Genomic DNA, 57,671 nt, shown 5'->3' with positions numbered 1-57,671 from the left:
ACTACCATTTGTTGAAAATTCTGAAAATGCTTATCGCTTAACCACAAGTAACTGGGATGTTATTGCAGCAACAGGAACTTACTCTAAGAGTCTGGCTCAAGGTAACCAAGATATTGATTTATTATTTAAAGGACAATCAGATGATAAAGGTTCATGGAATATGACCTTTTCTAATGTGTTGGTTAACTCAGAAGACAAAGATACTTACAATGCTGTAGTGGTTTCACATGTACCTGGAACTGATGATGGCAAGTCTCAATTTGATTTTAAGCTAAAGGATGCAAATTCAGTTCAAGTAGTAAATACCGCCACGGGAGATATTATTGAGTCAGGTATAGAAAAATATTATTCTACTGAAAATATTAATTTGAATAGTATTAAGTGGGATGATCCTAGCTTGAAGTCACATTTTGTAACAGCTGATAAAGTAACTGATTGGGCAAAGATTAAGACAGTACTAACAACGATTTCTGTTGTTCCTGCTAATAGTACTTATGGCGTTACTCTAAATGGTTATGATCCAACTTTTGAAAAAGATCTGAATAAGACTGCTTATGGATCTTCTGTTGCCTGGACGGATTTACTTAAGCCAATTGTTATTAACGCAGGAGATAAAAATTCAGCTTCTGTAACTATTTCTGGGCAATCAACAATTAACTTTAAACTTCATTTTAATGATGGTAGTCAAGCAGATATTTTAGTGCCAGATATAAATCATACTTATAAAGATGGCGTTGATACTGTCAATAAGTCTGACTTTATTAAGGCAACTAAAAATAGTGACTATGATAATGCTGTTAACAATAAGGATTATTCCCTAATTCCTAAAGCTGTACTTGACGCCATTCCTAATGGTTATGTATTAGATGTTGAATCTGGCGCTAAGATTGAAAACTCTGATACTAAATATCCTAATGGAATGAAAAATGGAACTGCTGAATTTGGTAAGACATCAATGTATTACTTTGATGGCGATACCGTCGTTTATAACTTGATTAAAGCTAATAGTTTTACTAAAAAAATAATTGTTAAAAGAAATGTTAAATTTGAAAATATTGATAAACCTGGTGTAGCTTTAAAACCAGATTACAATAAAAAACTAGATCCTATAGAAGTCTCTGGATTATATAATCCTTTAACTGGCAGAATAATTAGTATTGCCGATTTTTCAAGTAAGACATCGAGCTTAGATTTAAAAGAATATAGTTTCCCAGATGAAATTAATGGGCTAATTTATCAGTCTGCCAACGCTACTGTTAGTTATAATCAAAATCAAGAACACGTTATACCTAAAGTTTCTGGAAGTTTAATAGGCTCATATGTACGTGTTAGAGGAATAGGTACAGGTAAATTTGATACTAAAGGAAAAGCATATAATATTAATGATCCATATAATATTAAAGAATTAAGTGCTGCAAAAGTAGATGATAATACAATTGAATTCGATCAAAATATTTTGATTCAGTATGGAAGTAACCATGCTAACTTAGTATTGATTGGACAAGCGCTTGGAAAAACAAATCAGCTATTAGATTCTTCTATTGGAAATGATAAAGACAAAATCACTTTCAAATATACCGATAAACAACTACAGCGTGATGGCTATACTTATAAGATTTATTACGCTGAAGATGGTAGTAGTTTGGCTTCTTTAGCAGCCAGTGCAATTGGTTCGGTAATAAATGGTGAGGATGCAGTTCATGCTATTAATCAATCTTGGCTAATAAATTATGCGACACAAAATAGCTTTCCTGCTTATGATAGTTTAGCAGATGCCTTGAAGGCTAATAACCAATATGATTCAAGTGCTGATGGTAATGTCGTATCAGATTATACTCAGAATTTCTTTGTAGTTTATACGCCCGTGCAACAAGAAAAACAAAACTTTTATATAATTAGTGACAATGATCCATATAGAAGAGATCCGATAACTAAGCAATTTGCATTGCCTGAAACTACTCAAGATGCAGATAAATCTGGAACAGATTACTTTAAGATACAGGGAAATAAGGGGAGTGAAGTGATCCCGTATAATGAATCTGGTGGAGCAAGGTATAACTCCTTATATAATCAGGGGTCTGCAACTAATTATAGTCAAGGACAGTATGATTATGATGCAAATGGTAATCTGATCAAACATAATCCAGGTATACCTTCAGATGATTCTAATCCGTATTTAAGTGGACTAATGGTTTATCAACGGACCGGTTACTATATTGATGAAGCAATATATGAATATAAAGATTCTCAAGGTAAAAAACATCAAATTAAGTTTAATGTAGAATTAACCAAAAATTTTGATCTAAGCCAAGCTGGTAATGTGTCATATTCTAGTGATAATGGCTTATTACCTATCTTGAACTATTTAACAAGTGGTCCATCAAATAGTGGTAAAAAGTGCTACTTGATGCCAGAAAGTTATACTTCAGATACAACTCCTTATAAAATTAAAATTTCTGGTAGTGAAGATTGGAAAGTAAAAGACGATGAATCAGGAGTCAGCTATGTAGATATACCCGCGGATGAAATATGGACCTTTGATAATACTGACTACGATTCTAGTAAAATGCAAGATCCTAGTCCTCAAATTCTACACTTACATTATGCTCCGACTCCGTTGTCAGAAGATGGTAGTGTAGCTAAGGTACAAATTCACTACGTAGATGTTACGGGAGTAGATCATTTAAATCCGGAAAATCAAGGAATTACTTATAAGCTAAATCCATCAACAAGTAAGTATGGAGCTTATATGGGGAATGAACTGGAATTAGATAACCAGGGCAATCCTCCATCAATATTTAATATTGCTAATGTTGATCAAAGCTATGATAATACCAATAAAGATAATGAAATTGTTTCAAAATTGGCTAAAGAAGGATATGTTGTTGTTCAACGTGATAAACAAACCCGTGGTAAGCAACAATTTAATATCTTTGATAGCGATCAAGGAAATGGATCATATGATAGTAATGATGCCGGAATGAGATATAGCGGCTATCTATGGGCAACTTTAAACTACTATGTTTTCCTCAAAAAGCAGGCGCAATATCCAGCAAATTATCAGGTTCTCTTAGAAAATGATAATGGCACGGTTGAAAAAGAATTAGTTGGCTTAACTGAATTAGGAATAGGTGGCCAGGATGAGGATATTGCCACTAGTTTTGCAGATCCAACTGGACATAGTTTAGAAACACTTGAACAAAAGTATCAAAGTATTATTGATACTTTGAAGAAAAATCCTAAGTATAAAAACTATGATTTTGTTCTAGAACCAACAGATAATAAAAAATTAAAAGTAACAGATAAAATTAACGGTAACTTTAGTGATACTGAATCTAAGTTATTTACTATTTATGCTACCTATAAGAAAGGTAAAGTAACTGTTCACTACATTGACGTAAATGGTTCTGCTAAGACTAAAGATTTCAATCCAAGCGATGGTACAGAGATTTCTGATACTGCCCAGAATTTAACCGATAAAAATTATGGTGATAGTTACAGTAACAAGCTTTGGGATTATGCACAGAATAATTATATTTTGGCAGCAGATGTTCCTAATGCAGCAACAAGTGGTATAATTTCTGCACCAAATAAGGATGTTTATGTATATTTAAAACATGCTACAACCACTACTGTTCAACACGCTACTCTACATGAAAATATTAAGTATCAATATAAAGATGGTTCTAAAGTTGCAAATGATTATGACCGTACAATTAAATATTCACGTACAAAAACTCATGATTTAGTGACAAATAATGATAGTGAGTGGAGTGCATGGAAACCAGTCATTAATCAAAAAGATACTAATTTTGAAACTGTGACTTCACCATTAATTAATGGGTATACTGCTGACAAGAAAGAAATTACTGCTCCAGTTCCAGTTGATAGTGATTTTGAAAATGAAAAAACTCATAATTATAACTATGTTGTGACCTACAGTCCTGACAATCAAAAGATCATAGTCAACTATATTGACGATACGACAGGTAAGACTTTATCTACTAAAGATCTTAATGGTAAATCCGATGAAAAATCAGATTATACGACTAAAGATTCAATTGCAGAGTATGAAAAGCAACATTATGATTTAGTTTCTGATGAAACAAATGGAAGTGAATTGGTCTTCGATCATGATGACAAAGTAGACCAAGTCTACAATGTACACTTCACCCATCATATGACTTCGATTAATGATACGAAGAAAATTAATGAAACGATTCATTATGTTTATAAAGATGGTACAAAAGCTCATGATGATATTAATGGTCAGCCAGTAATTTTCACTCGTGATGGGCAACGTGATGAAGTAACTAATAAGGAACACTGGAATGATTGGAAATCTGAAAAAGATAGTTTTGATGAAGTTAATTCTCCAAAAATTGCAGGTTACACACCAGATTTTGCCACTATAGAAAAGATTACGGTAAAACCAGAAGATTCAGATGTCGTTAAAACAGTAACTTACAAAGCAAATCCGCAAAAAATCATAGTCAACTATATTGACGATACGACAGGTAAGACTTTATCTACTAAAGAGCTTAATGGTAAATCCGATGAAAAATCAGACTATACGACTAAAGATTCAATTGCAGAGTATGAAAAGCAACATTATGATTTAGTTTCTGACGATACAAATGGAAATGAATTGCTCTTTGATCATGATGACGACGTGGACCAGGTTTACAACGTTCATTTGACTCATCATATGACTTCGATTAATGATACGAAGACGATTAACGAAACTATTCATTATATTTATGAAGATGGCAAAACTGTAAGTCCTGATGTAGTTGGTACACCCGTAGTCTTCACCCATGATGGAGAACGTGATGAAGTAACTAATAAGGAACACTGGAACGATTGGAAATCTGAAAAAGATAGCTTTGATGCAGTAAAATCACCAGAAGTAGCTGGATATACACCTGATATTGATACTGTTCCTGAAATAAAGGTAGAACCAACTGACTCTGATATTGATAGAACAGTAACGTACAAAGCTGATGAACAAAAAGCTAAATTGAGATTTTACGATGATACTGATCATAAATTTATCGAGTTAGCACCTGATATTAATACAACTGGCCAGAGCAATGGAAATATTAGTTTCAATGTTCCTTATGACTTTTCAAATTACAGTTTCATCGAAGTTGATAGTAGTAATGATCCAGCGGATAAATCTAACAAATTAAATGGAGATACTTTAGATAAAGTAAACTATGGTAATTTTGATAAGGATAAAAATACTGATCAAATTTTTATAGCTCACTTTACTCACAAGACCGCACCAGTTAAGGATACGAAGACAGTAACTGAAACAGTTCATTATGTTTATGAAGATGGTACAAAAGCTCATGACGATGTACAAAAAGAAGTAACATTCACTAAGACAGGAACTAAGGATTTAGTAACAGGTGAAGAAAAGAGCAATTGGAGTAAATCAAAAGAATTTGAAGAAGTAGTTTCTCCAGAAATTGCAGGCTATACACCAGATCAAGAAAAGATCGATTCTGTCACAGTTTCACATGATTCAAAAGATATTGTTAGGATAGTGACTTATAAGGCAAATCCGCAAAAGATCACAGTAAACTATGTCGATGATACAACAGGTAAGACTTTAGCTACCAAGGAGCTTAATGGTAAATCTGATGAAAAGTCAGGCTATACAACTGGTGATTCAATTGCTAATTATGAAAAGCAACATTATGATTTAGTTTCTGATGAAACAAATGGAAGTGAATTGATCTTTGATCACGATGATAAGGTAGACCAAGTTTACAATGTACATTTGATCCATCATCTGTCTTCGATTAGTGATACAAAGACGATTAATGAAACGATTCATTACGTTTATGAAGATGGCAAGACTGCAAGACCTGATGTAATTGGTACTCCAGTAGTTTTCACTCGTGATGGAGAACGTGATGAAGTAACTAATGAAGATATGTGGAACGATTGGACGACTAAAAAGGATAGTTTTGATAAGGTTCAATCTCCAGAAATAGTGGGATATATACCTAATGTTGATGCTGTTCCTGAAATAAAGGTAAAACCAACTGACTCTGATATTGATAGAACAGTAACGTACAAAGCTGATGAACAAAAAGCTAAATTGAGATTCTACGATGATACTGATCATAAATTTATTGAATTAGCGCCAGATATTAATACTCTAGGTAAGAGCAATGAAAATATCAGTTTCAATGTTCCATATAATTTATCAAACTATAGTTTTATTGAGGTTGATAGCAGCAATGATCCAGCAAATAAATCTGATAAGTTGAATGGTGATAGTTTAGATAATGTAAATTATGGCAGATTTGATACGGATAAGAATGCAGATCAAGTATTTATTGCTCACTTTACTCACAAGACTGTACCAGTTAAGGATACAAAGGCAGTAACTGAAATAGTTCACTATTTATATGAAGATGGCGCAAAAGCTCATGATGATGTTCAAAAGCAAGTAATATTCACTAAGACTGGGAGCAAAGACTTAGTAACTGGTAAAGAAAAGAGCAGTTGGAGCGGTCCACAGGTATTTAATGAAGTGTTCTCTCCAGAAATTACAGGTTACACACCAGATCAAGGAAAGATTAATTCTATGGCTGTTTCAAAAGATTCGAAGGATATTGAACGTACAGTAATTTATAAAGCTAAACCTGTAGAACCGACAACACCGGACAAGCCAACACAACCAAGTAAGCCAACAAAGCCGGAAGAACAAACAATACCTAACAAGCCAAATCAATCGAATGAAACAGAATCATCTAAGACTGTTACGCAAATTAATAAGTTAAACAACTCCAAGAATGTTGAAGCTTCAAACACTTCTACAAGCTTAACTCATACAACTTATGCAGTTGGAACTTCAAGAAATGTCACATCAGCTAAGCAAATTAATCGTGCTAGAACAACACTACCGCAAACTGGTAGTCAAAAGACAGATTTATCATTAGCAGGATTAGCATTAGCTTCTGTCGGAGCAATAATTGGACTAATTGGTGGTAAAGAAAGGAAGAGAAGAAAAAGATAAAAATTAAATAAATACGAAAAAAGATGCATTTTTACTGTTTGAAGCAGTAATATGCATCTTTTTTGTCCTATTTTTCAAAAATAATTATTCTACAACGTTTCTTTCAAATGGATCATCAGAAATACCCTTTTCTAAAATATCTCTTGACCATTGTTTAGCAGAAAATAGAGAATGGTCGCGGTAATTCCCACAAGATTCAATAGTAGTGCCAGGAACATCCTCCCATTGAATATTATCGCGAATTTCTTCAAGTGCTTCCTTAAGAGCCTTAGCAACATCTGTAGTTGATGGGGTACCCCAAACTAAGAGATGAAAGCCCGTTCGGCAACCAAATGGTGAACAATCAATGTAGCCGTCAATGCGATCACGCAATAATCCAGCTAACAAGTGCTCGATAGTATGTAAACCTCCAGTAGGGATGGCATTTTCATTTGGCTGAACTAAGCGAAGATCAAAATTACTAATCTTGTCACCTTTTTTACCTTCTTCAACAGTAATTAGGCGAACATAAGGTGCCTTAACTTTAGTGTGATCTAATTCAAAACTTTCAACTTTACCCATAATAAATTTCCTCCTTATAAAAATATCTTTTATTTCCAAATTTTGTTAGCAGTATCAACGACTAATTTTATCTTTTTCCATTGATCAGCTTCGCTGAGAATATTACCTTCTTCTGTTGAGGCAAAGCCGCATTGTGTACTAAGCGCGAGGTTAGACAATGGAACTAATTTAGCTGCTTCATTAACTCTTTGAATAATTGCAGCAGGATTTTCTAACTGTCCATCTTTTGATGTAATTAATCCTAAAACAATTGTGACATCATCCCGGTTGTTCCAGATTGTTTTAATTGGAGCAAAATCTCCAGCACGGTCATTGTCGTATTCTAAGAAAAAGCGATCATAATTTAATTGCGCCAAATACTTAGCAATTGGTTCATATCCGCCTGAAAAAAGAAACGTAGATTTAAAATTACCACGACAGATATGTGTAGCAACAGTCAGATCATCTGGTAGATTTTCTAGTGACTTATTAATTACATACACCGAATCTTCCGCTAATTGAATATATTTTTCATGTTCCTTAGGATAATTTTTGGATTCGTTCAATTTACTGATTAAAAAAGCCCAAGTTGTATCATCAATTTGAAGATAGCGACAACCTAAGTCGTAAAAATGCTTGATTGTTTCATGGTACGCTTTAGCCAGATCATCAAGATAAGCTCGTTTATTATTATAAAAATTAGGCCAATTATCTGATCGGTTATCTCTAAAAAGCAGTGTAGGGGATGGGATAGTTTGTTTAGGAGTCACATTAGTATGCTCTTTAACAAACTCAAACGCTTTAAAGAATGGATGCTCGGGATTATAAGCTACTTTGCCAGCTAATTCTGCATTATCTGTTCTAGTTTTAGCGCCATGGAACTTGTAGCTTTCGTGATAATCGTATTTTTTAACGCCAGTTAAGCCCCATAAAAAATCAAGATGCCACCAACTGCGACGAAATTCGCCATCAGTTACAGCTTTTAAGCCTAAGTTTTCTTCTGTATGAATTAACTTTTCAATTTCTTGGTTTTCTACTTGAGTTAGTTCAGCTTGCGAAATATCTCCGTGATTAAATTTATCTCTAGCCTGTTTTAATTCTTCCGGTCTTAAAAAACTACCAACAATGTCAAAATGTGCTAATTCTGTCATAGTAATCTACCTCTTAATTTTAACTAAATTTTTCACTTAAATGTTTTTTGAGGATCCACTAACAAGAGGGATCATATTTAAGTAGCGCATTCGATTAAATACCCGTTCGTTAAAAATAATATTCTTATTTTTCATAATGATCCCTCCTTTGACAAAAAATAAATCGGCAAAAGAAAAAGCGTCCTTAGTATAGCTATTACACTACACTAGGGACGCTTAATACGTGTTACCACCCTATATTCAAACCAATTTCACAATCAGTTCCTTAATAAGTACTCCAAAATATGGAAGACTCAGACGTGATAACGTACGTCAATCGTAAATTGCTTACTTTAAATAGCTCGCATTTTAATTTAGCTCCAAGACCATCTTCTTCACTCTAGCAACATCGGCTTACACCTGTTCCGACTCTCTGTGAGATGCATTAAGTGCTTACTCATCTTTTCTAAGCTTTAATTAATTTTGTTGTCATAATACTACAATGACTAAATAATAATGTCAAGAATATTTATAAAAATTATTCAATTTCAGTATCTACATCATCTTTTTGATTATTAAAGATATTCCAATCTAATTCACCAGTACGCTTAGCAGTAATTACACCAGCGACCATCGAATCATTAACATTAAGAGCAGTTCTTGCCATGTCAACGATTGGGTCAATAGCAATTAAAACTCCAAGTACTGTAACTGGCAGGTTAAGTGCTCCAAGTACCATTAAAGTAGTAAATGTTGCACCGCCACCAACACCGGCAACGCCGAAACTTGAAATAACATCAATTACAACTAAGGTTAAGACAAATTGCCATGAGAAAATATTAACTCCAACAAGGGGAGCAGTAATTGCTGCAACCATCGATGGGTAAATACCAGCACATCCATTTTGACCAATAGTTAAACCAAAGCTAGCGGCGAAATCGGCAATTGTGTCGCTAACGCCCATTGATTCACGTTGGGTACGAACATTAAATGGCAAACTACCACCACTAGTTCTGGAAGTGAAGGCAAAAACTAAAACTGGCCACGCCTTCTTAAAGTAAGTAATAGGATTAATTCCATTAATTAAAAGTAAAACAGCGTGAACAATAAACATAACTATTATTGCAACATAAGCGGCAACGATGAAGACCAATAATTTGCTCATTGTTGCGAAACTGTTAGTTGCAGTAGTTCTAGCAATTAGAGCAAAGATTCCGTATGGAGTGAGTTCGAGTACAATTTTAACTATCCGCATGATAACTGCACGTAATGCTTGAATACCACGTGCAAAGGTAGCAGCGACTTCAGCTTTTTCTTTCTTAATTTGTAAGAATGCAATTCCGACAAAGATAGAGAAAACTACAACTGCAATTGTACTAGTTGAACGCATTCCTGCAAAGTCGGCAAAAATATTTTGCGGGAAAAACGAAGTAATTTGTTGCGGTAAAGTTAGGCCTTTCAATTGTTCTTGATGGTCCTTAATTGCACTAAGAGCAGTTGAAGAAGCAGTCATTCCCTTAGCAAAGCCAGCTCCGCCTAAATTAAAAATTGCAACACTGCTAAAGCCCAGGAATGAAGCAACTGCAGTAGTTCCTAGCAAGATAGCTAAGACACTTGTAGCAATTTTTCGGATTTTAGTAGTCATTTTTAATTGCGTAAAGGCACCAACTAATGAAACAAAGATTAGTGGGATAACCAACATTTGTAATAAGGAGACATACCCATCTCCAACAATTGAAATCCAATCAATACTATTTTTTACAATCTCGTTTTTGGCACCAAACATTAATTGAATAGAAACTCCAAAGACGATTCCAACGACTAATGAGAGAAATACTAGCTTGGTAAATCCCCAATTCTTTTTATGTAAGTAAGCCATGCCAGCTAGAATAGCGACGGCTACTAAAACAATGAGAGTAGTTTGCAATTTATTCAACCCCGATTCTAAGCAAACAAAAAAGAGCCATTGGCCTAGTGCCAACAGCTCTTGAGAAAAATCATAGTTATAACTTTGAAAAGCTAGTTTCTAACTAGAGAAATTCCTGAAGTGAACTAATGACTGTACGCCAAATAATTGCCAAATTTTTTGACAATTACAACAACAAGAATTTGCTTGACGTACATTAAACATAATCATTAGCTCCTTTCTTACTTTTCACAAGTTATAATATCTTATAACTTACTTTTAGTCAACAATTAATCTTAAAAAAATAATATTCCATAAATATATATTATGCTAAAACAGTATATAAAATATTGTATATAAACATTGAAAGCTCTTTCTTTAGTAGGTATAATCAACTTGAGAGTAAATAAGTTTTATGAGGTGAAGTAAAATGGCAGAACCTAAATGGTTAAAAGATTTAAAAGAAGAAGATTATCTTAAAGAAGATTTTGATGCGACTGGTAAATCACGCTACACTGTTGAAGGTATAGACAAAAATGATCCAGAGTGGTTAGATAAGGCAGCTAAGAAAGTTAATGCAGCTGAAGGTGATGACTATGTAAAGCTGGATGCTGGTCTTCTTACGGTTAATCAAATTAATTGGATGCTCCGTCGTACGTTTGGCGAATTGACTTATGTTGATGATAATAACCAATTTTTATGGTATAACAAGCCAACTGATCCAAATAAAAAGATGCTTGCTGGTCGTACTCCAGACCAAGTTGGTGATACTATGGGAGCAGTTCACCCTCATATTCGTAATGTTATTCCTGAAGCTAAGAAAGTTATCTATGCTTTAAGAAATAAGGTAGATGGACACGATGAAGTTAAGATGCCAGTGCCAAATGGTAATCGTCATAAGTTGATTTTGCATGATTATAAGCGAATTGAAGACGAAGATGGTAACTATATGGGAACTTATGAATGGGTACAAGATATTTATCCATTTGTAAAATATTTCTGTGAAACTACTGGTCAAAAGCTGGTAGATGATCCTGACGCAACCACTGGCGCAACTTATAAGAAAGATGAAGTTGATACTGCAACTAGTGCGTCTAAGTACGAAGAACACGTAGAAGAAAAGAAAGAAGCAAAACCTGATACTAACTCTGGTGCTTCGGAATATTAGTTGAATAATTTTTAGATTTTAAAAAGCCTACTTTTTTGAAGTAGGCTTTTTCTTTTGCTTGTATGTAGATAAGGAGTAACTGCTAAAGGGATGTCTATTAACTAATTAGTATGATGAAATATCACATCAATGGTAAATACCAATTGATAAAATTTGTATTGTTAAACAGTATTGATACGTAATGTTTTTAATTAAACTGATGGATGAAATATATTTCAGTATTTGACAAGAATTTTTGAACAAGTGAAATAGAATTCTTAAGTGCTGAAATCGCTTTCTTTAATAGACTGGGAGCGGTATAAATAATGTGTAAGCTAGCTGAGAGGAAAAACAAGGAAAAGTTTTTCGAGATATATCTTATAAAAGAGAATCACAAAAGGGAGTAGAAACTGTATGACTAAAGATAACCGTAAGTTTTCAGTTGTTATTGCTGGTGGTGGTAGTACATTTACACCAGGCTTTGTACTGAACTTATTACAGAATCAAGATAGATTTCCATTAAGAAAGTTAAAATTCTACGATAATGACGCAGAACGTCAAAAGAAAATTGGGGATGCAGTAGCAATTATTATGAAAGAAAGAGCTCCAGAAATTGAGTTCGAATATACTACTGATCCTAAGGAAGCATTTACTGATGTTGATTTCGTTATGGGTTCAATTCGTGTTGGTAAATACCACATGCGTAGTTTAGATGAGAAAATACCATTGAGATATGGAGTTAATGGACAAGAAACTACAGGACCCGGAGGAATGGCATACGGTCTTCGTTCTATTCCAGCAATTATTCAAATTATTGACTGGATGGAAGAATATTCACCTAATGCTTGGATGATTAATTATTCTAATACTATTGCCATTGTTGCTGAAGCATGTCGTCGACTTCGCCCACATTCAAAAGTTATTAATATTTGTGATATGCCAATTGATATCATGACAAGAATGGCACAAATTTGTGGCTTGAAAGATTATCATGACTTAGATTTCAACTATTACGGCTTAAACCACTTTGGTTGGTGGAAAGGTGTTTGGGACAAGAAGACTGGAAAAGATTTAATGCCAGAACTTAAGAAATACGTTTCAAAGAATGGTTACTGGGTAGGCGGTGATTTTGATAAGGATACTGAGCCTAGCTGGGAAGCAACTTTTAAGAAAGCAGCTGATTGCTATGCTTTGGAACCAAATACTTTACCAAACACTTACATGCAATATTATTACTATCCACAATATGAAGTTAAGCATGCAGATCCGCATCATACTCGTACTGATGAAATTCGTGAATATCGTCAAAAGATTGTATTTGGTGAGTGTGAACGAATCGTTAAAGAAGGTACTGCCGAAAATAATATGTGGGATCGTAACGCAACTCACTCAGAATATATTGTTGATATCTGTCATGCAATTGCTTATAACACCGGAGAAAAGTTCTTAGCAAATATTCCAAATAATGGTGCTATTTCAAATATGGATCCTGATTCAATCGTTGAAGTTCCTTGCTTGTTTACCTCACATGGCGTTGAACCAATGGCAACTGGTAAAGCTGGAATCTTCCAAAGAGGCTTGATGATGGAACAACAAACTTGTGAAAAACTAGTTGTTGATGCATACGAACAACACTCATATGAAAAGATGTGGGAAGCATTTGCACTTAATAAGACCGTTCCAGATGCACTTGTTGCTAAGAAGATACTTGACGATATGATTCCAGAAAACAAGCCTTACTGGCCAGAACTGAAATAGGAATTTAATAGATAAACGATTTATTAAAGGGGGACTTGTTAATGCTGTGGTTTAATAGGTCCTTCTTTTTGTGAGGTGAATGAATTATGATGCAGAAACTACAAAGATTTGGGGCGGCAATGTTCGTACCTGTCTTGCTTTTCTCGTTTGCCGGTATTGTGGTAGCTTTAGGAAGCTTATTTAACAATGCGACAATTTTTGGATCATTAGCTAATCCTACGACTGGTTGGTATAAAGTTTGGGATACAATTTCCGCTGGTGGTTGGACTGTATTTAATCAAGAATGTCTATTATTTGTTGTTGGATTGCCAATTGGACTAGCAAATAAATCACGCGGACGTGCTGCAATGGAAGCTCTTATTACTTACTTGACTTTCAACTATTTTGTTGGAGCTATGCTAAGTCATTGGGGTGCTTTCTTTGGAGTACCAAACTTTAATAAGATTCAAATTACTGCTAATGCGACTAACGGTGGTTTAACTGAAATTGCCGGTATTAAGACACTAGATACTAATATTGTCTTCTCCCTAATTATTGCTGGTATTGTTGTTTATCTCCATAATCATTACTTTGATAAGAAATTACCAGAATGGCTAGGTACTTTTCAGGGGTCAACTTATGTTTACTTCTTAGGGTTCTTTGTAATGATCCCAGTTGCATTTTTAACTTGTTTAATTTGGCCTAAAGTTCAATTAGGTATTAACAGTATGCAACACTTTATTGTAAGCAGTGGTTTTGTAGGAATTTGGATTTATTCATTTTTGAACCGTGTATTAATTCCTACCGGACTCCACCACTTAGTATATATTCCATTCCAGTTTGGACCAGCCGTGGTTGCTGGTGGACTTCAACCATATTGGTTAAAGCACTTAACAGAATATGCTGCAAGTACAAAACCTTTATCACAAATTGCTTCTGTAGAAGGATTTCAACTTTACGGTAATGAAAAAGTCTTCTTAGTACCATTTATTTGTTGGGCTTTCTATGCAACCGCTAAGAAGAATAAGAAGAAACAAACCTCAGCATTGCTTATCCCAGCTGCACTAACTTCTGTTTTTGCTGGTATTACTGAACCTATTGACTTTACTTACTTGTTTGCTGCCCCAGTACTCTGGATTGTATATTCAGTTATGGCTGCTACTATGAATACGGTTATGTGGTGTTTTGGTTTAAGAGGACTTATGTCAGATGGTGCAATTGGTATTGCGTCAATGAACTGGCTTCCACTTTGGGCAAATCACTGGCACATCTATGTAATGCAATTTATTGTCGGAATTGTATTCGGTCTTCTTACTTACTTTATTTTTAAGATAATGATTGAAAAATTTAACTACGTAACTCCAGGCCGTGAAGCTGATGATGAAGATGTTAAATTAATCAATAAGAAAGAATATAAAGAAAAGATGGCTCAACAAAAGGCGGCTCAACAAGCTACTGGTGTCGATGCTTCTGATCCATATATTGCTAGAGCACAAGCTTATCTAGAATTATTAGGTGGACCAAACAATATTGAAGAATTATCGTCATGTGCTACTAGATTACGTGTAACTGTAAAGGATCCAGATAAGTTGGGATCAGATGCTCAATTCAGAGCTAATAAAGCTGTTAATGTTGTTCACCATGGTAAAGCTATTCAAGTGATTGTTGGTCTTGATGTTGCGCAAGTCTTAGAAAGAATGCAAACATTAATTGAAAAAGCTGGTCAAAGTACAAAGGTAAGTCAAGAACAAGATCCAGAAGTTGAACAAGCTATTGGATTTATTGATCTACTTGGTGGTAGTGATAATATCAAGAAATTAATATCGTGCTCAACTAGAATTAGGGTTGAAGTCTATGATCTATCTAAAGTTGCAGATGATGCTCACTTTAAAGATTTAGGAGCTCATGAAGTTACTCGTAGAGACAATGAGATTGATATTGTTATTGGCTTAAATGCAGATAGTATTGTTGATAAAATGAAAGAAAATATGTAGTACTCCAAACGCTTTTTAGACTAGTCTTATGTTATTCTAGTAGTGTAATTATGATAGCATTTACATTACTGGGGAGATTAATGTAACAATGACTGACTTGAAAAGACGCGTTTGGGAAAAAAACGGAGAGTTAAGTGAATCTGAGAAAGAGATTGTTAGATTCTTATTTTCAAATTCAACATTATGTAGCCATTTGAGCTTAGCAAAACTAGCAAAAAAATTGTATGTTTCAGAATCTTCTATTTTTAGACTGTGCAAAAAAATAGGTTTATCAGGCTACAGTGAATTGCGGTTTGAATTATCAGATTTAACTCATGAAAAGAAAATGAATACGATTGATATTGCAACTGAAGTAGAAAATGCAAGTCAAGAGGTGCTGAATTACTATAACACGTTAGACTTAGAAAAGGTTTTTTCTGATATTGAGCGCGCAAATACGATTTATTTATATTCAACAGGTTGGTCTCAAGAGTTAATAGCAAAATATTTGGCTCATGAGTTATTCATAATCGGGAAAAGAGCTGTAATTCTTCCATCGGCAATTGAAGAACTAAGAATAGTAAGTAGACGGGCCGTAGAGGAAGATATGCTGTTTATCATTTCTTATAGTGGTGATAATATTCAAATCCGCGATGAAATAAGTAAGATAAAACTTTTGAATAACAAAATAACGACAGTATCATTTACAACCTTGCGCCCAGCAGAGTTGATCTCATTAGTAGATTATAGTTTTTTCTTCCGTACCTTGAAGTTTAAAAAATTTTCTGGAGGGGAAGAAGAGGCTACCAATGACGCCTTTAGTCCTGCGTATACTTTCATTGACCTTTTGATTGCTAAGTACTATCAGTGGGAGGAACAAAAAGGAGAGTTAGATAATGTGGACTATGACGAAGAATAAAGTAACTGATTTTTGTGATCAGATTATGGAACGACTACGGTTAAATATACGTTCTATTTTGAAGTGGTACTCAATTATTCTACTTGTTGCTCCGCTACTTTTTTGGGGACTGCTTGAATTTAGAGTTGTAATGACGAAAGTAAGTTTGGCAGATATGTTTCATAGTCAGCCCACGATAGCTGTTTCCGTCATTGTTGCCATTACTGATTTTCTTTTAGGATATTATTGCTGGATAAAGAAAGATAAGTTAGTCAATAGTACCAAAGAACTAAAAATTTTTTGGATTTGTCAGTGTTTCTGTCAGTTGCTAGTAGGCAATATTATTTGTTTTCTATTAAGTCTTTTTGGCTTACGTGCTTTACATAGTTTTAAAGTTACAGACAGAGCAATAGCGTATTTTAAGACAACTATTATCATCAGTACAGTATTGTATGTTTTGTGTATTCTTTTGCTGGGTTTAATTGGATTAAAAGATTTAAGAGGTTAGAGAAATGTTTAATTTTTTTAAAAAGAAAAATAAAGGATTAGAAGTAGATGCCGCTGTTGATGGTGAATTAATACCAATTACCGAAGTAAAAGATGATGTGTTTTCTACTAAAATGTTAGGCGATGGTTATGCTATTAAGCCTACTAGTGGAGAAATTCATTCACCAGTAGAGGGCGACATATCTACTTTATTTCCTACTAAGCACGCTATTGGTATTAAGACCAAAGAAGGATTAGAAATCCTTGTACACTTAGGAATTGATACAGTGGAGTTAAATGGGGCACCTTTTAAGATGGAAATTCAAAAGGGAGATCATGTTACTCCTGGTCAGTTGCTTGGAACAATGGACTTAAAACAAGTTACTGATAGCGGTCGCGATGATTCTGTAATTGTTGTTTATACTAATATGGATTTAATTGAATCTATTACTCCAGTTCAAAAAGGATCTATTAGTTCTGGTGATAAGGTACAAATAATTACCTTTAGGAAAAATTAGACTTTAGTTTAAATACAAAAGACACTCATGACTTAATTTTTTATAGAGTCATGGGTGTCTTTTAACTATCTAATTATTTTTAATAAATTGTTTTAATTCTTCTTGAGAAAAATATGCACCATAATCATCAGTTAATTGTTTTAATATGAAGTCATTACTAGCATTTAATTTTCTACTGAGGTTAATCATCTTCTTAATGGCATCAATTCGTTCTTCTTCTTTACCATTTTTTTCGCCGACATATCGCATGTCATCAAGTTTCATTTGATAATCCATGAGTTCTTTCCTTCTTTCTGGATTGGTTTTGTATTTCTCAACATCGCTTTGTAGCTTTTGAATAAAGCTATCATTTGTATTAATTTTACCACGCATTAGATCGAAAAATCCTTGGAGACGTGGCGTGATTTTTCCTTTTGTTCCACTTGCATTAAGTAAAATTAATTTTTGACCAATATTTAGTGGATCATGTTTGAATCCCTTGGTGTTCCAAGTCGTATCATAGCGATACTGATCAAGTCCGAGAGGATCAGTTGGCAGAATTAAAATTAAGTACGTAGTAGGCAAATTGCGATAATTTTCACCTTGCATAAACAGACTTTGATCCATCATTGAAAAATAATACCGCATTCGCTTTCCTAAAAAGTCTGGCAGAGTCATTTGTAATTCAATATCAAAGACTCGGCCCTTGTCGTCTGTAGCGTAGATATCTGGAATAATGCCATGCATAGCAGGATGAAACTTTAATCTTTTCTGCGTTTCAAAACTAGCAGTTTGAATATGCAATTCAGGTGCAATTGCCTGCAAAAGATCGCGGCAATTAGTTCCTTGTTCCATAACCCAGCTAAAGATCGGATCAGCAGTGATATCTGCTTCATCAACGCGCTTTCAAGCTCCTTTTTGTTCATAGAACGCTCCTTTAAGTGTATTAGAGAAAGATCTCTAATTTAAATTACGCAAAAAGGAGTTTTATTTTTTGAAAAAGATGCATCCCTCAAATATTTAAGGGATGCAGTAATCTATTTAGTTTTTTCTTGTAATAAATCACGAATTTGACGAAGATATATTTCTTCATTAGTTGGTGTTGGATCGTCTTCTTCAGTTTCTTTTTTAGGCATCATTTTATTGACTAATTTAATTAAGAAGAAGACAACCAATGCGATGATTAAAAAGTTAATAATTGCATTTAAGAAGCTACCATATTTGAATGTGGCTTCACCGACAGTAAATTTCAGATTTGATAAGTCAATCTTACCAATAAATAATCCGATGAGGGGATTAATTAAGTCTTTAACTAATGAATTTACAATTGCGGTAAATGCTGCACCGATAATAACTCCGACAGCTAAGTCCATCATGTTACCACGAGAAATAAATTCTTTGAATTCTTTAATCATTTGCTTTTCCTTTCTAAAAAAGTAGCTATTAATTAAAAATTATACCGAAAGTAATTAACTTCTCACTAGAAAAATGCTTTTAGAACACAAAAAAACGTTAGAGTTTTAATCTAACGTTTTTGTTGAAAAGAAATTAATTCTTTCTCTTTCGTTTAAGTTCACTGCCAACTAGACCAAGTAAGAATGAAGTAGCGCCAAAGGCTAAACCGATTAGGCTAGCATCATTTGGCTTAGCGCCAGTTTGAGGTAAGTTGTTTTCTTCAGTCTTCTTAGTTTCGTGACTAGCAGCGTTTGTTGGTAAAGCTAAATGAGAAGAAATAGGTGATTTTGTTTCGTTGTTCTTTCTTACTAATTGGGTTTGTGTTGACTTAGCTGGTTTAGCAAGTTGAACCGGTTTAGTAGGTATAGTTGGTTTAGCAGGTTGAACCGTTTTAGTAGGTATAGTTGGTTTAGTAGGTTGAACCGGCTTAGTAGGCTCGGTTGGTTTGGTAGGTTGAACTGGAACAGCAGTGTAAACAACTTGGAACGAAAGGTCACTACTATTTGGTTGAACTGCTTGTGCAGCAATTTGTTTTTGATCGGCAGTATAGTTCTTAATGACTGGTGAAGTAACTGCGATAAAGGTATTAGAAACTGGAGACCAATCATTCAATTCTTCCTTGTCGGTTACCAAATCAAGCTTTCCAGTTTGGGTAAATTCTACAGAAGTATTATAAGTTGGTGCAGCTTCTTTGCCGTTATCATAAATATAGGTGATAGTTTCGTTAACAGTCTTAGAATTATCGATCTCTTTAAAGGCGTGTTTAAAGTGAACATCATAATTTTGATTGTTAGGCTTTTCATCATTATCAAAGAAAATGTTCTTTTGATCAGTTGGATCACTGATTAAAACGTAATTATTAGCTACGTATTTATCAATTGTATCTTTAGTAGAATATTGTGAATTTGTATTAGGCTCACCAGATAAGCTCTTAGTTTCTAATGTTTTACCAGTAGTATCATCAATATAAGTTATATTAACATTTTCAGTTAATTCATACGGAACTTTAACCATAAATTCTGTACTGTTTGCTAAAGATTTAATCAAATCTTGATCCGTCGTAGCATTGAAGGTTAGTGGAGATACTATTTGATTATTAATTTCAAACTTCTTGGAAACAGGTGTAGTTTGAGTAATATTAGTAGGATCAATCTTATAAACAGTTGAAAATGTCACTGGTAGAGAAACAGCGTGACTATTATTTTCTATTGTCCATGTTTCCCAAGAAACTTGATTTGTAACCAAGTCTTTTTGTCCATTTCTAGTGAAACCGGTATTACCTAATTCAATAGTTTGGAGAGCTTGACCTTTCTTAGGACCATTTTCGGCATAAAGGACAACTTTTTCAGAAATAGACTTATTTTCTTTAACGTCATTTGTCTTATGAGTAAAGTGAGCGATGAAGTACTGGTCGACTTGATCATTAGTATCAAACTTGCCGTAAGCTACATCAGACAACGTATCGCCTGACAACTTAGTAGTTATACCTTTAGGATCATTACCTACGTTTACTGCAACAAAGTTATAGTTTGAAAAATCGTAATTGGATGGAATAGTAAATGAAATAGTAGATTTGCTTGTTCCATCTGTCTTAAGGTCTTTAACAAAGTCAATGAATTTTCCTTCAGTATCATCATAGAAGCGAAGAACAGCACCTTGCTTATCAGCATTGTAGATGACTGTCTTCTCAATATTTTGAGAGTTATGGTCAACTTTAATAGTATCAATTTTAAGTTGATCTGGAGTATAGCCAGAAATTGTTGGAGAAGTGACTGAAGCGAAAGTTTGTGGAGCAGACCATTTTGTATCAGTTGTGCCAGTAACTAAATCTTTTGTACCAGTTTCAGTGAAAGTGAGCTGGTTAGTAGCATCTTTAGCAGCTGGGGAACCATCTTTATAAATATAGTGAATAGTTTCGGTAACTGTCTTCTTATTAGAAACAGGACCGATTCCATGTTTGAAATGAACTTCATAATTTTGATTATTAGGAAGTTCGTCGTTGTCAAATGAAAGAGGGGCTTGATTGGTTGGGTCGCTAACTAGAACGTAGTTTTGAGCGACATATTTATCAATAGTATCCTTAGTTGAATAATTGGCTTCTGTATTAGGCTTACCTGATAATGACTTACTCTCTAAAGTTTTTCCAGTCGTGTCATCAATATAGTTAACTGTAATATTTTCAGCTAAAGTATATGGAATAGTGACGTTTAGATTAATAGTCTTATCATTACTCAATTCTGATGTTTCAAATGGCAGTTTAAGTGAAGAGTAGTCGAACACTTTACCATCTTTTGTAGCTTTAACTTGAGCTAAATCTAATAAATAAATTTTTTCTTGGTTATCAAGACCACTAACTTTTTCTGGTAAATTAAAGTTTTCAATGAATGCTTTATCAGGTGTCCAGTTAGACCATTTAGTATTTTCACCTTTAGGATCATTGACAAGGTCTACAGTTCTAGTTCTTGTGTAAGTAATTTTTTGGTCAATTGGAGAAGTTGCAGCATCAACCACTGTCTTACCTGCGTGGGGACCATTTTCATAGACATAGTTAACTTTTTCTGCAACTACAGCAGTTTCATTCTGATTATCTAATGCATGCTTAAAATGAAGAATAAACTCTTGATCCTTAGTTTCATCATTATCGAAGTTTCCATAAGCGATCTTTGAATAATCAGAATTTGTGATAGAACCATTACCAGAAACACCAGTAAAGATGTAGTGATTGTTCTTTAAAAAGTTAACGATCCTATCTGCGTCAGTAAACGAGATAGGCTGCTTACTTGAATTATTATTTAATTCAGAATAAGTATCAGTTAACAAAGCTTTCTGTTTATTTTGAATTAAATAATCAGTTAAGCTTTGGCCATTAGTATCATCGTAGAAGGTAAGTTGTGCATGTTCTGGTGCATAGTAATGAACTGTGTAAGTTAAAGGATCGTTATCTTCAGTAGTAATCTTTCCATCATTATCTATGTTTAACTTAATGGCTGGGATTTCAGTTTTATCAACTAAGGTATAATTCTTATCATTTGCATTAGGTGATTCTACAGCATTGAAACTGGAATCAGGTTGCCATTTTTCCCACGTAATGTGGTCGGTAACTAAATCGTTAGTTCCAGTGCGAGTATAACTTACAGTCTTATCATAAGGATTTGCGGCCGTTTTTCCTTCTTGAGTACCGTTAGCATAAACGTAATTAATTGTTTCTTTTATTGTCTTTTTGTCGCTAACTGGTGTAGTACCATGGTAAAGGTAAACGTAATACTTAAGTGATTTATCTTTGATATTAATCTTTTGACTGTTGTAGTTATTTTCTAAAGAATCTGTCTTAAAGTTTTGATTACTTATATTGTAATTTTTCAGATTCTTGCTGAAATCACTTGTTTCACCGTTAGTTGCTTGTTTATCTAACACGTAGCCTTGTTTCTTAAGATCATTGATAATATTGATAGTTGGGTTATCAACAGTAGAATTAGTTTTAGCAATAATTGATCTTACAGTATCTGGAATTTCTTTATCGGTATTTTCGTCAATGAAGTAGATTCTAACAACACGATCAACTGCAGGATCAAATTTGAAGTCGGTATAAGTTTGAGTAGAGGTATTAGTTGTACTTCCTGAACCGGAGTGTTTCCAATCATTTTCATTAACAATTGGAGTAGTAATTGAAGGCCCCACACCGGAATCTGGGTTACTTGCCCAATTGTCAATAGCGTTAGGGTTTAATAGGGTATCTAACTGAATAAAGTAAGGCCCCATTGTAGAATAATCTACGCCGTTAACTGTAAAATTGCCTTTTTGATCAATAGTAATTTGTTTTTTGTCGCTAGAAATTGAGTCTCTTAAAAATTTTTCAAAGTTGGTGTCTTCAGGAAGAGTTGCAAGGTTACCATAGTACTTATTAATTGGTACTCTTTGACCATCAGAATCAACGACTTCCATATCTGCTGGAATCTTGAAAGCCTTAATAGTAGATGGAAGAATTTCTTGTCCCTTATTAAATTTGATGTTAACTAAAACATCCATCAATGGATTTAAACTTGGCTCTTTAGCGGAACCATAATTCCATTCAAGTGCGTATTGCATTAGTCGAGCAGATTTCTGTTTATCAGCAGGAACATCTGCCGCAGCACTTGGTTCTGGTCCATAATAAGTTGCACCATTTTCGGTATAAGAACCATTATTACCAGGATAACCGTCTTGCCCAGGGGTTCCAATTAATTTTGGTCCCATAACAAAACCGTGAAGAATTTCTTTGGTTACAACTAGATCTTTATATGGAGTAATCTTGATTGGTAAGTTTTGAGTAAATTTTTGGTTATTAAATAAAGTTACGGTAACAGGTAAATTGAAGTCTGGGTAAGTACCGTGAATGTCCTTATATTGCTTAGTTACGTCATTATCAGCTGTAAAATAAAAGGTTGGATTAAAATTTGATAGAATCCCATCATCACTACCAGTATAAGTAAAAGTAAAGATTTTATTGGTATTTGTTTGTGATGTGCTTATCTCAAAGTCGTTAATCTTAGAAGGAGGAGTACTAAAGCGTAACAAGTTATTAGTGGCAGCGATTGAAACTGTGATTTTTTGTCCATTATTAATAGTAATGGGGTTCTCTTTATTTTGATTAATATGAACTCTAATTGTTCCTTGAGTAACATTAGCCATCATTGACTTATTAGCGTCATCACCTGTAATACTTACAGCTGTAGATTGATTCTGATCAGTGGTAGTTTGAATTTTTTCTTCAAAATTAATTGCTTGAGCTGATGCTTGTGTAGTGTTTGCTTTTTCTGACTTAGTAGCTAATAAGTTAGTTTCTTGCCTAACAGTAGTTCCACTATTTTTACTAGTTTGATTTACAGAAGTTTGTTCATTATTTTGAACAGGTTTAGTGCTAGTTGTGGAATCTTCTGTAGCTTTAGTCTTTTGAATATTTAAAGTGCGCGATTTGAGAGAATCGGAAGTACTTTCTTGGCTAGTAACATTTTGATTTGTAGTGTCTACTTCAGCAGCATGCGCGGTATTAGAACTTTCTAAAAAGAATGTTGTACCTAATGCAACAGTAACTAATCCAACTGAAAGTTTTCTAAGGCTAAACTTTTCTTTCCCATTAAGCTTAGCAATAAAAGATAAATCATTCTTATGTGACATTTCTTTTTCCTCGATTACAATCATTTTATATATAAAATAACAATTTTGTTTTCCAACAAGTTATTATAACTCAACTTTAAATAATGAAATCAAAAAAGATTGATTAATCTGAATATTCATATTATTTTTGATAAAAAGTTGCTATTAATAGCTTTAAAAGGCAAAGACTATAAATTTTATACCATAATAAAATAAGCACCTAATTAAAAAACGTTATTAAAAGAGGTATCAAAAAAATAAATTGGAACGTAAAATTATGCTGATGATGCAAGCTGAAAGGTCAAAAAAATATTAAATTATTCGAAAATCCTAATGACTAAGAAAAGAAAGCGCTTTATTTAACTGGAAGGAACGCCTACCGCATATTTACCTAAAGATGTAAACTCTTGTTTTGAATTTTTTGACTACTATAATAGATACAGATGCTTTTTTGAGTAAAAGGCGGATAAGGCACAATATATGGTGTGACCTAATATAGAGAAAGAGGAGTTAATGGATGGATAATTCAACATCATTACAAGAAAATCATAAGGAAAGAAAGGATAATTACTTTGTTTGGCTATTTAAGCAATTACATGGCTGGCCAGTACAAAACTATATGCTTTGGTTCTTTTCCTTTGGGTTTCAATTGGCTATTTTGATTCAAAACAAAATTACTACTTTAACAGTAATTACATTTATTGGTACTCTACTTGGAACATTATGTGTGTTAGCAATCAACGCTACTAAGGCAATTAATGGTTGGCTTGGTTTAATTTCGGCAGCTTGTTTTATTTATGCAGGTTTAGCTGCTAAAAATTACTTATCGATTTTTGAGCAAATTGCTTATATTTTAACTTTAGACTTGCCAGTTATTATTTCAGTTAGATCTTGGAATGATGATACTAAGAACCATTTACGTAAATTTGGTGCTAAAGAATGGATTATTGCAATTGTTGGTACCTTAATTGTGTATGCAGTATCAGGTTACTTAATTGGTAAATTTACTAACGACCCACGTCCTTGGATTGATGCAATTAGTTTCGCTATTTCATTAACTGCTGGAATTATGTGTTTCTTACGCTACAACAACCAATACTTCTGGTGGACTGCTAGTGGAATTTTTCAATTAATTCTTTGGGGTGTAACTTACGCACAAGGAGATGCAACTTTAGCAATGGCAGTTAACTCCTTAATTTATGTTGTTAATGACGTTTTGGCCTTTACTGTTTCCCCTTGGTTTAATATGGGAAGAAAGCGTGAAGGATTAAAAGCTATTAAAGACTAATAAAAATCGAAATAAGTTAAAATGAGCATGTCGAGTTTCGGCATGCTTTTTTGTTTGTGAGGTATAAATAGATGAATGAAAAGTGGAAAAAGAAATTGTCAAATGCAGCAAATAATGATGACTATGTAAAGCTAAATACGGGCTTAATGAGAGTATCAGATTTAAATAATTATTTATCATCTTTTCCTAGTAACTTGCTTGCTTTTAATAAATTGGGAAAATTTACATATTATAAACAATTGCCGGGAATGAACTATAATCCACCAGAGCTTGGAGAAAATATTAGTTCGTTGGGTAAAACAGAGCAAGAAAAGAAACAGTTAGCGGAAGTCTTCCACAAATTAAGCACAGGTCGGGAAAAAGAATTCCGCTTTGCGGACCAGACTAATACTCAAAAGAGGTTTATGGTGGATAGTTATCGTGCTGTTTTTGATAAAAATCATCAATTTTCAGGAATTAATGAGAGTATTCAAGATATTTATCCACTTGTGGAATATTATTTAAAGGAAACTGGGCAAAAATTAGTTGATGATCCAAATAATCCGAATGGTGAAGTTTATCGTAAAAATCAAGAAATTGATGCCGAAAGTGGAGCGTCTGAATTATAGAAAATTGACATAAGCATATTTTTCCTTAAAATATAATTAAAATATCTAGGAGAAGGGAATGTAGTTAAAATGGCTGTAATTGATCAAGCGTATATTCAAGATAAATTTATTGAATATTGTAAGGTAAACACGCGCTCAGATGACCAAAGTAAAGAAGTACCAACAACACCTGGACAAATTGAATTGCTAAAAATAATCGAACAAGAATTAGAAAATTTGGGCTTAGAAAATATCTCTTTTTCTAAAAAAGATTCATATCTTGTTGGAAAACTACCTGGCACAGTGAGAGATGAACAAGTTACTCCGATCGGTTTTGTGGCCCATGTGGATACAGCTGACTTCAATGCAGAAAATGTTCAGCCGCAAGTACATCAAGACTATGATGGAAAGGATATTGTATTAAAAGAGGGGCGAGTTTTGTCCACAAGTGGATTTTCTAGTTTGAAAAAGCACTTAGGTGAAACTTTAATTACTGCTGATGGAACAACCTTGCTTGGAGCGGATGATAAGGCCGGAATTGCGGGTTTATTAGGAATGCTCAAATATTTAAAAGAAAATTCTAGCGTAAAGCATGGCGATATTTGGGTTGCTTTTGGTCCTGATGAGGAAATTGGTAAAGGAGCAGCTCGTTTTGATGTTCAACGTTTTCCAGTTGAGTTCGCCTATACTCTAGATAATGGAGATCCAGGTGACATTGCTTTTGAAACTTTTAATGCAGCAGCTGCTACAATTCATTTTCATGGTACAGTTGTCCATCCCGGAGAAGCATATGGCTTAATGGTTAATGCTGCTTTGATGTCTAGTGAATTTATCCAAGGCTTGCCGGCTGATGAGGTCCCAGAAAATAGTAAGGGCTTTGATGGCTATTTTATGGTTTTATCCAATAACGGTAATGTTGATCATGCCCAAATTCAATTGATTATCCGAGACTTTGATACTGATGGCTTTGAGAAAAAGAAAAAGTTAGTCACAGACCTAGTGGATAAGTTAAATGAAAAATATGGAAAAGATCGCGTAACCTTAGAGTTACATGATCAATACCGTAGTCCTGGTGATTTAATTAAGAAACATCCTTATGTTGTAAATTTAGTTTTACATGCCTATGAAGTTCTAGGATTAAAGCCTAAAATTATTCCATTTCGCGGTGGAACAGATGGAGATTTTATTTCAGAAAAGGGCATTCCTACACCTAACTTATTTAATGGTGGTGCGAACTTCCACGGGCCATATGAATATGTAACAACTGAGAGTATGGCATTGCTTTCTAGAACTTTGATTGAAATTGTTCGGCAACATGTTTTATTAAATAGTAATCGTGATGAACGTCCATTAAAGAGAAAGTATTAAGTTAAATGAATTTTTATACAATAAATTATATTCAAAGTCACCAAAACACTGATCGGACGGCCTTATATATCTTAATGATTGTAGCAGCTAGTGCGATGATTATTTTTACTATTCTTTATTTGCGAGATCGTTTTAATACCAGGTATCGTGATTTAGGAATCATCGCACTTTTATTTTTGGTATTATTTGCTGGTACTCAGTATGAAAAATATATTCAAAATAATGAGCAAAAATCAAAGGCTGCTCAAATTGTTCCTTTTATTAAGTCAATTGCAGACGATGCAAATGTTAAGAAAAGCGATGTAATGGTAAGTTCGACGACCTTGCAAGATGGAATGATTATCCGAATCGATTCCAAAAATGAAGATTATCAATTGAATTTAAATGAAGATAATAATAGTTACACTTTGACTCGTGCTCATGTAATTGATCATCATGTATATGTACAAAAGTAGGTAAAAGATGGATTATACACAATTATTTATTAAGTTTGCTTTAGGGATCTTAACTCTCATTATTCAGATTAACGTTTTTGGTAAGAGCAATTTAGCACCAACTACAGCATTAGATCAGTTACAAAATTATGTCCTTGGTGGAATTATTGGTGGTTTAATTTATAATTCCAGCATTACAATTATTCAGTTTTTACTCGTGTTAGTGATTTGGACTTTGGTAGTTTTTATTTTGAAGTTTGGACGTGAACGTAGTAATTGGGTTCGTAATTTAATTGATGGAAAACCGGTTCAAGTGATAAAGAATGGTCAGGTCTTAGTTGGAAATTGCATGAAGGCGGGTATTTCAGCTAATGAATTAATGTTTAGATTGAGGAGTCGAGGAATTTATTCAGTTGAAAAAGTTAAAAATTGCATTTTTGAACAAAATGGGCAGTTAACGGTAATTGAAAACGATGAAGATAATATTCGCTTTCCAATTATTAGTGATGGTCAAATTAATGATGACGTTTTAGATTTAATTCATAAATCTAGTGCTTGGCTTGAACAAGAAGTAACTAAAGCTGGTTATAATAGTATTGATGATGTCTTTTTAGGAGAATATATCGAAGGAAAACTACGTTTGGTTGGATATTCTGAAAAATAAAAAGGAAGAAATAACATGAAAGATTTTAAACAAATACAAAAATGGCTAGCTGAAGCAGATGCAGTAATTGTTACTGCTGGTAATGGCTTTGCACAAATGGAAGGGCTTGATATGTTTGAGGACGCGGCTTTTCCAATTGAATATCAAGCAGTAAGCAAAAAATATCATGTTAAAACTATTGCAGATGCCTTAGACAAAAATTTTGATTCCTGGGATGAAAAATGGCAGTTTTGGAGTCAGTTAATTAATGAATATTCAGTTGAATATGAACCAAGTAAGGCAATGAAGCAATTAAAAGAGCTCTTAAATGGAAAGAACTATTTTATTGCGACCAGTGCTTTTGGTCACTTTTTTGAAACAGCGGGATTTGAGCAAGAGAAAATTTTTGATGTTTTTGGCGATTGGACTAGAATGCAGTGTTCTAGTGGATTAAACCATGGTACTTACTCTGATTTGTCTGTTGTAAAGAGATATATTAATGGACAAGGCGAGATTCCGCGCTGCGAAGATTGTGATTCACCAATGGAAATTCATATGCCGCTTAATGCACATTTCTTCCCAGATGAAGATGCTAATACAAGATTTCGGTGGTTTTTAACTAGAAATCAAACTAAGAAAGTTGTGGTTTTAGAATTAGGTGTTGATCCAACTAGTCCACAATTGCTTGATCCAATGGTAAAATTAGTAGAACAATTTAAAGATTGGCATTATGTTGCAGCCGATTTAAGTCAGGATGAATTACCTGATAACATTCAAAAAAGAAGTGCCGGGTTAGGGATGGCGCTTCCTGAAGTGATTGAAAAAATTTCTAAAAATGAAGGTTAAAAAATGAGTATTTCAGTTATTCAAGGTGTGCTACGAATTCCAGCTGCTCAAGATAAAATACGTCAAAAAGGAATTGAAAAGCCTGGTTTTCCAGAAAACTATACTTTAATTGATGTTGAAACTACTGGTCTTAGTCCATATCGTGATCGAATTACCGAAATGGGTGGCTTGAAAGTACGTCATGGAGAAGTAGTAGCAACTTTTTCAGAATTAGTGAAGTTTCCTGATAATAATAAGGTACCTGCTTTTATTACTAAATTAAATGGAATTGATGAAGCAGCTATTGAAGAAAAAGGATTACCAGTTCAAGAAGCAATTAAGAAGTATCGCGAATTTATCGGCAGTGATCCAATTGTTGGCTATAATGTAAATTTTGATTTGAACTTTGTTTATGATTTAGCTGAAAAGTATCATTTGACAGTTTTAAACAATGACTATGTAGATGTTTACCGTTTGGCGCGTAGCTTTTATCCACAAGAGCGACATAATCGCTTGCTTGATTGCATGCATCGAATGAATATTGCAGAGAACCAAGAACACCGTGGTTTAGATGATTGCTTAGATACTAAAAAGGTTTTTGATGAGTTTCATAAACTATTTAAACAAGAGCATATGCTTAGAGCACAAGAGGCAGTTAAAACTTTAGATTTAACTAGTGAGTGGCCTGATATTGTTAAGCAAACGCAAGCTTTTCGCAGTCCTTTTATTCATAAAAAAGTGGTAATTGCTGGTGATTTAGACCTAGATGAGTATGAATTAGCTAACGCAGTAAAAAATCTAGGCGGCTTTATTCAAGAAGAAGTGGGGCAAGATACGGATTACGTTCTAGTTGGTGATCACGATTTCTTCAGAACAGATGTTACTGAATTAAATAAGGCAAAAGCTCTGAAAAAACAAGGGCAAAACATTAGAACTTGGTCAGAGAGCTTTTTCTTAAATGTGCTTGATAATTGGGCACGTAGTTAAAAATCTAGATACTAAAAAGGAATCCTATAGTAGGATTCCTTTTTTTATGTGGGGAAGATTAAGATGGACTAACCAGCTGATATTAATTGCTACGATTATAAAAGTTAGAATTGTAATTACCTCAAAACTAGACCAAATAAGGCAAGTAGTTGCTCCAATTATAGTTGTAATTAAAAAGACCAGAATAGTAGATCTTCTTAATTTGAATTGCGGTTTATTGTAGCGTGTTGCAAATAATAATCCTAAATAAAATAAACCAACCCCGCAATATAGACATAAGACGGCAAACCAAGAATTAGCGTCTGTTTCGTGAATAAATTTAATGCTAACAGTAATTAGACTGATTCCAAAGATTATTAAATAGTGTAAATAAATTAAAGCATTACCTGTAACGTCATCTTGATCTTCATCAGTAAACTTATCGAATTGTAAAGCATAAGTGAAAAATAATAAAGCGACTGTTAAAAAGATAAGAATTGAATAAAGTGAAAAAGTATTAGGTCGAAAATAATCCGCAATTCCAATAATTGTTTCACCAAAGATAATAATTACTAAAAGATTTAATCTTTCAAGTAAATGAGGAAAAATAATAGGATGTTTAATAGTATATTTTGTGGTTAAAATAGGCATTAACCAACTAAAAATAATGCCAATGACTGCTAAAACAAAGCCAGGAATATTATCTAATAGTCCGCCAATGATTAAAGTGATTGATCTAAAAATTAAAATTAGAAAAAATGCCCGGGAAATATTTTGATCAATTTCACTTTTAGTTTGAAAATAATTAATTAAGTAATGACTTGCTAAAGTAAAAGAAAGTAAACCAGCAGAAATAAAAAGCAATGTCTGCCCAGCTACCTATCCCATAGCGATTAGTAAAGACAGTTTGAACCATCCATGAATTAATAAAGATAATAACAATTAATGCAAATAGCGCAAAAGATGTAGGGGAAACAAGGCCATGCTCAAGATGATGAAGTATCTCAGTTGTTTTAGAGATCATGTAGACAAAAACGAGATCATAAAATAAAGCAATTTTTGAAACTCGTTTATTTAAAATTGCTTGCATGAAGATTTTACCTGCTTTCTTTAGAATTCTTCGTGCTCATTCGGATCGAAACGGCGTGCGGATTCTTTATCTAAATCAATTAAGCTTTGAACTTCTTCAGGAGTTAATTTGAAATCAAAAATGTCTAAATTGCTTAGTTGGTGCTCATAAGAACTGGCTTTTGGAATTGGCACAACATTGATTTGCGTTTCCCAGCGTAAGATTATTTGAGCGGGAGATTTGTGATATTTCTGTGCTAATTCAATAATTTCTTTTTCTTGAAAGGCTTCACCACCACGCTGAAGCGGACTCCAAGCTTCAGTAATAATATGATGTTGATTATCATACTCACGAACTTTTTTACTTGACCAGTAAGGATGCAGTTCGATTTGGTTAACAGCTGGCATAACACCAGTTTCACGGTATAAGTATTCAATATGTTCTGGTTCGAAGTTAGAAACTCCTACTGAGCGAATTAAGCCGAATCTTTGTGCATCAATCATGGCTTGCCAAGCTTCAAGGTAGTGGTTTTCCTTTGGATTTGGCCAGTGGATTAGATAGAGATCATAATAGTCGAGGTCGGCAGAGTAAAGAGATTCTTGAATTTGTTCAAGTGCTTCTTGGTATTTGTGATGACGCCCAGGTAATTTAGAAGTTATAAAAATATTGTCGCGGTTTACACTACTATTTTTGATGGCACGCCCTACAGCTCCCTCGTTTTCATAATTAACAGCGGAATCTAGTAGACGATAACCATTTTTTAAGGCTGCTTGGATAGCAAAAACGCCGCGAGAACCGTTTAATTTATAAGTTCCAAAACCGATTTTGGGGATACGATTCCCATCGTTTAAATTGAAATATTCCATTCTTTTTCTTCTTTCTATTTTTGATAGAGTTGCCATGTTTATTGTAGCAGTCTAAATGAATAAAAACTTATTAATCATATTGCAAACATACGTTCAAATATCTATACTGAAAGAAATAAAGCTAGGGGAATAGGAAATGGCAAAGAGAAGAAAATATAGAAAAAAGCAAAAAAATACAGTAGCAAACTGGATTATAGCAATTGTGATTATTATTTGGGGTGGTTGGTTTAAGCTTCAATCTTCTAACCACACATCAAATCAAAGTCAAGAACCAAGTAGTTCTCAGCAAGTAGTAAATAAGGCTACAACAGCTAATACTAATTATGGCGGATTATCTAGTGATGATTATCAAAAACTAGCCAATTTGGATTTTAAAAGTGGCGACAAGGCTTATGTCTATGTAAATAATAATAAGTCCACGTTAATTAAAAATGCCTGGAAGGTTAACAAGGTAATCTATTCTAATTTAGATAATTTAAATCGTACTTCTCATTCAAATACTGCTTTTCTCGAACCAAGAAATGTGGCTAATGATTCTTTAAGAGTAAGACAGTTTATTAATCCTACGGCATGGCATTCTAACCGAGAAAATGGCACGCAGATCTATAATCGTGGTCATTTGATTGCTTATTCAATTTCGGCAGGAATTGATCAGGATGGTAACTATAATCCTAATAATCAGTCAGGTGATCAAAATAATCCGAAAAATTTATTTACGCAAACTGCATTTTCTAATCAAAAAATCCAGACCATTTTTGAGGGAAAAGTTCGAAATTCTTTAAAACAAGGAAATAAAATTATTTTTCAAGCAACACCAATTTTTAGGGGAAATGAATTAATGGCGCGTGGTATTAATTTACAGGCAATAAGCTTGAACAATAATTTGAACTTTAATGTTTATCTTTTTAACGTGCAGCCTGATTATGTGTTTGATTATAATAATGGTAGGGCTAAAATAGATCGTAATATGGTAGTTAATCAATAAATAATTTTTAGGAGAAAACAATGAAGAAAAGTAAAGATAACTGTACGGCAATGATTGTCGGAAAAAAAGCTACAATTGATGGTTCGACTATCATTGCACGTGATGAAGATGGTTATGGTGGTATTAATGAAAAGCTTTTTGTCGTTCATGAAGCTAAGGACTATGATGAAGACTATGTATCAAAGTATAACGGCTTGAAGCTTCACTTAAAGGGGCATGGCTGCAAGTGGACTGCTACACCAACAGCAGATGCTTCAGAAGGTCGCTGGGATGAGCAAGGAATTAATGAATATAACGTAGCAATGTCAGCTACTGAAACTGAAGCAACCAATGCTCGCTGTTTAGGACATGATCCTTTAGTTAAAAATGGTGTTGATGAAGATTCCATGGTGTATCTTGTTTTACCATTCGTTAAAAGTGCTCGTGAAGGTGTGGAACGCTTAGGTAAGTTAATTGAAAAATATGGTACTGGTGAAAGCAACGGTATCGCTTTTTCTGATCACAATGAAGTTTGGTATTTTGAAACTGGCGCTGGCCATCAATGGGTTGCTCAAAGAATTCCAGAAGATTCTTATGCAATTTGTCCGAATATTATGGTTATTCAAGATATCGACTTTGATGATCATGAGAATTTTATGTATGCTTCTACAATTCGTGATTTTGTGGAAAAGAACCATTTAAATCCAAGTACTGATGGTAAGTGGAGTTTTAGAGATATTTTCGGTACTAAAGCTGAAGCTGATAGTTATTACAACACTCCAAGAACTTGGTATGGCCAAAAGTTGTTTAACCCTAGTGTTGAACAAGATCCTCTAAGTCAAGAAATGCCATTTATCAGAAAGCCTGAAAAGAAGATTGGCGTTGAAGATGTAGAGTATTTCTTATCAAGTCACTATAACGGGACTGAATATGATCCAATGGGATCTTTTGCTTCTGGGGATGATAAGAAGCAAAAGATGTTCAGATCAATTGCTTTAGATAGAAACCAATCTAGTTGTATTCTTCAAATTAGAAATGATGTACCTAAAGAAATAGCTGGTATTCAATGGATTAACTTTGGTTTTTATGCTTATAGTCCTTATGTACCTTTCTATACCAATATTGATGACACGCCACTTAACTATCAAAAAGCTAGTCATATGGTTACGCCTGAATCTAGTGCTTATTGGTTATATAAGAGCTTACAAGTATTAGTAGAACCAAGATATCATCAATTTATTTACCAAGTTGATAACTTTAGAGATGAATGTCAAAGTTATGCTGTAAGTCGTGTTTCAACAACTGATGAGAAAGCAAGAGAAATGTCTGGAAAAGAACAAACTAAATATTTAACGGCTGCTAATGCTGAAACGGCTGCTCATATTACTACTGAAACTAAGAAATTGATTAGCGACTTAACTAGACAAGCATTAAATACATCTAAATTTCAATTTGAACGCGGCGATAATTTATAATTTTTTTGAGAAAACACTGCACAAGATGTAGTGTTTTTTTATTGTTCGACTTTCTCTATCTTGTATATTGAGAAAACCAATACAAAACATAAAACTAAAAAATGCAAGTAGCAAAATACGATTTATTAATATTTTTTATATAAAAATGTTCTTAAAATGATATTATTATCCACACCTTTTCCACAAAAAAGCAATAAAAAATTCACAAAGTACGAATTATTTACTGAAAAAATATTTGTGATTTTGTTGCTTTTATCATAAAATTTGTGGTGTAATATGATTTAAATCTAAATGTAGTAGTGAGAGATATATGAACGAAGATAAATTCATTCAGGTAAATAACCTAGAAAAAACTTATGAGAATGGTTACCAAGCAATTAAATCTGTTAGCTTTTCCGTAAAGAAAGGCGACTTGGTATGTTTGTTGGGTCCTAGTGGTTGTGGGAAAACCACTACTTTAAATATGATCGCGGGTTTATTGAATCCAACTGGGGGAGACATTATTGTAAATGGTAAGTCTCTTCTTAATGTTGCGCCCAAAGATCGTAATATTGGCTATGTTTTTCAAAACTATGCCTTGTACCCTCATATGACAGTCTTACAAAATGTAATGTTTCCAATGACAGTTGGAAAGAACAAGAAGCCTAAGGACGAGGCTGAAAGAATTGCCAAAAAATTTATGAAGTTAACTCATATTGAAGAGTTGGCTGATCAAAAACCAGGTAACCTTTCTGGTGGTCAACAACAACGTGTTTCAATTGCACGTGCTTTAGTGCAAGAACCCCAGATTTTATTAATGGATGAACCGCTAAGCAACTTAGATGCACGCCTGCGTTTAAAGATTCGTGAAGAGATTCGTAATTTAGTTAAAGAAGTTGGCATTACAACTTTATTTGTTACGCATGATCAAGAAGAAGCTTTATCAATCGGAGATAAGATTATTCTTTTCCATAATGGTGTAATTCAACAAGATGATAAGGGACAAGATCTTTATCTAGAACCAAATAATCAATTTGTGGCTAACTTTATTGGTAATCCAGTAATTGATAACTTTGATGTTAAGGTAGCAAATGATCAAATTGTTGGCTCAGATTTTGAAATTCCAGTTGCAAAGTTAAATAGCTCAAAATTTAGAAGCGAATTAACAGATGGCGATTATACATTAAGTATTCGTCCAGAAAACTTGAAGCTAGCTGATGAAGGCGAACTCTCTGAAGTGATCGATGATATTGAGTTAATTGGACGTGAGCGTGTATTAAAGTTTAATCATGCTGGAATTAGTCAACGTGCATTAATTGATTTAGAGCAAGAAGTAAAACGCGGAGATAAAGTTAAATTTAAGATGAACTTGGATCGCATTTACTTATTTAAGCCAGATGGGGAGCGAATCTATTAATGAAAGATAATCAGAAAAAAGCTTGGTTATTCTTAGCACCGGCAATTGTTTGCGTTACTGTATTTAGCATCTGGCCGATTTTACGTGCCTTTACGATGAGTTTTGAGGGAGGCCCATTAATTGATCTGCATTTTAATGGCTTCTCAAACTATCAGTATATTTTTAGTGATCCAGAATTTTGGCGTGCAATTATGAATACAGCTATTTATTCATTTTTAGCTGTTCCAATTGCTTTAATAATTTCTGTTGCCCTTGCTTGGTTTATTTTTTCTAAAATTAAGCATACAGCTTTCTTTGAAACAATGTTCTTTATGCCATATGTTACAAGTACAATTGCAATCGGAATTGTTTTTCGCTACATCTTCAATGGTGAATATGGCCTATTGAATTTCTTATTAAAACTTGTTCATTTACCGCAACCAGATTGGTTAGATAATCCTAGCTTAAGTCTTGTTTCACTAATTATTTTTGGTGTCTGGTCATCTTTAGCTTTTAATATTGTTATCTTAATGGGTGCGTTAAGAAATATTGAACCGAATTACTATGTTTTGGCTGATATGTATGGGGCAACAAGTAAAGAAAAATTTTGGCGGATAACTGTTCCTCAACTAGTGCCAACCTTAGCTTTTCTTTTAACAGTTAACTTAATTGGGGCATTTAAGATCTATACTCAAGTTTATGCATTATTTAATGGACAAGCTGGAGTAGGAAATTCAGCAATGACGGCAGTTTACTATATTTATAATAAATTCCAAATTGTTGGAACTCCGGGTGTAGCTATGGCTGCTACTGTGGTCTTGTTCCTATTTATATTGTTCGTAACTTTCTTACAAAGAAAATTGATGAAAAAGGTGAACAGTTAAAATGAAGCAGAAAAAATTACGTTGGGGAATGATTTTTGTCTATTTATTCATTGGAATTTTTGGCATTATAACTGTTTTCCCATTTATTTATATGATTTTAGGTGGCTTGATGTCATATCAAGAAACCACGACTATTCCGCCAACTTTGATTCCTAAAGTCTTTAGGTGGAGTAACTATCAAAAAGTATTCGAACAAGCGCCATTTGCAAGATATTTTTTGAATACCTTTATCACAGCAGCAACTACAACAATTGTTACTCTATTTACTTCAATCCTTGGTGCTTTTGCAATGACTAACTTAAAGTTCAGGGGAAAAGGATTAATTCAATTGGTCTTTCTTTCATTGTTAATGGTGCCTGGAGAAGCAATAATTTTTACCAACTATAACACGATTGCTCATTTAGGCTTATTGAATACTTATTTAGGATTAGTTTTACCATTCTTAACTTCAATCTTCTATATGTATTATTTGCAAAGCTACTTCACAGCAATTTCGCCAACAATTTATAAAGCAGCCATGATCGATGGGGCTTCTGATTGGGAATATATTTGGAGAATTTTAGTTCCAATGTCTAAAGGTGGGTTAATTACTGTAGCGTTACTTAGTTTTATTTCTGGCTGGAATTCATTCTTATGGCCATTATTGGTTACAAATGAAGATAAGATGCGTTTATTAAACAATGGGTTAGCTGCATTTGCGTCAGATGCAGGAGCTCAAACGCAACTGCAATTAGCAGCAGCAACTTTAACAGTTGTTCCTGTTTTAATTGTTTACTTCATTTTTAGAAAGCAAATTATTCGAGGAGTAGTACGTAATGACCTCAAAGCCTAAAACTAAAGTTACTTTTTATAATGGATTAACTACCATCGGTGGCCCAATGATTGAAGTGGCTTATGATAAGTCGCATGTATTGTTTGATTTAGGAGAAGTATATCGTCCAGAATTAGGGCTAAAAATGGAAGATGAAGATTTTGCTACTCTGCTCAAGTATCAACTAATTGGTGATGTGCCAGATTTCTATGATCCTAAAGTTACAGGAAAAGAAATTGATCATGAACGGTGGGAACATAGCGCAGCATATATTTCTCATCTTCACTTAGATCACAGTAAGGCAATGAACTTGTTAGCGCCAGAAATTCCTTTATATGCAGGTCCATTAACAGCAGCCTTGTTGCCAGTGCTAAATCGTGATGGCGAATTTTTATTGCCAGCGGCTGATAAGCCTAAAAATTATACTCGTCCAATAATTGCTGCTAAGTTAAATGAGCCAATTCATGTTGGTGACATAACTTTAACAGTTGTACCAAGTGACCACGATGCTTATGGGGCAACAGGTTTAATTGTGAAGACGCCAGATAAAACAATTGTTCATACTGGTGATATACGTCTGCATGGCTATCATCCTGATTGGGTGCGTAAATTTATGGCAGCTGGTAAGGGATGTGATATGCTAATTATTGAAGGTACTGGTGTTTCATGGCCAGATCGTAGTGAAGACGATAGCGAGGAATTTAAAGGCGTTAAGAATGAAATTGAATTGACAAAAAGAATAGTTCAATACCAAAAAGATAATCCGAAGCGCCAATTAACTTTTAATACTTATCCTACAAATGTAGAGCGAATTTTGAGAATCATTTCAGATTCACCTCGAAAAGTAGTCCTTCATGCTAAACGTGCTGAACTCTTGAAGCTAGCATTAAAGCAAGATGTTCCTTATTATTATTTACCAGAAGATAAAAAAATTGATGCGCTCGATCCTGATCTTGAAATTAGTTATCAAGATCTTTTAAAGGACGATCATCAATATTTCTGGCAAGTAGTTGGTCATTATGATCAATTACAACAAGGCGGCTTGTACATTCACAGTAATGCCGAGCCTTTAGGGGATTTTGATCCAGCCTATGCTCCGTTTATTGAAAATATTGAGAAGCGTGGAATTGAATTAATAACTTTGCGTTGCTCAGGACATGCGGATGTAGCTGAATTAAAAGAAATTATTGCGGGTTTTGAGCCGAAAATCTTGGCTCCAGTGCACACATTGCATCCTGAATTAGAAGAAAACCCATTTGGAGAAAGGATTTTACCTAAGCGCGGAGAGGTATTTACGCTTAGTTAAAATTAAAATTTTATTTTGTTGTTGTTTTTATTGGGAGGAACATATGAAGTTCACTAAAAAATTTGCAGCAGTTGCAGTTGCTGCTTTAGCCCTTGTTGGCACTACTGCTTGCTCAAATTCTAAGAGTAATGATAGCTCAAGTAGTAAGTCTGCTGATATTCCAACTAAGATTACCAAGAAGACTACTGTTGTTTTCTGGCATGGTATGACTGGTACTCAAGAAAAGACTTTGCAAAGCTTGACTAAGGATTTTGAAAAGAAGAATCCTAACATTACTATTAAGCTTGAAAACCAAGGCAAGTACAATGATTTGCAAGCAAAGATTAACTCAACTTTGCAATCACCAAATAACTTACCTACAATTACTCAAGCTTATCCTGGCTGGCTATTAAATGCCGCTAACAGCAAACGCTTAGTTGATATGACCCCTTACATTAATAATAGTAAGATTGGTTGGGGTTCAGCTAAAAAGAGTGATATCCGTGAAGAATTATTAAAGGGTGCTCAAATTAAGGGGAATCAATACGGTATTCCATTTAATAAATCTGTTGAAATGTTAACTTACAACAAGGATTTATTAGACAAATACGGTGTTAAAGTACCAAAGACTATGTCTGAATTAAAGGCAGCTTCTAAGAAGATTTATGAAAAGAGTAACCACAAAGTTGTTGGTGCTGGATTTGACTCACTTTCAAACTACTACGTTTTAGGTATGAAGGATGAAGGCGTAAACTTCTCTAAGAACATCAACTTTACTGGTTCTAAGTCTAAGAAAGTAATTAATTACTATGCTGATGGTATTAAGGCTGGCTACTTTAAGACTGCTGGTTCAGCTGGCTACCTTTCAGGTGACTTTTCTAACCAAAAGATTGCTATGTTTGTAGGTACTAGTGCTGGTGAAGGCTTCGTTAAGATGGGTGTTGGTAACAAGTTCCAATACGGTGTTGCACCTCGTCCTTCTAAGTACAATATGCAACAAGGTACTGATATCTACATGTTTAACAAGGGTACTGCTCAACAAAAAGCAGCTGCCTTCATGTACATTAAGTACTTGTTAGGTAAGGACCAACAATTAACTTGGGCTGATAAGACTGGATATATTCCTGTAACTAATAAAGTAATTAATTCTAGTGCTTACAAGAACTCAACTAAGACTAAAGTTCCTGCTCAATTAGATAAGGCAATGAAGCACTTATACAGTGTTCCTGTAGTTAAGAACAGTAATGCCGCATACACTCAATTGAATTCAATTATGCAAAACATCTTTGCACAAGCAAAGAAGGGTCAAAGCTGGAATTCACAAATTGATGCTGGTAAGACTAAGTTCCAAAGTGCTTGGAATCAATAAAAACAGAATATTAAGTAAAAAAATGAGGACTGTCGTGATGACAATCCTCATTTTTTTGATGATTTTTAAAAGAAAAGTAGAATAAAGGCAATTAACGCAGGTAACATCTGAACAACAAAAATTTTTTTACTTGCTGTAAAACCGCCAAAAATAGCAACAACTACAACAAATGCTAGTAATAGTTGCCAGATCGTGATTAAAGTTGGCATTCTAAAGAAGAAAAATACGATTAAAATTAATAAACCTAACATTCCATTATAGATGCCTTGGTTGGCTAAGGCAGTTTTGGCAGCAGGTTGTTTAACAAAATTTATATCCATGTCAAATGATTTGGCTTGTAAATCGGGCTTTCCAAAGATTTCTAACCACATAATTCCAATATGTTCTATTCCGACAAGGATTGTTAGAATAACTCCAATATTTCTTAAAATCATTTTGTACTCTCCTTACTAATTCTTTCAGATAAATTTTACTTATTGTTAGTAGGTAAAGCAACTGATCAACTTAATATAAATTAGTAATATTGTTGCATTTACAACAATAGTGAAATATACTAGATAAAAATAAAAGGAGTAAACATGGAAAAAGAGGATATTCTAAGACAAATCGGTTCAATTTCACGGGCATTAGATTCGATTGCGAATATTGAATTTAAGGATTTGAAGTTGAATCGGGGACAATACTTATATTTAGTTCGAATTTTTGAACATCCTGGAATTATTTCTGATCAATTAGCTATATTATTGAATATCGATCGCACTACTACTTCACGTGGAGTTAGAAAGATTGAACAGGCAGGACTTGTTTTTAAAAAAGATGATGAGGTTAATAAGAAAATTAAGCATCTTTTTGTCACAGAAGCTGGTGAAAAATTAGCGAAAGAGATAGAAAAAGAAAATACTTATTCCAATGAACTAATGATAAAGGGACTAAGTAAGACTGAACAAGCTGAGTTAGGAAGATATTTGAGCATTATTGAAAAAAATGCTAATGAGAATTGGAGCTTTGTAAAGAATGGTGGAAAAAGGGGGTACTAGGATGATGCAAGCATATGAAATAAAAAAAGTGACGATAGCTGATATTCAAGACTTACAACAGATTTCGCGCGAGACTTTTTCAGAGACTTTTGGCTCGCAAAATAGTACTGAAAACATGGAAAAATTTCTGAATAAAGCTTATGCAGAAGAAAAATTGAGATCTGAAATCGAAAACAAAAATAGTAATTTTTATTTTTTAATTGTAAATAATCAAGTAGCTGGCTATTTAAAGGTAAATGAAGGCGATGCTCAAACAGAGCAGGTGGCAGACAATGCTTTAGAAGTGGAAAGAATTTACTTGAAACAAAACTTTCAGCATCAAGGATTGGGCCTGGTTTTAATTAAATTAGCTGAGAAACTGGCTAGGAAGAAGAACAAGGCTAATATGTGGCTGGGTGTTTGGGAGAAAAATTATCAAGCTCAGGCTTTTTACAAAAAAGATGGCTTTAAGAGAGTTAGTCAACATACATTTGTAGTTGGAGATGATCCTCAAACAGACTTTATTTTAGTTAAGGAGTTAAAGTAATGAGGTTTTATTTTAAAGCAATTGATGAAATGACGGGACGAGAGGCTTTTTGTGTTGAAAGATTAAGAAATGAAGTTTTTGTTAGCGAGCAAAAAATCACAGTGCCTGAAATAGATGATGAGGATTTCTATGCTATTCATGTTTTTACTTTAAATAAAAGTAACGATAATGCATTAGCTACTTGCCGAATTTTTAAAGATAAAAATGGAGCTTGGTATTTAGGACGCGTCGTAGTTTCAAAGAAAGCACGGGGGATGCATCTAGGAAGCAAGATGCTGGAAGAAGTTCACTATTATTTAAAAGAAAATGGAGTTGATAGATTATATTGCCATGCACAGATGACAGCTAAGCCATTTTACGATTATCTTGGCTATCAAGTGAAGGGCAATATATTTAATGAAGCTGGCATTGATCACATCTTAATGTATAAAGATTTATAGACAGAAAAAGACCTCGGAAAATAGAATTCCGAGGCCTTTTTAACTTTTAATTATTCATCATCGTTATGGTTAGTGAAGTAACGGTAGTCTTTACTCTTATCAAAAATTACACCACGTGCGTTTTCACCGTTTGAAACGCTGAATACTGCATCTGGGTATTTTTCTTTAACTTCAGCTTCCATGTAGGAACGCATCATAGCATTGTTTGAAAGAACTGAACCAGTTAAAGCAATGCGCATTGGCTTAGGATCTTCGTAACGATCTAAACACATAATAATATCGCGTGCTAAAAGATGAGCTTGATCGGCGATGATCTTACGAGCATCTTCATCGCCGCTATCTGCCAGTTTAGCAACTTTGACAGCTTTTGAAGCAACTTCTGGACTAGTTAAGCTGTAAAACTTAGCCGGAACTTCACCCATGTTGTCAACATTAAATTCTTTTACAAATAAGTCAATTAAGGAATTCTTCTCGCGTTTGTCCCAGCTAAGAAGTGCAGATTGAAGAGCAGCCTTGGTAATAGCATAGCCACTACCTTCGTCTCCAAGTAAAGAACCGTAACCACCAACAGCAATTAATGAGTCATTTTGACGACCATTAACAACAGATCCAGTACCAGCAATAACTAGAGCACCATCTGCTCCTTCAAGACCATTGTAAAGGGCAAGAAGTGAGTCAGTAATGGCACGGGTTGGAATGTTACCAACCATTGAAGAAATAGTTGCCGCAACTTCTGGAGCATTACCAACAACTGATAAACCAGCAATTCCGGCTAAGACCTTGATACAGTCACCGTCAATCTTATCGCGCAATTCGTTAACTGCTTGAGCAATATTTTTAATACCAAGTTCGTAGTCGTTGTTGATTTGACCTGGGCCAGATTCTGCACGACCTAATTCTTTACCATTTTCATCATAAGCAATTGCCGTAGAGTGTGTACCACCTGCGTCAATACCAATCATATATTTCAACATAATTAATTATCCCTCACTGTAAATATTAATACTGGAATTATTGTACTAAAAAAAAATCAATTTGTGAACGCATTCAACTGATCCTATCTAAATAAAAAGATAAGTAAGAAATATAATAATCCTTATCTTTGAAGCATTTTTATTAAATTGCATGATAAAATAAAAGTATGTAATTAAGGAGAATTTTAATGAAAAATAAAATCTTTTTAGGAGCAATTTTGTCATCCTTTTGTGCTTTAGCTTTTTATATGACAAGCATAAATCATATGAAGACACAAACTTTGGAGATATATGGAAATTCAACCGCGAAAGTAGCTCAAAAAAGCAAAATGAAAGAGGGCAGTAAGCAGACTCGTTTAACTAATGGAGAAAGCGAGATTGGCGAAGCTGCTATTTCAAAAAATAGTAATAAAAGCTTAGCTAAGGCTATTGTTAAGGCAAGCTCAAATGTTCAAGGCAATTATCAAATAAGCGTAAAAGACTTGAATAGTACTAAAGTTTTTACCGATTTAACTAATACTAGTCAAGACACTTTAAATGCAGGAAACGTCTTGAAATTATACGTCCTACTTGCTTATTACAAGGCAGTTCAAGATAAAAGTTTAAATTCTGCTACTCCATATAAAGTTAAAGCAAGTGATTTAAACGGTGGAGATAAAGTATTGAAGGCTGATATGGCCTATTCTTATACTTACTTGCTCGATTTAATGATACGGCAGCAAAATAATAATGCGGCTAATATCATCTTAAATAAAATTGGAAAAGATAAAGTAAATAAAACTGCAAAAACATTTGGCGCAAGCAAGACTGAAATTACAGAAAATTTTGGTAAGGATTTTGCCGGGAAAACCAGTAGCAATGATTTAGTTACGACTATGCAGAAACTATATCAGGGGAAAGTGTTAGGCACTGATATTGATAATCAAATTTTAGGTCAATTAGCTAATTTTCCTGAAAAAGGATTAGCTAAAAATATTAATGGCGTAGTTTATAAAATAGCTGATAAAAAACAAGGCGCAGCCTTAATTCAAGAAAACGGAAAAACATATGCAATGGCAATGGTTAGTGAGGAAGATGCAGATCTAGCTAAAGTTGGAGATGCAATTAATAATTGGATGATTAAACAAAGATAACTATATTAAAGGAGTTTCGTGACTCCTTTTTCTTTTTGCTCAAAAAGTAGATAAATTTCTACACATTGTAGATTGTTTTCTACAGGTTGTCGTGTTAAAGTATATGAGTACACAAAAAGAAGGTGATTATCTTGGCTAAAAAAAGGGCTTTAGACCGCTCAAAAGTAATTGATCAAGCAATAGCAATTATTAGTGATAAGGGACTAAGTGAGCTAACCATGCCAGCTTTAGCAAAGGCATTAGGAATTAGATCTCAGTCTTTATATCATTATGTTGCTAATCGTAATGATCTATTAGTTCTAGTTTGCGTGAATAGACTACAAGTTTTGCGTCAACATTTAACGAAAAAGATAATAGGTCATTCTGGCTTAGACGCCTTGTTTAGATTCGCAGATGAGATACGAGATTTTTTGCTACATGATAAAGCAATTTCTGGAATTTACTATGGATTAAATGAATATGTTCAAAATGAACAAATTCACGAAGAAGTTATGAAAATAGTAGAACTAGGAGAAAAGCTAGATGTAGATAATAAAAATATCGTCTCCCTGCACAGTTTGCTGGGAGCAGTCTTGGGATACGTTTTCTTAGATCGTTATGTGATCGATGAAACAGAAAAAGAAGCTGATGATAATTACCATGAGATGCTTTTGCGACTTGTAGCGCCAAAACTTCAAGTTGAGGGTACAAAATAGAGGAAAGGAAAGTATACATGAAATTACTGAAAAACCATCTTGGTGCTTTGGTAGCGTGGATTGCGATTCTACTGATTGCGATCTTTTCATTGCCAGATGTAGATGCTTTAACGCGTCAGCATTCGGAAATTTCTCAAAGCTCGATTGCGACAAACATCGAAAGTAAGTGGGGACACGGGCAAGATAATACTTATGTTGTAGGGGTTGTTTTTAATAAAAAGCATGGAAAATTAACCTCAAGTGATAAGGAGAAAATTGACAATACTATTCGCTTTTTGAAAGACAACAAGAAAAAGCTGGGTATTAAGTCAATGATGACCCCGAATGATAATTACGCTACAAAAGCACAATTAATTTCAAAAGATAAAACGACTGAAATTGTGCAATTGAATATTGCAAATGATCATTCGACTGTGTCTAACGTTAATAAGTCTTTAACTAAAGCAGTTAAAACATCTGGAATTAGAACATATGTAACTGGGGTAAGAATCCTTGAAGATGACTTCTCGGCTTCAGTTCAGGAAGGTATTAAAAAGACTGAATTAATTACTATCTTCTTTATTTTTATTGTTTTAGTAATTGTATTTAAGTCACCAATTGTACCAATAATTTCATTATTGACAGTTGGAGTTTCCTTTATTACTTCATTTTCAATTGTTACTAATTTAGTAGAGAAGTTTAACTTTCCATTTTCAAACTTTACTCAAGTTTTCATGGTTATTGTTCTGTTTGGTATTGGGACCGACTACAATATCCTGCTGTATGACAAGTTTAAAGAGAACTTGAGTAAGGGGATGTCGAACCACGATGCGACAAACGATGCTTTGCGTAAAGCTGGTAAGACCATCCTTTATTCTGGATCCTCAATTTTAATTGGATTTAGTGCTTTAGGACTAGCTAAATTCTCAATTTACCAATCAGCTGTTGGTGTTGCTGTTGGTGTTGCTGTTTTACTAGTTGTACTTTTGACCTTAAATCCATTCTTTATGGCTGTTTTAGGTAAGAAATTATTCTGGCCAGTTAAAAATTTTGAAGGCGAAAGTAATTCTAAATTATGGCACGCTCTTTCTAAGGGAAGCTTAGCTCATCCAATTATTTATTTAGTTGTGATGGCTGTTGTAGTTTTACCATTCTGCTTGTTCTATTCAAATAATTTGAACTATAACGATGCAGATGAAATTTCTGACTCTACTCCTTCAAAGGCCGGGCTATTATTACTGCAAGATCACTTCTCTGAAGGTACACCAGAATACTCAACCTTATATATTCAAAGTGGTCATAAACTCGACAATGAGAAGAGCTTAAAAGAAATTGATCAGATTGTTAAGAAAATTCAAGCTGATCCAGACGTGAAATTTGCTTCATCAGTAACTGAACCAAATGGTAAGTCTATTAAACGTCTTTACGTTGATAATCAATTAGGAACTGTTAACTCAGGTGTAAATACAGCCAGAAATGGTTTGGGCACTTTAAGTAACGGTAGCAAGCAAATTACCAATGGTGCTGTTCAATTGCAGAACGGTGCAAATCAACTTTCTAATGGTACTGGTCGTCTTCAAAGTGGTGCAAATCAGCTTCAAGCTGGTGCAGGACGTTTACAAACTGGTGCAAATCAATTAGCAAGTGGAACTAGTCGTTTGCAAACTGGAGCTAATGCTCTTAGAGCTGGAACTATGCAGTTAGCAACTGGCGCTGGTCGTTTAGAGAGTGGTACTTTGAACTTACAACAAGGTGCTGTACAACTTGAAAATGGTACGATTAAGTTAGCCAATGGTGCTGTAAGCTTACGAGACGGTACTGCTAATTTACAAGCTGGTACGCAAGAATTTGTAAATAGTTTAAATACTATGAGTTCTAAATTGTCGAATCAACTTAGTGATAAAGATAAGGAAAACATAGCTAAATTAGAAAAAGGGTTACCTGAACTAAATAATAAAATTCAATTATTAAGTCAAGGATTAAATAGTGATTCTAATAGTGATAATTCTGAAAAAATTAAATCAGATTTAGTTGATGTAGGTAAACAAGCAGAAATTATAGGAAGTCAGTTGAATCAAGCTGGAACAACTTTGAAATCTCTAGATGCTGCAAAGAGTTCTAGTGCGACTATGAGTGATGCAGAAAAAGCGCAGATTACTCAAGCTTATGCTCAAGCAATGAATAGTGCTAACTTAAAGGATCAACAAAAGCAAATTATGAGTAGAGCCCTTAATAGCATTTTGGATAAGGTCAATGCTTCTGCAGAACAAAAGGCGCAGTCATTAAATTCAAGCTTGTCAAGTTTATCAAAAGTAGCTGGTAATCTTGAAGTGGCCGGTAAGGCAGATCAGCAATTAGGTGCTTCACTAGGGAATGTTAAGGGTTCTTTGGGAACACTTGAAAATACAATGGTTCAATTACAAGGATTGAAGCAAAGTGTAAATGAACTAGCTGGTTTTTCTAATGAAGCATTGCCTGGTGCAGGGACTGCATTAAGCAAATTAAGTTCAGGATTAACTCAAGTTCAAAGTGCTGTTGCTCAAGGTGCAGCAGGAGCTAGTCGCTTAAACGATGGCGCATCTCGCTTAAACAACGGTGCTGGTCAACTTGCAACTGGCTTACAAGCTGGTGTATCAGGTTCTAGTCAACTTGCAAGCGGTTCTGGCCAATTAGCAAACGGTGTCGGTCAATTGAACACAGGCTTACAAGCTGGATTAAGCGGAACTAACCAATTAGCTAATGGTATTGGTCAACTTAACGGTGGTGCAGGCCAACTTAACGGTGGCGCAGGCCAATTAGCAAGCGGTATTGGTCAACTTAATGGTGGTGCCAGTCAATTAGCAAATGGTGCTGGTCAAATTGCATCAAATAATCCTAAGATTACTGCTGGAATCGATAAAGTTAATAGCGGTTTAGGTGAAGGCCAAGAATACTTAACTGGCTTAGCAGATTCAGCTGCTGGTAAGACTTTCTACATCCCAGCTAAGATGATTCATTCATCAACTTTCAAACCAGCTCTTGATAACTACATGAGTTCTGATTTGAAATCTACTAAGATTATCATTATCTTGAAATTAGACCCAGCTTCAACTGAAGGGGCAAAGAAAGCTCACGAACTCAGCAACATGGTTAAGAAGTCAGTGAAGGGTACCAGCCTTCAAAGCTCAACTATTGCTATGGGTGGACAATCCGAAAAGATTTATGATACTCAAGAAACTGCAAGTAGCGACTTCTTAAGAACTGCAATTATTATGTTGGTAGGTATCGGAATTGCTTTGATCTTTGTTACTAGATCAGTATTGCAACCATTATTTATTCTAGGTACTTTAGTAATTGCTTACTTAACTTCTCTATCTATTAACCAATGGTTAGTTCACGCCTTATTAGGTAGATCATTATTAGCTTGGAATACTCCATTCTTTAGCTTTATCATGATCGTTGCCTTAGGTGTTGACTACTCAATCTTCTTAATGATGCGTTATCGTGAATTAGGAGAAGTAAACCCAGGCTGGACTACAAGTGAGAAGATGCTTCAAGCTTGTGACATCATCGGAACTGTGGTAATTTCTGCTGCTATTATCCTTGGTGGTACTTTCGCAGCCTTAATTCCATCAGGTGTCCCAACTTTAATTGAAGTTGCATTATGTGTGGATATTGGATTATTATTATTAGTATTCTTACTTCCGATTAACATGTCCGCTGCAATGAAGATTACATATGAAGGCTTAGGCAGAAAAAAGAATAAAAAAGATGCTGAATAGTATTTAATATTCTAAAAAATAAAAGATTGAAGTTTATCCTATTTTTGATCAGGATAAAACTTCAATCTTTTTTCTTTATAAAATTAATTAGATATTTTATTTAAGGCAGCTGCAATACCGTTGTGATTATTATCTAAGGTTACTGGAATATTCAACTTATTCTTTAGCTCTTCTGGTGCATTATCCATTAAAATTGGATGCCCAACAGCTTTAAGCATCGGTTCATCGTTATAATTATCCCCGAAAGCCCAAGCGTTCGTCTTATCTATTGCAAAGCTATCAAGAACAATTTTAACTGCTTTTCCTTTATTAACACCTTTAAGCATAATTTCTAAAAGATGGGGCGCCGATTTAACAAAAGCTAGTTTAGGAAAATCAGATTGGAGTGTAGGGATAATTTTATCAAGTGTGTCAGGCTTGCCAATGACTAGCACCTTGTGGATACCTTTTAAATCTTTTATTCGTTCTAGAGAAACAGGAAGTGATTTAACTCCAACTATTTCTTCTTCCTTTTTAACTAATGGATTTTTATTAAGTGAAGAAAACCAATTGTAGCCACTGTAGACATTCCAAGCAAGATCTTGAGTTTTAAGAGCATCTATTTTGGTAATTAGTTGGACTGCTTCTGCAGCATCAAAAAATTGTGAATTAAGCGGTCTTCCCATTTCATCTAAGACTAACGCACCATTATAGGCAATAATAGGACAGAAATTAGTAATTTCATCTACTACGTTTATAATTCCTTTGGGCATGCGTGCAGAAACAGGAATAAATAAGTTACCAGCGATAATTTGTTTACGAATGGCATCGATTGTATCAGGCGATACATCACCACCAGATGTAATCAGGGTGCCGTCAATATCACTAAAAATTAGTTTTGCTGTCATAAAAATTTTCTCCTTTGATGGCTTTATCTATCTTATTATAATACGATAAAGATAAGAACTAATGAGCACGAATTGCTTTTGCTTATTATTTTAAATAGTAAAAATTATAATTAATAACTACGTATAATTGAAATAGATGAGTGAAATTATGACAAAAAAATTGAGAAAAGTAATCTTTATCATCTGTGGAATCCTGTCCGCAATCATTTTACTTTACTTACTCTACCGCGACTATCGTCCTGAAATTGATGTTTTAATGCATCCTGATAGCCATACTAAAACAAAGTTACTCTATTTAATTCGCCAGCATGAAGTACGTGATAGCCTGTTTTTATTGGGTCTAATAACAGTTCTGAATGCTATTCCTGGTATGTCAAACTCTGTTTTTTGCATTTTAGCAGGACTTTGCTATGGGCCTTGGATTGGACTAGCAATTAACTGGGCCGGCAATATTTTAGGAAATTGTATTGTAGAGAGTTTAATCAAAAGGGTTGATTTTTCTCATCGATTTAAAAAAAATAAATTCTTAAATTGGTTAATGGCACAAAAACATCCAAGCTTAGGTATGACATTAGGGTTTATGGTGCCAGTAATACCGAGCGTGTTAGTTGATTACACAGCAGCTAGATTAAAAGTGCCAGCAAATAAATTTTTGTTGATGGTAATCGTGGGGATGTTTCCTACGTCTTTTATCTATGCCTTTGGTGGAGATGCAATCTTTAATGGGGATGCTAAAAAGTTAATTGGATCTTTAATTGGTATTGCAATTCTATTCATTATTGCTTGGTTATTAGTAAGAATGGCATCTAGAAAAAAGCAGAGAACAGCATAAGCATTCTCTGCTTTTTAGTTTAATTGCTTGAAATGCTATAATAAGCTAAAAAAGTTTATGAGGGAATTAAAAATGAAATGTCCAAATTGTGGTGAAGATGTAAAGTCGACTGATAAACAATGTCCTAACTGTCATTTTGATTTAGAAAAATTTAGAAATGAATTTTTTACTGGGCAAAATCAAACTCGTAATGAAAGTTCTGACAATCGTCAAAAGCAAGAAACACGTTCTGTTAAAAAGATTGAACCGAAAAAGCAAAATTCTACCATTGCTAGCATGATTAATTGGATTCAAGTAAATTCAATGATTGTTTTTGTTGTTGGGATAATTTTGTTGATTTTGACTAGTTTTTCACCATCATTAGGCTGGTCTTGCTTCTTTGCATTGTTAATATGGTTGTTTATAGTTTGTGATAAAAATAAAGGCAAAGTAACAGAACAGTACACTGTTGATCAGCGATTAACTGAGCATATTAATAAGGTTGGCTCTGATGTGGTTAATTCTTTTGAAGAAGGGGAGAATCGAGTAAAAGCTCATCGACAAAAGATTGATAATAAGTTAGGGCGCGATCCAGAAGCAATAAAAAAAGTTGTTAAGCAAAAGAGAACAGCTACTCAATTGGGAGTAGTCTTAATTGCAGTTTTAAACTTGCTTCTTGTATTTAGTGGCCCATTTTCATCAGGAATGATGCAAGGATATCAGACTTTATCTATTTCAAAAGCCTTACTTTCAATTGGTAGATTTAATGGCAAGTATCTTCTGATTGGTTATGGAATGTGGCTTCTTCTAGTTGGAGTTCCAATCGCAATTATTATTTTGACAATTAGGAATGGCAAAAATAATAAAAGAATTGTTTTCTTACTTTCTTTAATCGAGTCGATTGTCTTAGTGATTTGTGCTGTTGAATTAATTTTTATGAATGCTGGTTCCTCCTTGGGAATTACTAATAATGCAGCAACAAATAGTGTTGAAATTCAGAGGATTGTAGCAAATGCAATCTCATTTGGGGTTTCTACATACTTATTATTTGTATCAAGTATTCTTTTAACTGTTGTTGCGTTTCGCAGTATGAGACAAAATTAAAAAGAATTGGGTCATTATCTGATCCAATTCTTTTTTGCATGTTTAAAAAATTATTTTGAAACGTCAATCACTAAATGCTCATTTACAAATGACATTAAACCTAGTTCGCTTAATTCACGGCCATAACCAGACTTTTTAACACCGCCAAATGGTAATTCTGGAGCCGTGATCCAGCGTCCATTAATAACTGTCATTCCAGTATCAATTTCACTGGCTACTTCTTGCGCATGAGTTTTATTTTGAGAAATAACGCTTGAACCTAGACCAAAGCTTGAATTATTGGCTAGTGCAATTGCTTCTTCTTCATCTTTAACCTTAAATACTTCGGCAACTGGTCCAAATAATTCTTCATCGAATAATGGATTGTTTTGATCAATATTAGTTAAAATCATCGGACGGAAGAAAGCACCAGAACTTTCAATTTCGGGATATTGATAGGCAACTTCTGCTCCATGTTCAATTCCTTTTTTGATTTGCGCTGCTAACTTATCAGCAGCTTTTTGAGAATTCATTGGTGCGAGACTAGTTTCTTTATCTAAAGGATTACCGGGTTTAAGACTAGCGAAAGTGTGCTGCAAAATATTCATCACTTCATCGTAGCGTGATTCGACAACGATGATTCGTTTAGAAGAAGTGCAGACTTGACCACAGTTATAAGTTCTAGCGTCACTTAATACATTTTTTAATATCGTAGAATCGGCATCAGCTAAAACTATAAATGGGTCATTTCCACCTAATTCCATTGTCGATTTTTTAATATTTTTACCAGCTGCTTCGGCAACGCTGCTTCCGCCACGTTCTGAACCTGTAACAGCAACTCCTTGAACGCGCTTGTCAGCAATTACATCACCAATTTGGGCATAAGATAAAAATAAGTTTTGCAAACTTGCTTTTGGAGCGCCCGCTTCTTGAATAATTTTTTCTGTTAATTGAGCTGAAGCTGGGACATTGTGTGCATGTTTTAAGATAATTGGATTTCCAACCATGAAGTTAGGAGCAAATACTCTAATTACCTGATAGAGTGGGAAGTTCCAAGGCTCGCAAGCCATGATAATACCTGTTGATTGTTTTAGGTAATAAGCCGTCCCTAAGTTTGTTTCTAATGGAGTAGGCTCTAACATTTTAGGAGCTTTTTCAGCATAGTAATTACAAATGCTGATACATAAGTCTACTTCTTCAAGTGATTCATGATATAGCTTTCCCATTTCTAAAGTCATAGTTTTAGCCATCTCTTCACGATGCTTTTTGAAAGTATTGGCTATTTGATGAAGTAATTGACTTCTAGTAGCAGGAAGCTGATTACGCCAAGTCAAGTATAATTTTTCTCCAGCAGCAAGTGCTTGTTCAATTTCTTCTTGAGTAGCATCGGGGTAACTCTTAATCAGCTGATTAGTATACGGATTAATAGATTCATATTTAGACATAAAATTTCCTCTTTTCAATATATTTCATTATAAAGCGCTTTCTTGCAGATGTATATAAAAATCACTTCTCTTTAGTAAGACATAAAAGAAGTGATTTAGTTTAAGCTAGTTTACTAATTTTTTCTAATAATACATGATTATTGTTGAGACGAGCAAAAGCGGCTGAATCATTTAAATATTGAGTAGTCCTTTGTTGTGAGCCATTTTCTGCAATATTATTTTGAGCTAATTGAAAAAGTATGCGAGCAGTAAAATAAATTACATGCCGTTTTTTGCATAAGTCATATCCCATCTCTAATAGTTTATTAGATTGTTCATAATCCTGGTTTCGACCATAAAATTCCCCGCCGTTACACAAAATAGAAAGAAATTGTAGTAGCGAATCTTCATCTTCAAGCTGAACATTGGATATTGAAGAGAGAATGATGTCATAGTAATGGCGAGCTTTGTCAACATCATTTTGTAAATCATAAACTTGACTACAACCTTTAAGTGCAAGAAGATGGTAAATCTTATTCTGTTTTGATAAGTGTGCATCAAGAATTGTATTGAAGTAATACAAAGCATCAGTCTCAGCATGATCAAGATTTAAGGCAAGAAGCCCACGTAGATAGTAATAATGAAGGATATCTTCTTGCCGTGTTAATCCATCTTTATTAATGCTAGCTAAAAGTTGAGCTACTTTTGGAAAATCAAGCTGAATGACAGCAAAGTCGGCTTCAAATAGTTTATGAGATGTTTTTTTATTAGAATCTACATCCATAATATCTGCTACGTTAATATTCAAACGGTCGCAAAGACTATTTAAAATTTTTAAAGACGGAATACGACCATTATTTTCAAATTTACTTAATGTAGATTGAGTACAAATACCATTGCATAATTCAGTCTGCGATAAACCTAATTTTTTGCGAATGGAAATAAATTTGTTAATATTAATCATTCTTTTACTCCTTGATTGTCTGAAAAAGAAAATCTAAAGATTCATCCAAGTAGTCCTTGGCATAGTCCATTGCATGACGATGACCTTTGATGATCAATAATTCAATTTCGTGATCATGATTAGCTAAAAAGTCGACAAATTTTAGGATTCCATCTAATGGAACAAGTTCATGAGCAGAATTGATCATTTTTAAGCGTCCTAAATTGTTAAGATCATAATTTTCTGCATCCATTTGTTTGTAAATAGCTTGATCATCTTTACCCGCGTATGTCAATACAAAGAACTTATAAAATGATTCAAAAATATCATGTAAATTAGTGAGCTTTAATTCGTTTGCTCCATATCTTGAAGGTATAACGTTTGGATGAGTTTTCATCCAATTAGAGAAGTCTACAGATGCTGACCAAGTTACAGTAGGAAAACCATATATTCCGGCAAGGTAGATAGCCAAAGTACCACCAACACTGGCACCAATTTGTACGATATTTTGTTGATCATCTTCATCGGTATATTTTGACTCTAGTAACCACTTCACAAATTTTTTACTGTCTTGATGAGCAGCCGGAAAAGTAGAGGCAGGAGCTAAGCGATAGTCAGGGATAAGAGTCATAAAGCCTGCATTTGCTAATCTTATCCCAAGATTCTTAACATCATTTTTTGAGCCAGCAAACCATCCTCCGCCATGCCAAAAGATTAGAATTTTAGTTTGTGAATTAGTATTGTTAGGAAAATAAATGTCTGTCTTCAAATTGTTGTTTTCGTCGTAAATTATGTCTTTTTTTATAACAACCATAATTAAGCCTCTTAGTTATTTTTTAACACACTAATATTATAGAATAAATGTCAACGATAAGTCATATCTTATTCATCCTATATTTAAGTTTATTTCATCGGTTAAGGCGCCTATTTTGTTTTGTTTTTGTTATCATTAATTTAACATACCAAGGAGGGCAGAAAAATGTCTACTAAAACGAGTCGTAAGTTAATCAATATTTTGACGATTGTTACTACAATTATCCTAGTTTTACTAAGTATTTATTGGTATAGGCTAGGCATTTTTACAAGCCAGGAAAAAATGAAGGCTTATTTGGCAAATAAGCAGATCATTGGTCCCTTGATTTTTACTTTAATTCAAATAATTCAAGTTGTTATTCCTATTATTCCAGGTGGAGTTTCATTACTGGGTGGAGTGATATTTTTTGGACCAATCTGGGGATTTATTTATAACTATGTAGGAATTTGTCTAGGTTCGATCATTTTATTCTTTTTGGCTAGACATTATGGACGCCCATTTATTTTGCATTTGGTTTCTGAAAAAACATATGAAAAATACATGAAGTGGACAGCAAATCAGAAGAAATTCAATTGGTTCTTTGCTTTGTGTATTATTGCGCCAATGGCGCCAGATGATATTCTTTGTATGATTGCTGGGTTAACTGAAATGAAATTTTCAACATATTTATGGATAATTTTATTAGGAAAACCTTGGACAATTGCAGCTTATAGTTTGGGATTAGTTTATGGTGCCAAATGGTTATTAAAGTTAGTAGGCAAGTAATGCTTGAAAGTAAACGAATTATTTTAAGAAAAATTGAGACAAATGATGCGCCCACCTTACTCAAGTGGGGTCAAGATAGTGTGTATCATAAAAGCGCTGGTTATCAATATCTGGAAGATTTAAGTGCTGCTCAAAAAAGCATTGGTCAATATAGGGAAAGGCCCTATAGTTACGGAATAGTATTGAAAGAAAGTGGCCGCTTAATAGGATTAGTTGAATTATATGAACGTGGATTAGATGAATATAATGGCTTATTGATGACAAAAGACTTAGGTTTTTTATTAGATAAAAATTATTGGCATCGAGGATTAATGACAGAGGCTTTGCAGCTAATAATCAATTTTGCTTTTGAAAAATTGCACCAGAATCAAATTTGGGCCGGGACTTTTGTTTCTAATGAAAACTCACAAAGATTACTAAAAAAATTAGGTTTTAGATATGTTTATACAACTGATTATTCAATGGTTTCTTCGCTTTTTAATTATCAAGAAAAATATTATTTGTTAACACCACAGGATTGGCATGATATAATGCAGATAAACATGAAATCCTAAGACTAATTTCAGAGAGCTCATGGTTGGTGTAAATGAGTAGAAAGTCGTTTCCAGATTTCGATTATTGGGTAGGTAATTCTACACGGTTAGCACCGTTATCGCTTTTTGAGTGTGGTATTTTTAACCAAATTTGGGTGGTACCGCGAACCGTGTAAGTCGATTCGTCCCAGTGAGAGGGATGAATTGGCTTTTTTTATTTTAAGGAGGAAATATGTTAGACATAAAGGTAATTCGAGAGAATTTAGACTGGTCAAAGAAGAAATTAGCTACACGTGGAATAAAGCCAGAAGAACTAGATAAATTAGTGGCTATTGATAAAGAAAGACGTGAAGCTTTAACTAAAAGCGAGCAATTAAAGCAAAAGCGTAATGAAGTATCCGATCAAATTGCGCAAGCTAAGCGTAATAAAGAAGACGCAAGTGATGCTATTAAGGCAATGCGTGAAGTTGGAAAAGAAATTAAGGATTTAGATAAAGAAGTAGAAGACCTTACCCAAAAACAAAAGTATATTTTACTTCGTTTACCTAACTTCCCAGCAGATTCAGATCCTATTGGACCAGATGAAAGCTATAACGAAGAAGTTCGTAAATGGAATGAACCAACTAAGTTTGATTTTGAACCAAAACCTCACTGGGAAATTGGTACTGAATTAAATATCTTAGACTGGGATACTGCTGCTAAAGTTTCAGGTGCTCGTTTTGTTTACTATAAAGGTGCAGGTGCATTACTTGAACGCGCAGTTTCAAATTTCTTCTTAGATGAAAATACTAAAGATGGTTATACTGAAGTGATTCCACCATATTTAGTAAATGATGCTTCTATGCAAGGAACTGGTCAATTTCCTAAATTTACCGAGGATGTTTATACCATTGTTGATAATGATGATCCTGACAAGCCACGTGATCTAACTTTGATTCCAACTGCAGAGGTTCCATTAGTTAACTACTTCCGTGGTAAGATTTTAGATGCAAAGCAATTACCAATTAATGTTACTGCATTCTCTCCTGCGTTTAGAAGCGAAGCGGGATCTGCAGGACGTGATACGCGTGGATTAATTAGAATGCACGAATTTAGAAAAGTTGAAATGGTAAAAATTGTTGATGAAGACAGTTCGTGGGATGAATTGGAAAAATTAACGCATAACGCTGAACATTTACTTCAAAAGCTCGGCTTACCATATCATGTTGTTGCTCTTTCAACTGGGGATGCAAGTTTTACTAGTGCTAAAACTTATGACCTTGAAGTATGGATGCCAGCTCAAGATAAATATCGTGAAATTTCAAGCTGTTCAAACTGTACGGATTTCCAAGCTCGTCGTAGCTTAATTCGTTATCGTGATGAAAATGGAAAGCTTCATCTTGCTCATACTTTGAATGGATCAGGTTTAGCTGTAGGTAGAACTGTAGCAGCTATTTTAGAAAATTATCAAAATGAAGATGGAACTGTAGATGTACCTGAAGCATTACAACCATACATGCATGGTATGAAAGTAATTACTAAAGAACCAAAATTTGGTGAATAAAAGTTAAATATAAAAGAAAATGGTATTCAAACATCAAAAGATGTGGGAATACCATTTTTTATTTAATATAGAGTAAGATAGCACTAGATTAGCAGTCTGAAAAAATATTGCTAATTTTTAGAAAAAAGGGGTTGACGAAAAGGAGAAAAGTCTGTAAAGTAATACATGCTGTTTGA

At 34.1% G+C, this 57,671-nt stretch carries 45 protein-coding genes and 1 pseudogene (1 of these 46 running past the window's edge); 32 read left to right on the top strand and 14 right to left on the bottom strand.

Features of this window, described 5'->3' with window-relative positions; all coding sequences use genetic code 11:
* Positions 1-7,036, top strand: the 3' portion of a protein-coding gene (locus AB5359_RS07665) for a YSIRK-type signal peptide-containing protein (protein WP_368280089.1). It extends 2,408 nt beyond the left edge of the window; the window shows 7,036 of its 9,444 coding nt (coding positions 2,409-9,444); its start codon lies beyond the left edge, outside the window; it ends in the stop codon at positions 7,034-7,036.
* Between the two features lie 84 nt (positions 7,037-7,120).
* On the opposite strand, the gene AB5359_RS07660 is transcribed toward AB5359_RS07665, so the two are convergent.
* From AB5359_RS07660 to AB5359_RS07650, 3 genes are all read right to left on the bottom strand, one after another.
* Complete coding sequence (locus AB5359_RS07660; protein WP_003651528.1) at positions 7,121-7,597, bottom strand: S-ribosylhomocysteine lyase; 477 nt, start codon at positions 7,595-7,597, stop codon at positions 7,121-7,123.
* Between the two features lie 29 nt (positions 7,598-7,626).
* A complete protein-coding gene (locus AB5359_RS07655) occupies positions 7,627-8,727 on the bottom strand; it encodes a vitamin B12 independent methionine synthase (RefSeq protein ID WP_048686005.1) in 1,101 nt (366 codons plus the stop codon).
* A 517-nt stretch (positions 8,728-9,244) separates the two neighbouring features.
* Positions 9,245-10,633, bottom strand: coding sequence for an L-cystine transporter (locus AB5359_RS07650; RefSeq protein WP_048686007.1), 1,389 nt, complete (start codon positions 10,631-10,633; stop codon positions 9,245-9,247).
* Positions 10,634-11,042: 409 nt separating this feature from the next.
* Between AB5359_RS07650 and AB5359_RS07645 the strand changes: the two genes are divergently transcribed.
* The 6 genes from AB5359_RS07645 (at position 11,043) to AB5359_RS07620 (ending at position 17,371) form a co-directional block, all read left to right on the top strand.
* Positions 11,043-11,780 carry a PAS domain-containing protein gene (locus tag AB5359_RS07645; protein ID WP_048686009.1) on the top strand — a complete coding sequence of 246 codons (738 nt, stop codon included), beginning with the start codon at positions 11,043-11,045 and terminating at the stop codon, positions 11,778-11,780.
* Positions 11,781-12,173: 393 nt separating this feature from the next.
* Entirely contained in the window at positions 12,174-13,517 is a 1,344-nt protein-coding gene (locus AB5359_RS07640) for a 6-phospho-alpha-glucosidase (maltose-6'-phosphate hydrolase) (RefSeq protein WP_020807588.1), read from the top strand.
* Between the two features lie 86 nt (positions 13,518-13,603).
* Positions 13,604-15,490, top strand: coding sequence for an alpha-glucoside-specific PTS transporter subunit IIBC (locus AB5359_RS07635; protein WP_048686011.1), 1,887 nt, complete (start codon positions 13,604-13,606; stop codon positions 15,488-15,490).
* 88 nt (positions 15,491-15,578) lie between these two features.
* On the top strand, positions 15,579-16,388 hold the full coding sequence (locus tag AB5359_RS07630) for a MurR/RpiR family transcriptional regulator (RefSeq protein WP_020807590.1): 810 nt from the start codon (positions 15,579-15,581) through the stop codon (positions 16,386-16,388).
* Positions 16,366-16,875 (top strand): hypothetical protein, encoded by a 510-nt coding sequence (locus AB5359_RS07625; protein WP_020807591.1) that lies wholly within the window; start codon positions 16,366-16,368, stop codon positions 16,873-16,875. Before AB5359_RS07630 ends, AB5359_RS07625 begins: the two co-directional genes overlap by 23 nt.
* Positions 16,876-16,879: 4 nt before the next feature.
* Positions 16,880-17,371 (top strand): PTS glucose transporter subunit IIA, encoded by a 492-nt coding sequence (locus tag AB5359_RS07620; RefSeq protein ID WP_020807592.1) that lies wholly within the window; start codon positions 16,880-16,882, stop codon positions 17,369-17,371.
* Between the two features lie 69 nt (positions 17,372-17,440).
* Here the strand turns inward: AB5359_RS07620 and AB5359_RS07615 are convergent, their stop codons facing one another.
* The 3 genes from AB5359_RS07615 to AB5359_RS07605 form a co-directional block, all read right to left on the bottom strand.
* Positions 17,441-18,205: an Rpn family recombination-promoting nuclease/putative transposase gene (locus tag AB5359_RS07615; RefSeq protein ID WP_231589373.1), complete on the bottom strand. Its 765-nt coding sequence runs from the start codon at positions 18,203-18,205 to the stop codon at positions 17,441-17,443.
* Between the two features lie 182 nt (positions 18,206-18,387).
* A complete protein-coding gene (mscL, locus tag AB5359_RS07610) occupies positions 18,388-18,765 on the bottom strand; it encodes a large-conductance mechanosensitive channel protein MscL (protein ID WP_020807594.1) in 378 nt (125 codons plus the stop codon).
* A gap of 133 nt (positions 18,766-18,898) precedes the next feature.
* On the bottom strand, positions 18,899-23,959 hold the full coding sequence (locus AB5359_RS07605; RefSeq protein ID WP_239669369.1) for a YSIRK-type signal peptide-containing protein: 5,061 nt from the start codon (positions 23,957-23,959) through the stop codon (positions 18,899-18,901).
* Between the two features lie 496 nt (positions 23,960-24,455).
* Between AB5359_RS07605 and pnuC the strand changes: the two genes are divergently transcribed.
* From pnuC to AB5359_RS07570, 7 genes are all read left to right on the top strand, one after another.
* The gene (gene pnuC, locus AB5359_RS07600) at positions 24,456-25,226 is read left to right on the top strand and encodes a nicotinamide riboside transporter PnuC (RefSeq protein WP_048686016.1); all 771 of its coding nucleotides are present in this window, start codon (positions 24,456-24,458) and stop codon (positions 25,224-25,226) included.
* A 71-nt stretch (positions 25,227-25,297) separates the two neighbouring features.
* Positions 25,298-25,834 (top strand): PAS domain-containing protein, encoded by a 537-nt coding sequence (locus AB5359_RS07595; protein WP_048686018.1) that lies wholly within the window; start codon positions 25,298-25,300, stop codon positions 25,832-25,834.
* A 69-nt stretch (positions 25,835-25,903) separates the two neighbouring features.
* Positions 25,904-27,181, top strand: a complete 1,278-nt coding sequence (gene pepT / locus AB5359_RS07590; protein ID WP_048686021.1) for a peptidase T — start codon at positions 25,904-25,906, stop codon at positions 27,179-27,181.
* A gap of 5 nt (positions 27,182-27,186) precedes the next feature.
* Entirely contained in the window at positions 27,187-27,636 is a 450-nt protein-coding gene (locus AB5359_RS07585; protein WP_003650029.1) for a DUF3290 domain-containing protein, read from the top strand.
* 7 nt (positions 27,637-27,643) lie between these two features.
* Complete coding sequence (locus AB5359_RS07580) at positions 27,644-28,279, top strand: DUF421 domain-containing protein (RefSeq protein ID WP_003650030.1); 636 nt, start codon at positions 27,644-27,646, stop codon at positions 28,277-28,279.
* A 15-nt stretch (positions 28,280-28,294) separates the two neighbouring features.
* On the top strand, positions 28,295-29,104 hold the full coding sequence (locus tag AB5359_RS07575; RefSeq protein ID WP_003651568.1) for a hypothetical protein: 810 nt from the start codon (positions 28,295-28,297) through the stop codon (positions 29,102-29,104).
* 3 nt (positions 29,105-29,107) lie between these two features.
* Positions 29,108-30,070 carry an exonuclease domain-containing protein gene (locus AB5359_RS07570; protein WP_003650032.1) on the top strand — a complete coding sequence of 321 codons (963 nt, stop codon included), beginning with the start codon at positions 29,108-29,110 and terminating at the stop codon, positions 30,068-30,070.
* Positions 30,071-30,094: 24 nt separating this feature from the next.
* Here the strand turns inward: AB5359_RS07570 and AB5359_RS07565 are convergent.
* Both AB5359_RS07565 and AB5359_RS07560 read right to left on the bottom strand, forming a co-directional pair.
* Positions 30,095-31,139: pseudogene (locus tag AB5359_RS07565) on the bottom strand (low temperature requirement protein A).
* 20 nt (positions 31,140-31,159) lie between these two features.
* A complete protein-coding gene (locus tag AB5359_RS07560) occupies positions 31,160-31,984 on the bottom strand; it encodes an aldo/keto reductase (RefSeq protein WP_003650035.1) in 825 nt (274 codons plus the stop codon).
* 136 nt (positions 31,985-32,120) lie between these two features.
* Between AB5359_RS07560 and AB5359_RS07555 the strand changes: the two genes are divergently transcribed.
* From AB5359_RS07555 to AB5359_RS07525, 7 genes are all read left to right on the top strand, one after another.
* On the top strand, positions 32,121-32,969 hold the full coding sequence (locus AB5359_RS07555; protein WP_003650036.1) for a DNA/RNA non-specific endonuclease: 849 nt from the start codon (positions 32,121-32,123) through the stop codon (positions 32,967-32,969).
* A gap of 20 nt (positions 32,970-32,989) precedes the next feature.
* Positions 32,990-34,423, top strand: coding sequence for a C69 family dipeptidase (locus AB5359_RS07550; RefSeq protein ID WP_048686022.1), 1,434 nt, complete (start codon positions 32,990-32,992; stop codon positions 34,421-34,423).
* A gap of 310 nt (positions 34,424-34,733) precedes the next feature.
* The gene (locus AB5359_RS07545; RefSeq protein WP_020807602.1) at positions 34,734-35,819 is read left to right on the top strand and encodes an ABC transporter ATP-binding protein; all 1,086 of its coding nucleotides are present in this window, start codon (positions 34,734-34,736) and stop codon (positions 35,817-35,819) included.
* Complete coding sequence (locus tag AB5359_RS07540) at positions 35,819-36,682, top strand: carbohydrate ABC transporter permease (protein WP_020807603.1); 864 nt, start codon at positions 35,819-35,821, stop codon at positions 36,680-36,682. Before AB5359_RS07545 ends, AB5359_RS07540 begins: the two co-directional genes overlap by 1 nt.
* 1 nt (position 36,683) lies before the next feature.
* Positions 36,684-37,514, top strand: coding sequence for a carbohydrate ABC transporter permease (locus tag AB5359_RS07535; protein ID WP_003650039.1), 831 nt, complete (start codon positions 36,684-36,686; stop codon positions 37,512-37,514).
* Positions 37,498-38,799, top strand: a complete 1,302-nt coding sequence (locus AB5359_RS07530) for an MBL fold metallo-hydrolase (RefSeq protein ID WP_048686024.1) — start codon at positions 37,498-37,500, stop codon at positions 38,797-38,799. The genes AB5359_RS07535 and AB5359_RS07530 overlap by 17 nt, the downstream gene beginning before the upstream one ends.
* A 43-nt stretch (positions 38,800-38,842) precedes the next feature.
* Complete coding sequence (locus AB5359_RS07525; protein WP_048686025.1) at positions 38,843-40,147, top strand: extracellular solute-binding protein; 1,305 nt, start codon at positions 38,843-38,845, stop codon at positions 40,145-40,147.
* A gap of 65 nt (positions 40,148-40,212) precedes the next feature.
* Here the strand turns inward: AB5359_RS07525 and AB5359_RS07520 are convergent, their stop codons facing one another.
* Positions 40,213-40,581 carry a DUF1304 domain-containing protein gene (locus AB5359_RS07520; RefSeq protein ID WP_020807605.1) on the bottom strand — a complete coding sequence of 123 codons (369 nt, stop codon included), beginning with the start codon at positions 40,579-40,581 and terminating at the stop codon, positions 40,213-40,215.
* 144 nt (positions 40,582-40,725) lie between these two features.
* Between AB5359_RS07520 and AB5359_RS07515 the strand changes: the two genes are divergently transcribed.
* From AB5359_RS07515 to AB5359_RS07505, 3 genes are read left to right on the top strand one after another with little or no spacing between them, the layout of a single operon-like run.
* A complete protein-coding gene (locus AB5359_RS07515) occupies positions 40,726-41,184 on the top strand; it encodes a MarR family winged helix-turn-helix transcriptional regulator (RefSeq protein ID WP_048686027.1) in 459 nt (152 codons plus the stop codon).
* Complete coding sequence (locus AB5359_RS07510; protein ID WP_048686029.1) at positions 41,162-41,710, top strand: GNAT family N-acetyltransferase; 549 nt, start codon at positions 41,162-41,164, stop codon at positions 41,708-41,710. Before AB5359_RS07515 ends, AB5359_RS07510 begins: the two co-directional genes overlap by 23 nt.
* Entirely contained in the window at positions 41,710-42,150 is a 441-nt protein-coding gene (locus AB5359_RS07505; RefSeq protein ID WP_039155736.1) for a GNAT family N-acetyltransferase, read from the top strand. The genes AB5359_RS07510 and AB5359_RS07505 overlap by 1 nt, the downstream gene beginning before the upstream one ends.
* A gap of 50 nt (positions 42,151-42,200) precedes the next feature.
* Here the strand turns inward: AB5359_RS07505 and AB5359_RS07500 are convergent, their stop codons facing one another.
* Complete coding sequence (locus tag AB5359_RS07500; protein ID WP_080979655.1) at positions 42,201-43,124, bottom strand: N-acetylglucosamine kinase; 924 nt, start codon at positions 43,122-43,124, stop codon at positions 42,201-42,203.
* 188 nt (positions 43,125-43,312) lie between these two features.
* Here AB5359_RS07500 and AB5359_RS07495 point away from each other — a divergent pair, with 188 nt between their 5' ends.
* The 3 genes from AB5359_RS07495 (at position 43,313) to AB5359_RS07485 (ending at position 48,692) form a co-directional block, all read left to right on the top strand.
* Positions 43,313-44,257, top strand: coding sequence for a serine hydrolase (locus AB5359_RS07495; RefSeq protein WP_039155739.1), 945 nt, complete (start codon positions 43,313-43,315; stop codon positions 44,255-44,257).
* A 131-nt stretch (positions 44,258-44,388) separates the two neighbouring features.
* Positions 44,389-44,952: a TetR/AcrR family transcriptional regulator gene (locus tag AB5359_RS07490; protein ID WP_020807610.1), complete on the top strand. Its 564-nt coding sequence runs from the start codon at positions 44,389-44,391 to the stop codon at positions 44,950-44,952.
* Positions 44,953-44,969: 17 nt separating this feature from the next.
* The gene (locus tag AB5359_RS07485; protein ID WP_368280088.1) at positions 44,970-48,692 is read left to right on the top strand and encodes an MMPL family transporter; all 3,723 of its coding nucleotides are present in this window, start codon (positions 44,970-44,972) and stop codon (positions 48,690-48,692) included.
* A gap of 83 nt (positions 48,693-48,775) precedes the next feature.
* Here the strand turns inward: AB5359_RS07485 and AB5359_RS07480 are convergent, their stop codons facing one another.
* Positions 48,776-49,579, bottom strand: a complete 804-nt coding sequence (locus AB5359_RS07480) for a Cof-type HAD-IIB family hydrolase (protein WP_368280086.1) — start codon at positions 49,577-49,579, stop codon at positions 48,776-48,778.
* 148 nt (positions 49,580-49,727) lie between these two features.
* Between AB5359_RS07480 and AB5359_RS07475 the strand changes: the two genes are divergently transcribed.
* Positions 49,728-50,411, top strand: a complete 684-nt coding sequence (locus AB5359_RS07475) for a TVP38/TMEM64 family protein (protein WP_180374237.1) — start codon at positions 49,728-49,730, stop codon at positions 50,409-50,411.
* A 72-nt stretch (positions 50,412-50,483) separates the two neighbouring features.
* Positions 50,484-51,494 (top strand): zinc-ribbon domain-containing protein, encoded by a 1,011-nt coding sequence (locus AB5359_RS07470; protein ID WP_368280085.1) that lies wholly within the window; start codon positions 50,484-50,486, stop codon positions 51,492-51,494.
* A gap of 50 nt (positions 51,495-51,544) precedes the next feature.
* Here the strand turns inward: AB5359_RS07470 and AB5359_RS07465 are convergent, their stop codons facing one another.
* From AB5359_RS07465 to AB5359_RS07455, 3 genes are all read right to left on the bottom strand, one after another.
* On the bottom strand, positions 51,545-52,918 hold the full coding sequence (locus AB5359_RS07465; RefSeq protein ID WP_368280083.1) for an NAD-dependent succinate-semialdehyde dehydrogenase: 1,374 nt from the start codon (positions 52,916-52,918) through the stop codon (positions 51,545-51,547).
* Positions 52,919-53,018: 100 nt separating this feature from the next.
* The gene (locus AB5359_RS07460; protein WP_126327930.1) at positions 53,019-53,861 is read right to left on the bottom strand and encodes a helix-turn-helix domain-containing protein; all 843 of its coding nucleotides are present in this window, start codon (positions 53,859-53,861) and stop codon (positions 53,019-53,021) included.
* A gap of 4 nt (positions 53,862-53,865) precedes the next feature.
* Entirely contained in the window at positions 53,866-54,654 is a 789-nt protein-coding gene (locus tag AB5359_RS07455) for an alpha/beta hydrolase (RefSeq protein ID WP_048686050.1), read from the bottom strand.
* A gap of 165 nt (positions 54,655-54,819) precedes the next feature.
* Between AB5359_RS07455 and AB5359_RS07450 the strand changes: the two genes are divergently transcribed.
* The 3 genes from AB5359_RS07450 (at position 54,820) to serS (ending at position 57,495) form a co-directional block, all read left to right on the top strand.
* Entirely contained in the window at positions 54,820-55,419 is a 600-nt protein-coding gene (locus tag AB5359_RS07450; protein ID WP_003650055.1) for a TVP38/TMEM64 family protein, read from the top strand.
* The gene (locus tag AB5359_RS07445) at positions 55,419-55,973 is read left to right on the top strand and encodes a GNAT family N-acetyltransferase (protein WP_035430303.1); all 555 of its coding nucleotides are present in this window, start codon (positions 55,419-55,421) and stop codon (positions 55,971-55,973) included. The genes AB5359_RS07450 and AB5359_RS07445 overlap by 1 nt, the downstream gene beginning before the upstream one ends.
* 211 nt (positions 55,974-56,184) lie before the next feature.
* The gene (gene serS / locus AB5359_RS07440; RefSeq protein WP_020807618.1) at positions 56,185-57,495 is read left to right on the top strand and encodes a serine--tRNA ligase; all 1,311 of its coding nucleotides are present in this window, start codon (positions 56,185-56,187) and stop codon (positions 57,493-57,495) included.
* Positions 57,496-57,671 lie beyond the last annotated feature (176 nt).

The organism is Lactobacillus sp. RTP31084st1_F9_RTP31084_210423 (assembly GCF_040919545.1).
Taxonomy (GTDB): Bacteria; Bacillota; Bacilli; order Lactobacillales; family Lactobacillaceae; genus Lactobacillus; species Lactobacillus paragasseri.
This window is presented reverse-complemented; position numbering and strand designations above follow the sequence as displayed.

Excerpts from the sequence above, each read along its gene's own strand:
- AB5359_RS07445 (WP_035430303.1), top strand. The coding sequence starts at position 55,419 with ATGCTTGAAAGTAAACGAATTATTTTAAGAAAAATTGAGACAAATGAT.
- AB5359_RS07505 (WP_039155736.1), top strand. The coding sequence starts at position 41,710 with ATGAGGTTTTATTTTAAAGCAATTGATGAAATGACGGGACGAGAGGCT.
- pepT (WP_048686021.1), top strand. The coding sequence starts at position 25,904 with ATGGCTGTAATTGATCAAGCGTATATTCAAGATAAATTTATTGAATAT.
- serS (WP_020807618.1), top strand. The coding sequence starts at position 56,185 with ATGTTAGACATAAAGGTAATTCGAGAGAATTTAGACTGGTCAAAGAAG.
- AB5359_RS07540 (WP_020807603.1), top strand. The coding sequence starts at position 35,819 with ATGAAAGATAATCAGAAAAAAGCTTGGTTATTCTTAGCACCGGCAATT.
- AB5359_RS07525 (WP_048686025.1), top strand. The coding sequence starts at position 38,843 with ATGAAGTTCACTAAAAAATTTGCAGCAGTTGCAGTTGCTGCTTTAGCC.
- AB5359_RS07475 (WP_180374237.1), top strand. The coding sequence starts at position 49,728 with ATGACAAAAAAATTGAGAAAAGTAATCTTTATCATCTGTGGAATCCTG.
- AB5359_RS07550 (WP_048686022.1), top strand. The coding sequence starts at position 32,990 with ATGAAGAAAAGTAAAGATAACTGTACGGCAATGATTGTCGGAAAAAAA.
- AB5359_RS07605 (WP_239669369.1), bottom strand. The coding sequence starts at position 23,959 with ATGTCACATAAGAATGATTTATCTTTTATTGCTAAGCTTAATGGGAAA.
- AB5359_RS07495 (WP_039155739.1), top strand. The coding sequence starts at position 43,313 with ATGAAAAATAAAATCTTTTTAGGAGCAATTTTGTCATCCTTTTGTGCT.
- AB5359_RS07555 (WP_003650036.1), top strand. The coding sequence starts at position 32,121 with ATGGCAAAGAGAAGAAAATATAGAAAAAAGCAAAAAAATACAGTAGCA.
- AB5359_RS07485 (WP_368280088.1), top strand. The coding sequence starts at position 44,970 with ATGAAATTACTGAAAAACCATCTTGGTGCTTTGGTAGCGTGGATTGCG.
- AB5359_RS07620 (WP_020807592.1), top strand. The coding sequence starts at position 16,880 with ATGTTTAATTTTTTTAAAAAGAAAAATAAAGGATTAGAAGTAGATGCC.
- AB5359_RS07535 (WP_003650039.1), top strand. The coding sequence starts at position 36,684 with ATGAAGCAGAAAAAATTACGTTGGGGAATGATTTTTGTCTATTTATTC.
- AB5359_RS07455 (WP_048686050.1), bottom strand. The coding sequence starts at position 54,654 with ATGGTTGTTATAAAAAAAGACATAATTTACGACGAAAACAACAATTTG.
- AB5359_RS07645 (WP_048686009.1), top strand. The coding sequence starts at position 11,043 with ATGGCAGAACCTAAATGGTTAAAAGATTTAAAAGAAGAAGATTATCTT.
- AB5359_RS07570 (WP_003650032.1), top strand. The coding sequence starts at position 29,108 with ATGAGTATTTCAGTTATTCAAGGTGTGCTACGAATTCCAGCTGCTCAA.
- mscL (WP_020807594.1), bottom strand. The coding sequence starts at position 18,765 with ATGATTAAAGAATTCAAAGAATTTATTTCTCGTGGTAACATGATGGAC.
- AB5359_RS07615 (WP_231589373.1), bottom strand. The coding sequence starts at position 18,205 with ATGGAACAAGGAACTAATTGCCGCGATCTTTTGCAGGCAATTGCACCT.
- AB5359_RS07580 (WP_003650030.1), top strand. The coding sequence starts at position 27,644 with ATGGATTATACACAATTATTTATTAAGTTTGCTTTAGGGATCTTAACT.
- AB5359_RS07450 (WP_003650055.1), top strand. The coding sequence starts at position 54,820 with ATGTCTACTAAAACGAGTCGTAAGTTAATCAATATTTTGACGATTGTT.
- AB5359_RS07635 (WP_048686011.1), top strand. The coding sequence starts at position 13,604 with ATGATGCAGAAACTACAAAGATTTGGGGCGGCAATGTTCGTACCTGTC.
- AB5359_RS07655 (WP_048686005.1), bottom strand. The coding sequence starts at position 8,727 with ATGACAGAATTAGCACATTTTGACATTGTTGGTAGTTTTTTAAGACCG.
- AB5359_RS07660 (WP_003651528.1), bottom strand. The coding sequence starts at position 7,597 with ATGGGTAAAGTTGAAAGTTTTGAATTAGATCACACTAAAGTTAAGGCA.
- AB5359_RS07640 (WP_020807588.1), top strand. The coding sequence starts at position 12,174 with ATGACTAAAGATAACCGTAAGTTTTCAGTTGTTATTGCTGGTGGTGGT.
- AB5359_RS07510 (WP_048686029.1), top strand. The coding sequence starts at position 41,162 with ATGGTGGAAAAAGGGGGTACTAGGATGATGCAAGCATATGAAATAAAA.
- AB5359_RS07460 (WP_126327930.1), bottom strand. The coding sequence starts at position 53,861 with ATGATTAATATTAACAAATTTATTTCCATTCGCAAAAAATTAGGTTTA.
- AB5359_RS07465 (WP_368280083.1), bottom strand. The coding sequence starts at position 52,918 with ATGTCTAAATATGAATCTATTAATCCGTATACTAATCAGCTGATTAAG.
- AB5359_RS07595 (WP_048686018.1), top strand. The coding sequence starts at position 25,298 with ATGAATGAAAAGTGGAAAAAGAAATTGTCAAATGCAGCAAATAATGAT.
- AB5359_RS07500 (WP_080979655.1), bottom strand. The coding sequence starts at position 43,124 with ATGTTGAAATATATGATTGGTATTGACGCAGGTGGTACACACTCTACG.
- AB5359_RS07530 (WP_048686024.1), top strand. The coding sequence starts at position 37,498 with ATGACCTCAAAGCCTAAAACTAAAGTTACTTTTTATAATGGATTAACT.
- AB5359_RS07630 (WP_020807590.1), top strand. The coding sequence starts at position 15,579 with ATGACTGACTTGAAAAGACGCGTTTGGGAAAAAAACGGAGAGTTAAGT.
- AB5359_RS07470 (WP_368280085.1), top strand. The coding sequence starts at position 50,484 with ATGAAATGTCCAAATTGTGGTGAAGATGTAAAGTCGACTGATAAACAA.
- AB5359_RS07480 (WP_368280086.1), bottom strand. The coding sequence starts at position 49,579 with ATGACAGCAAAACTAATTTTTAGTGATATTGACGGCACCCTGATTACA.
- AB5359_RS07545 (WP_020807602.1), top strand. The coding sequence starts at position 34,734 with ATGAACGAAGATAAATTCATTCAGGTAAATAACCTAGAAAAAACTTAT.
- AB5359_RS07585 (WP_003650029.1), top strand. The coding sequence starts at position 27,187 with ATGAATTTTTATACAATAAATTATATTCAAAGTCACCAAAACACTGAT.
- AB5359_RS07575 (WP_003651568.1), top strand. The coding sequence starts at position 28,295 with ATGAAAGATTTTAAACAAATACAAAAATGGCTAGCTGAAGCAGATGCA.
- AB5359_RS07515 (WP_048686027.1), top strand. The coding sequence starts at position 40,726 with ATGGAAAAAGAGGATATTCTAAGACAAATCGGTTCAATTTCACGGGCA.
- AB5359_RS07560 (WP_003650035.1), bottom strand. The coding sequence starts at position 31,984 with ATGGAATATTTCAATTTAAACGATGGGAATCGTATCCCCAAAATCGGT.
- pnuC (WP_048686016.1), top strand. The coding sequence starts at position 24,456 with ATGGATAATTCAACATCATTACAAGAAAATCATAAGGAAAGAAAGGAT.
- AB5359_RS07625 (WP_020807591.1), top strand. The coding sequence starts at position 16,366 with ATGTGGACTATGACGAAGAATAAAGTAACTGATTTTTGTGATCAGATT.
- AB5359_RS07520 (WP_020807605.1), bottom strand. The coding sequence starts at position 40,581 with ATGATTTTAAGAAATATTGGAGTTATTCTAACAATCCTTGTCGGAATA.